The sequence below is a fragment of the Catellatospora sp. KI3 genome (genome assembly GCF_029948125.1).
In the GTDB taxonomy this organism is placed as follows: domain Bacteria; phylum Actinomycetota; class Actinomycetes; order Mycobacteriales; family Micromonosporaceae; genus Catellatospora.
This window is the reverse complement of the sequence record NZ_JASAMB010000036.1, coordinates 1-44,103: the sequence shown is the minus strand read 5'-3', so window position 1 is coordinate 44,103 and position 44,103 is coordinate 1. Positions and strand designations below refer to the sequence as shown.

35 protein-coding genes and 1 riboswitch are annotated in these 44,103 nt (G+C 73.7%); of the genes, 19 read left to right on the top strand and 16 right to left on the bottom strand.

All coding sequences use genetic code 11. The features are described 5' to 3' along the window. Positions 1-151: 151 nt before the first annotated feature. Positions 152-1,588: a non-homologous end-joining DNA ligase gene (ligD, locus tag QEZ54_RS34105; RefSeq protein WP_281308902.1), complete on the bottom strand. Its 1,437-nt coding sequence runs from the start codon at positions 1,586-1,588 to the stop codon at positions 152-154. Positions 1,589-1,813: 225 nt separating this feature from the next. Here ligD and QEZ54_RS34100 point away from each other — a divergent pair, with 225 nt between their 5' ends. After that, entirely contained in the window at positions 1,814-2,770 is a 957-nt protein-coding gene (locus QEZ54_RS34100; protein ID WP_281308901.1) for a zinc metalloprotease, read from the top strand. Positions 2,771-2,902: 132 nt separating this feature from the next. On the opposite strand, the gene QEZ54_RS34095 is transcribed toward QEZ54_RS34100, so the two are convergent. Beyond that, positions 2,903-4,009: a hypothetical protein gene (locus QEZ54_RS34095; protein ID WP_281308900.1), complete on the bottom strand. Its 1,107-nt coding sequence runs from the start codon at positions 4,007-4,009 to the stop codon at positions 2,903-2,905. Between the two features lie 86 nt (positions 4,010-4,095). Then, the gene (locus tag QEZ54_RS34090) at positions 4,096-6,225 is read right to left on the bottom strand and encodes a bifunctional polysaccharide deacetylase/glycosyltransferase family 2 protein (protein WP_281308899.1); all 2,130 of its coding nucleotides are present in this window, start codon (positions 6,223-6,225) and stop codon (positions 4,096-4,098) included. A gap of 57 nt (positions 6,226-6,282) precedes the next feature. Between QEZ54_RS34090 and QEZ54_RS34085 the strand changes: the two genes are divergently transcribed. The 4 genes from QEZ54_RS34085 (at position 6,283) to QEZ54_RS34070 (ending at position 11,088) form a co-directional block, all read left to right on the top strand. Beyond that, entirely contained in the window at positions 6,283-6,645 is a 363-nt protein-coding gene (locus QEZ54_RS34085) for a hypothetical protein (protein WP_281308898.1), read from the top strand. A 188-nt stretch (positions 6,646-6,833) separates the two neighbouring features. Then, positions 6,834-7,412 (top strand): RNA polymerase sigma factor, encoded by a 579-nt coding sequence (locus QEZ54_RS34080; RefSeq protein WP_281308897.1) that lies wholly within the window; start codon positions 6,834-6,836, stop codon positions 7,410-7,412. A 34-nt stretch (positions 7,413-7,446) separates the two neighbouring features. After that, positions 7,447-8,151, top strand: coding sequence for a hypothetical protein (locus tag QEZ54_RS34075; protein ID WP_281308896.1), 705 nt, complete (start codon positions 7,447-7,449; stop codon positions 8,149-8,151). Positions 8,152-8,328: 177 nt separating this feature from the next. Next, positions 8,329-11,088, top strand: coding sequence for a PQQ-dependent sugar dehydrogenase (locus tag QEZ54_RS34070; RefSeq protein WP_281308895.1), 2,760 nt, complete (start codon positions 8,329-8,331; stop codon positions 11,086-11,088). Between the two features lie 124 nt (positions 11,089-11,212). Here QEZ54_RS34070 and QEZ54_RS34065 read toward each other — a convergent pair whose 3' ends face one another. The 3 genes from QEZ54_RS34065 to QEZ54_RS34055 form a co-directional block, all read right to left on the bottom strand. Next, on the bottom strand, positions 11,213-12,655 hold the full coding sequence (locus QEZ54_RS34065) for a glycine hydroxymethyltransferase (RefSeq protein ID WP_281308894.1): 1,443 nt from the start codon (positions 12,653-12,655) through the stop codon (positions 11,213-11,215). Between the two features lie 23 nt (positions 12,656-12,678). Continuing rightward, positions 12,679-12,771, bottom strand: a riboswitch (ZMP/ZTP riboswitch). 66 nt (positions 12,772-12,837) lie between these two features. Continuing rightward, complete coding sequence (locus tag QEZ54_RS34060; RefSeq protein WP_281308893.1) at positions 12,838-14,655, bottom strand: glycoside hydrolase family 15 protein; 1,818 nt, start codon at positions 14,653-14,655, stop codon at positions 12,838-12,840. Between the two features lie 35 nt (positions 14,656-14,690). Continuing rightward, positions 14,691-15,002, bottom strand: a complete 312-nt coding sequence (locus QEZ54_RS34055) for a DUF952 domain-containing protein (RefSeq protein ID WP_281308892.1) — start codon at positions 15,000-15,002, stop codon at positions 14,691-14,693. A 59-nt stretch (positions 15,003-15,061) separates the two neighbouring features. Between QEZ54_RS34055 and QEZ54_RS34050 the strand changes: the two genes are divergently transcribed. Beyond that, a complete protein-coding gene (locus tag QEZ54_RS34050; RefSeq protein WP_281308891.1) occupies positions 15,062-15,598 on the top strand; it encodes a DUF6886 family protein in 537 nt (178 codons plus the stop codon). Positions 15,599-15,705: 107 nt separating this feature from the next. Here the strand turns inward: QEZ54_RS34050 and QEZ54_RS34045 are convergent, their stop codons facing one another. Together QEZ54_RS34045 and QEZ54_RS34040 are read right to left on the bottom strand one after the other, a co-directional pair. Continuing rightward, positions 15,706-16,071, bottom strand: a complete 366-nt coding sequence (locus tag QEZ54_RS34045) for a GntR family transcriptional regulator (protein ID WP_281308890.1) — start codon at positions 16,069-16,071, stop codon at positions 15,706-15,708. Continuing rightward, positions 16,068-16,880, bottom strand: a complete 813-nt coding sequence (locus tag QEZ54_RS34040; protein ID WP_281308889.1) for a hypothetical protein — start codon at positions 16,878-16,880, stop codon at positions 16,068-16,070. The genes QEZ54_RS34045 and QEZ54_RS34040 overlap by 4 nt, the downstream gene beginning before the upstream one ends. Positions 16,881-16,969: 89 nt before the next feature. Between QEZ54_RS34040 and QEZ54_RS34035 the strand changes: the two genes are divergently transcribed. Continuing rightward, positions 16,970-17,650, top strand: a complete 681-nt coding sequence (locus QEZ54_RS34035; RefSeq protein WP_281308888.1) for a hypothetical protein — start codon at positions 16,970-16,972, stop codon at positions 17,648-17,650. Here QEZ54_RS34035 and QEZ54_RS34030 read toward each other — a convergent pair. Further along, positions 17,647-18,285, bottom strand: coding sequence for a maleylpyruvate isomerase N-terminal domain-containing protein (locus tag QEZ54_RS34030; protein WP_281308887.1), 639 nt, complete (start codon positions 18,283-18,285; stop codon positions 17,647-17,649). The genes QEZ54_RS34035 and QEZ54_RS34030 overlap by 4 nt on opposite strands. Before the next feature lie 184 nt (positions 18,286-18,469). On the opposite strand from QEZ54_RS34030, the gene QEZ54_RS34025 reads away from it, so the two are divergent. From QEZ54_RS34025 to QEZ54_RS34015, 3 genes are all read left to right on the top strand, one after another. After that, a complete protein-coding gene (locus QEZ54_RS34025; protein WP_281308886.1) occupies positions 18,470-19,870 on the top strand; it encodes a glycosyltransferase family 39 protein in 1,401 nt (466 codons plus the stop codon). Positions 19,871-20,288: 418 nt separating this feature from the next. Next, positions 20,289-22,877, top strand: coding sequence for an ATP-dependent helicase HrpB (hrpB, locus tag QEZ54_RS34020; protein ID WP_281308885.1), 2,589 nt, complete (start codon positions 20,289-20,291; stop codon positions 22,875-22,877). A gap of 15 nt (positions 22,878-22,892) precedes the next feature. Continuing rightward, positions 22,893-23,468, top strand: a complete 576-nt coding sequence (locus tag QEZ54_RS34015) for a GNAT family N-acetyltransferase (protein ID WP_281308884.1) — start codon at positions 22,893-22,895, stop codon at positions 23,466-23,468. Positions 23,469-23,520: 52 nt separating this feature from the next. Here the strand turns inward: QEZ54_RS34015 and QEZ54_RS34010 are convergent, their stop codons facing one another. After that, positions 23,521-25,353 carry a M1 family aminopeptidase gene (locus QEZ54_RS34010; RefSeq protein ID WP_281308883.1) on the bottom strand — a complete coding sequence of 611 codons (1,833 nt, stop codon included), beginning with the start codon at positions 25,351-25,353 and terminating at the stop codon, positions 23,521-23,523. A 190-nt stretch (positions 25,354-25,543) separates the two neighbouring features. Between QEZ54_RS34010 and QEZ54_RS34005 the strand changes: the two genes are divergently transcribed. The 4 genes from QEZ54_RS34005 to corA all read left to right on the top strand — a co-directional run bounded on the left by QEZ54_RS34005 (position 25,544) and on the right by corA (position 28,544). Then, positions 25,544-25,882, top strand: a complete 339-nt coding sequence (locus QEZ54_RS34005; RefSeq protein ID WP_281308882.1) for a PadR family transcriptional regulator — start codon at positions 25,544-25,546, stop codon at positions 25,880-25,882. Between the two features lie 98 nt (positions 25,883-25,980). Continuing rightward, entirely contained in the window at positions 25,981-26,844 is an 864-nt protein-coding gene (locus tag QEZ54_RS34000; protein ID WP_281308881.1) for an NAD(+)/NADH kinase, read from the top strand. Between the two features lie 20 nt (positions 26,845-26,864). Beyond that, positions 26,865-27,380 carry an N-acetyltransferase gene (locus QEZ54_RS33995; protein ID WP_281308880.1) on the top strand — a complete coding sequence of 172 codons (516 nt, stop codon included), beginning with the start codon at positions 26,865-26,867 and terminating at the stop codon, positions 27,378-27,380. Between the two features lie 117 nt (positions 27,381-27,497). Next, entirely contained in the window at positions 27,498-28,544 is a 1,047-nt protein-coding gene (gene corA / locus QEZ54_RS33990) for a magnesium/cobalt transporter CorA (protein ID WP_281308903.1), read from the top strand. Between the two features lie 19 nt (positions 28,545-28,563). Here the strand turns inward: corA and QEZ54_RS33985 are convergent, their stop codons facing one another. From QEZ54_RS33985 to QEZ54_RS33975, 3 genes are all read right to left on the bottom strand, one after another. Then, positions 28,564-28,944, bottom strand: a complete 381-nt coding sequence (locus tag QEZ54_RS33985) for an MmcQ/YjbR family DNA-binding protein (protein ID WP_281308879.1) — start codon at positions 28,942-28,944, stop codon at positions 28,564-28,566. 462 nt (positions 28,945-29,406) lie between these two features. Then, positions 29,407-31,797, bottom strand: coding sequence for a transglycosylase domain-containing protein (locus tag QEZ54_RS33980; RefSeq protein WP_281308878.1), 2,391 nt, complete (start codon positions 31,795-31,797; stop codon positions 29,407-29,409). A gap of 289 nt (positions 31,798-32,086) precedes the next feature. Then, complete coding sequence (locus QEZ54_RS33975) at positions 32,087-33,367, bottom strand: mannosyltransferase family protein (RefSeq protein WP_281308877.1); 1,281 nt, start codon at positions 33,365-33,367, stop codon at positions 32,087-32,089. A gap of 117 nt (positions 33,368-33,484) precedes the next feature. On the opposite strand from QEZ54_RS33975, the gene QEZ54_RS33970 reads away from it, so the two are divergent. After that, entirely contained in the window at positions 33,485-34,927 is a 1,443-nt protein-coding gene (locus QEZ54_RS33970; RefSeq protein ID WP_281308876.1) for a serine/threonine-protein kinase, read from the top strand. Between the two features lie 15 nt (positions 34,928-34,942). Here QEZ54_RS33970 and QEZ54_RS33965 read toward each other — a convergent pair whose 3' ends face one another. Further along, positions 34,943-35,356 carry a roadblock/LC7 domain-containing protein gene (locus QEZ54_RS33965; protein ID WP_348650605.1) on the bottom strand — a complete coding sequence of 138 codons (414 nt, stop codon included), beginning with the start codon at positions 35,354-35,356 and terminating at the stop codon, positions 34,943-34,945. 17 nt (positions 35,357-35,373) lie between these two features. Next, on the bottom strand, positions 35,374-37,371 hold the full coding sequence (locus QEZ54_RS33960) for an ATP-binding protein (protein WP_281308874.1): 1,998 nt from the start codon (positions 37,369-37,371) through the stop codon (positions 35,374-35,376). Between the two features lie 329 nt (positions 37,372-37,700). Between QEZ54_RS33960 and QEZ54_RS33955 the strand changes: the two genes are divergently transcribed. After that, positions 37,701-39,614 (top strand): anthranilate synthase family protein, encoded by a 1,914-nt coding sequence (locus tag QEZ54_RS33955; RefSeq protein ID WP_281308873.1) that lies wholly within the window; start codon positions 37,701-37,703, stop codon positions 39,612-39,614. Between the two features lie 80 nt (positions 39,615-39,694). Here the strand turns inward: QEZ54_RS33955 and QEZ54_RS33950 are convergent, their stop codons facing one another. Beyond that, positions 39,695-40,216, bottom strand: coding sequence for a hypothetical protein (locus tag QEZ54_RS33950; protein ID WP_281308872.1), 522 nt, complete (start codon positions 40,214-40,216; stop codon positions 39,695-39,697). Positions 40,217-40,467: 251 nt separating this feature from the next. On the opposite strand from QEZ54_RS33950, the gene QEZ54_RS33945 reads away from it, so the two are divergent. From QEZ54_RS33945 to QEZ54_RS33935, 3 genes are all read left to right on the top strand, one after another. Next, entirely contained in the window at positions 40,468-40,812 is a 345-nt protein-coding gene (locus QEZ54_RS33945; RefSeq protein ID WP_281308871.1) for a hypothetical protein, read from the top strand. Further along, positions 40,809-42,770, top strand: a complete 1,962-nt coding sequence (locus QEZ54_RS33940) for a M91 family zinc metallopeptidase (RefSeq protein ID WP_281308870.1) — start codon at positions 40,809-40,811, stop codon at positions 42,768-42,770. Before QEZ54_RS33945 ends, QEZ54_RS33940 begins: the two co-directional genes overlap by 4 nt. A gap of 113 nt (positions 42,771-42,883) precedes the next feature. Beyond that, positions 42,884-43,693: a metal-dependent hydrolase gene (locus QEZ54_RS33935; RefSeq protein ID WP_281308869.1), complete on the top strand. Its 810-nt coding sequence runs from the start codon at positions 42,884-42,886 to the stop codon at positions 43,691-43,693. The last annotated feature ends 410 nt before the right edge of the window (positions 43,694-44,103 follow it).

The following is a 44,103-nucleotide window of genomic DNA, read 5'->3' as shown; positions in this document are numbered from 1 at the left end:
CCCAAGATTCCTGCACTTTCCCCGAAACTGCACCACGATCTTGGCCGCGCGACGAGCGCGGGGCCCGCGGCGCGGGCGCGCGCGGGGGGGGTCGGGGCGGGTCGGCGCGGGTCGCGGGCATGAGGCGGCGGGGGTGCGAGGGGGTGGCGGGTTACTCGCGGGTGATGTCGTGGGGGGACTTGTCAGGGCGTAGGCCGCGCCAGGAGGGGTGGCGGAGGCGGCCGTCGCGGGTCCATTCGGTGAACGTGACCTCGCCGACCAGGTTCGGGGTGGTCCAGTGCGCGTCGGCGGCCTCGCGTGCCGGTGGCGGCGGGTCGAAGGGGGTGCTCGCCCGGGACCGGTGGCGCAGTCGGCGGAGCAGGTCGTCGAGCGCCGCGCGGGTGAAGCCGGTGCCGACCTGCCCGACGTAGCGCAGCCTGCGGCCTTCGGGAACGCCCAGTAGCAGTGAGCCGATGGTGTCGGCCCGGTTGCCCTTGCCGGGGCGCCAGCCGCCGACCACCACCTCCTGGGTACGCACGTTCTTGACCTTGATCCAGTCCCGTGACCGCCGCCCCGGCAGGTACGCCGAGTCCAGCAGCTTGGCCACGACCCCTTCCAGCCGCTGCGCCCGGGCCACCGCCAGCAGTTCCGCCCCGCCGCCCTCGGTGTGCGGCGGGGTGTCCCAGTGCGGTCCGCGCAGACCCAGTGACTCCAGCAGCTCGCGGCGCCGCCGGTACGGCAGCCCGGTCGTGTCCTGCCCATCGAGGAACAGCAGGTCGAACAGCACGTACGTGACCGGGTTGCGGGCGGCGGCCGCGCGTACCGCCGCCGCGTCGCGCAGGTGCATCCGGGGCTGCAGCGCCCCGAACGACACCCGGCCGGCGGCGTCGAACGCGACGATCTCCCCGTCCAGCACCGCCGCCACCGACCCGAGCGCCTCCCCCAGCCCCCGCAGCTCCGGGTACGCCGCCGTCACGTCCAGGTCGTTGCGGCTGACCAGCCGCAGCCGCCCGCCCTCGGCGTAGGCGACCGCGCGCACCCCGTCCCACTTGAACTCGTAGCCGTAGGCGGCGTCGCGCTCGGGCGGGGGCAGCTCGCCGGGGGTGGCCAGCATCGGGCGTACCAGGACGGGCAGTGGTCGCCGGTCGGCGGCGGGCGGGTCCATCAGGTGCATCAGCCACTGGTCGCCCCGGGTGCGGATCAGGGCGTAGCGGCCCTGCGCCCGCCGCCCGTGCAGCACCACCTTGACCTCGTCGTCGGTCCAGGTCTCGCAGTCGTAGGTGCCCCGGTCCCAGATGGCGACGGTGCCGCCGCCGTACTCCCCGGCGGGGATGGTCCCGGCGAAGCCGGCGTATTCGAGCGGATGGTCTTCGGTGTGGACCGCGAGGCGGTTGCGGCGGGGGTCGGTGGGCAGGCCCTTGGGCACCGCCCAGGAGACCAGCACCCCGTCGTGCTCCAGGCGGAAGTCCCAGTGCAGGGCCCGCGCGTGGTGCTCCTGGATCACGAACGTGTCGTCGGCGCCGCGCGGCAGCGGCCCGCCCTCGGGCACCGGCTCCGGGGTACGCGAGGCGCTGCGCCTGGCCCGATAGGGCGACAGCCGATCGGCCATACCTTCCGTTGTACGCCGCCGGGCCGACCCGTGCGGCCGAACGTGACGATCCGGTGACGCGGCCCGGCATTGCGGGGCGAACGTCCACAACAGACCCATGGTGACATGCAGTGATTCATCCAAAAGGATGATGCTTACGACCATCGATCGTCTCTAATGTGTCGTCCACACGCATGGACACGGCGCGAGCGACCCCGTCGCGCCGTCCACAGGAGAGGTGAATTCATGACCCTGAGGCGCACCCTCAGCACCGTAGGCGTGGCCGCGCTGCTCGGCGCGACCCTGATCGGCTCCCCCGCCGCCGCGAGCTTCGTCGTCGGCTCCGGCGGCGACGCCGCCGCCTGCGTCGACCCGGCCGCCCTCGGCGCCGCCAAGGCCCGACCGGGTGGTGCCGCCAAGCACGACCCCAACGAGATCAGCGCCAGCGAGGCCGCCGCCCGCGAGAAGAACCTGGCCGACACGCTGCGCCAGCGCGCCAAGGTCGGCGGCACGTCGGCGCTGGCCGCGACGGTGACCATCGAGGTCGTCGTGCACGTGATCTCCGAGGACGGCACCCGCGCCAACGGCAGCATCACCGACGCGATGATCAACAACCAGATCAGCGTGCTGAACACCTCGTACGCGGGCGGCTTCGGCGGCGTCAACACCGGGTTCCAGTTCCACCTGCAGGCCATCGACCGCCAGATCAAGCCGGCGTGGTACCCGATCGTCTACACCTCGACCGCCGAGAAGCAGATGAAGGCGGCGCTGCGCACGGGCGGCAAGGGGACCCTGAACATCTACACCGGCTCGCTCAGCGACGACCTGCTGGGCTGGGCCACGTTCCCGAAGAGCCAGGCCGACACCTACGACGGCGTGGTCATCCTGGCCGAGTCGCTGCCCGGCGGCACCGCCAGCCCGTACAACCTGGGCGACACCGCCACCCACGAGGTCGGCCACTGGCTGAACCTGTACCACACCTTCCAGGGCGGCTGCAACGGCAACGGTGACCAGGTCGCGGACACCCCGGCGGAGAAGTCGGCCGCGTTCGGCTGCCCGGCCAACCGGGACACCTGCCCGAGCAAGGCCGGCCTGGACCCGATCCACAACTACATGGACTACACCGACGACTCGTGCATGTACGAGTTCACCGCCGGCCAGGCCGCGCGCATGAGCTCCGCGTGGACGGCGTACCGGGCCTGATCGAGGGCCGTTCGAGCACGTCCGGGTCCGGCGCGGTCGCGCGCCGGACCCGCCCCGTCGGGGGCCCGGCACCGGTGCGCGGTGCCGGGCCCCTCGCCTTTTCGATCGCAGGCCGGGGTGGGAGCGCCCGCGTCAGCTCTGGCGCAGGGCCGGGAGCGGGATCGGGATGTTGAAGGCGGTCGCGCCGCCGCCCATACCGTTCTCGCAGGTGTTCGGCGGAGCGGTGCCCACGCCCCGGGTCGACGGCTTCTCCGCCGCCCAGAACATGAACCCGAGCATGCCCGACGAGGTCCCCGCGCCGTTGGGCGCGACCGACTGCAGGTACGGCGCGGTCGCCTTCTGCAGCGAGTTGGCGAAGCTGGTGCACTCCGGCCGGACCTTGCTGCCCTCGGCGACGTAGAACGCGCCGGTGAACTTCGCCGGGGCCAGCGGCGGCACCGGCGGGCTGTACTGCGGCTTGCCGTCGATGTGCTCCTGCCAGTTGGCCTGCGCGGTCGACGCGGACGGCTGCCGGGCCGGAACCATCGCGTTGGCCCAGTCCAGCACCGGGGTGTCGGTGCGCAGCCAGTCGGCGGTCGCCTTCTGGTTGAGGTCGATCAGCCAGCGGTCGCCGGCCGCCACGTCGATGGTCAGCCGCGCGGTCGGGTCGGTGCCCGCCGCGTTGTACGGGTGCACCGCCCGGTACGCGTTGATGAAGTTCTGCAGCTGTACCACGTTGGGGTTGGTGTTCTGCTCGTAGTCGATCTCGATGCCGACCCCGAACTGGCTGGCCACCGCCGCCGCCCGCTGCCCGAGCAGCGTGCCGCCCGCCGCCAGCGCCGCGTCCCAGTCGGCGGTGTACGTGATGCCGCCGATGGACAGCATCACCGCGATCCCGCGCGACTTGAAGTAGTTGACGATGTCCTGGGTGATGCCGCGCGGCACCCCGTTGAGGTTGCCCGCGTCGGTGGTCTGGTTGAGCAGCCGCAGCGGGTTGACGAAGCTCAGCACGACCAGGTTCACCGAAGGCCGGCCGTCGCCGCGGTCGACGAGCCAGTGGTTCTGGCTGTCGAACTCGGCCACGCTGCGCACCGCCGACCAGGTGCAGGCGTCGTTGCTGCAGTGCCACGCCCCGTAGATGGAGACGGGGGTGGCGGCCAGCGCCTGCGCCGGGGCCGGAGCGGCCGGGGCCGCGGCGGTCGCCGGTCCGGCCGGCAGCGCGGCCAGGAGCAGGGCTAGTAGGAGGGGCAGTGGTCTCATGTTGCCTCCGTTGGCGTGCGGGACCGAAACAGGAAACAAGGTTCCCTGTTTCTAGGCGCCGACGGATGCCGATGTGTCACTCCGCCTCAGCGGCCCGCGCCCACCCCCGTCCGGGCGTGCTCGGCGACCGCGCCGGTGCGCACCATGCGGTGCCAGCGCAGCCGGTCGCCGATCAGCGCCATCACCGTCGACTGGATCACCACGAGGTACATGAGCTGCCGGTACACGATCTGCTGCAGCGGCAGGCTCCACACCGGACCGAGCCGCTCCCCGTCCAGGCGCAGCGCGTACGCGGCGGTGAGCATCTGCAGCGCGGTGAAGCCCAGCCACACCGCGGCGACCTGCGCGGGCGGGAGGAAGAAGGCGCCGTAGAGGCCGTAGACGTCCACCATCGGCGCCGACAGCGGCAGGATCACCTGGAACAGCAGCAGGTAGGCCAGCCCCCGGCGGCCCAGCACCCCGGAGGAGCCGCGCTCGAACAGGGACCGGCGGTGCTTCCACATCGCCTGCATGGTGCCGTAGCACCAGCGGTAGCGCTGCCGCCACAGCTGGCGCAGGCTGGAGGGGGCCTCGGTCCAGGCGATCGCGTCGGGGGCGTACACCACCCGCCAGCCCGCCCGAATGATCGCCATGGTGAAGTCGGTGTCCTCGGCCAGCGTCTGGGTGGACACCCCGCCCACGTCGACGACCGCCTCGCGGCGGAACGCGCCGATCGCCCCGGGCACCGTGGGCATGCACCGGGCGACGTCGAACATGCGCCGGTCGAGGTTGAACCCCATCACGTACTCGAGGTGCTGCCAGCGGCCGAGCAGGCCGCCCCGGTTGGCCACCTTGGTGTTGCCGGAGACCGCGCCCACCTCCGGATCGGCCAGCGGCTGCACCAGCTCGCCGATGGAGTCCGGCTCGAACACCGTGTCGCCGTCGACCATCACCAGGATGTCGCCGCGGGCGAACATGACGCCGGTGTTGAGCGCGGTCGGCTTGCCCGCGTTCTCCTGCTCGATCACCTGCACGTGGGGCAGCCGCATCCGGCGTACCAGCTCGGCGGTGCCGTCGCTGGAGCCGTCGTCGACCACGATCACCTCGACCTCGGGGTAGTCGCTGTCCACCAGCGAACGCACCGTGGCCTGGATGTTGGCCGACTCGTTGAAGGCGGGCACGATCACCGACACCGGGCCCAGGTAGCGCCTGCGCCGCCGGGACGACCTGCGCACCCGCCGCACGTGCACCCGGGTGCACCAGACCTGCACCACCAGGCGCAGCCCGCCCAGGATGAGCGCGGCCGACATGAGCCAGGTCATCACCGTGGCCAGCCAGCCGGAGCCGAGCTGCGCCCAGCGCAGCGCCTGCCCGCGCAGCCGCTGCGCCGAGGCGGCGGGCGGCGCGTCGGGCAGCCGCAGCGCCTGCGACACCGTGGTGAACTTGTACCCCTGCTCCTGCAGACGCGGGATGAGCACGTCGAGCGCGGCCACGGTCTGCGACCGGTCGCCACCGGAATCGTGCATCATGACCACCGCACCGGCGCCGTCCTGCGGCGTCGCGGCGGAGACGATCGCGTCGACCCCGGGACGGCTCCAGTCCCTGGTGTCGAGGTCGGCCAGGACGGTCAGGTAACCGGCGGCGCCCGCCTCCTGGATGACCCCGTACAGCCCGGCGGTGACCGCGTCGGGGGTCGAGGAGTACGGCGGCCGCAGCAGCGTCGGACGGCGGCCGGTCGCCCCCGCGACGGCGTTGTCGGTCAGGGTCAGCTCGACGTCGCGCAGCCACGGCGCGGTCGCGCCCAGGTTCGCGTGGGTGAAGGTGTGCGCGGCGAGTTCGCTGCCGCTGCCGGCGATCCGCCGGGCGATGTCGGGGTGCTTGTTCACCTGCGCGCCGACGACGAAGAAGGTGCCCGGCACGTGGTGGCGCGCGAGGACGTCGAGGACCTTCGGCGTCCAGACCGGGTCGGGTCCGTCGTCGAAGGTGAGCGCGATGGTCCGGGCGGGCAGGGAGCGGCTGGTCACCGTACCGTCCGGGTCGGGCCGCAGCACCGGCCCGCCCGACAGCACCTCGTCGGGGGCGGGCACGTCGTCGCCGGGCGCGACCGGCCCCGAGCCCTCGGCCCCGACGTGCTCGACGTAGCCGTTGAGGCACAGCCCGCCGAGTGCCACGGCGAGCACCATGACCAGCAGCACCCAGTGGGCGCGCGCTTCGCGCCGCTTGACGTGACGGGACATCGCTACTGCTGCTTCTTCTTCGAGGGGGTCGGTCGCGCCGTCGGCCGGTTGCCGTGCGTGACCGTCGACGCGGACGGGGTCGGCCGGGGTCCGGCCGCGGCGGAGGCGGTGGGGGCGGGTGAGGGCACCGTCTGCCGCGTCGGAGCCGTCGCCGGTGCGGAGGAGGGCACCGGCAGCGGGCTGGCCGTCGGCGCGGCCGGCGGGTGGTCGGGTCCGAGCTGTGGCAGGCCGGGCAGGCTGCCGGCAGCGCCGAAGAAGCCTGCCACGACGACACCCAGTGTGGTGGTGAGGAGCACCCCACCGGTCGCCGCCGCGATGGAGAACAACCGACGCCGCCGCCCGGTACGGTCGACGAACACCGGTCGGTTGCGACCCGTACGCCTGCTCATGCTGCTGCTCGACCTCGCCGTCGCCTCGTGACGGCCACCGCGCGTGGGACCCGCCGCGGCCATCGGGCACGCTCACCCGCACCCCGCAGGTAAAGCGCCGCAGGACCACGCAGTGTCACTGGAGGTGAGATGGATTCCTCGCCGGGCGACACGGGTGCGCGTGCGGCGGCCGCGACGGTGCACAATCATTGCTCCGAGTCTGGTGGAGAGGAGCGGTCGGTGACCGAGGTGCAACCGCGTGCCACGACCGACCTCTCGACGGCCGTACACGCGGCGGCCAGGGGTGATGAGTCCGCTTTCGGGAGGATATACACCGAGCTGCAGCCCGGCCTGCTGCGCTACCTGCGGCTGCTGGTCGGCGGCGACGCCGAGGACGTGGCGTCGGAGACGTGGCTGCACATCGTTCGCGACCTGCACACGTTCCGGGGTGACGAGGCCGGGTTCCGCCGCTGGACGGTCACCATCGCCCGGCACCGGGCCATGGACCACCTGCGCCACCACCAGCGCCGACCGGCCCAGCCCGTGCCGGTCGAGGAGATGCTCGACCTCGCCGGGCGCGAGGACACCGCCGCGTCGGCCATGCAGACCATCACCACCGGCAGCGCGCTCGCGATGATCGCCGCGCTGCCGCCGGACCAGGCCGAGGCGGTGCTGCTGCGCGCGGTGATCGGGCTGGACGCCCGCGCCGCCGCGCAGGTGCTCGGAAAACGCTCGGGCGCGGTGCGCATGGCCGCCCACCGAGGGCTGCGCCGGCTGGCCGAACTGCTGGGCGAGGCCGCCCCGGAGGCCCGGCCGTGACAGCTGCGGCGAGTTGGACGCTCAAGGAGATGAGATGAGCGCGCGACCTCCCCTGAACCCAGACGACACCGACCGGCTGCTCGACGGCGAGCCGTCGGCCGCCTATCCGCGGCTGCGCCGGGCGCTGGCCGAGGCCGCCGCCCCCGGCGACGCGTCCGAGCTGGCCGGGCTGGCGGCGGCCATGACGGCGTACCGCCAGTCGGCGGCCGCGGGCCGGGGCCGGCGGCGCGGCACGCTGCGGCGGGCGCTGGCATTCAAGATCGCAGCGGTCGTGGCGGCGACCGCCGTCGGTGGCGTCGCCTTCGCGGCGAGCACGGGCGTGCTGCCCGGCCCGTTCTTCCGGCCCTCGCCGCCCAGCACGTCGGCGCCCGCCTCGCCCTCGGCGCCGGGCGCGTCCGCGGCCGGGCCCGGCGGGTCACCGTCGGCATCGGCCTCGCCGAGCCAGGCCGCGATGCCGCTGCCGTCCACCGCGGCGAAGGTGCACGGGCAGTGCCGGTCCTACCTGTCCGATCCGGGCAAGGCCAAGGCGACCACCAACCCGGCGTACGCGGAGCTGGTGGCCGCGGCGGCCGGGCGCGACCTGGCCGCGTTCTGCACCCGGCTGCTGGCGGCCCAGCCGAGTCCGGGCGGGCAGCGGCCGAACCCGGACCCGTCGAAGAAGCCGGAGAAGTCACCGCACGCGGTGCCCTCCCCGCACCGGTCGGGTGACGCCCCCGACGGTGTGACACCGGCGCGGTAGCGCGCGCTATACCGGTGGGACCAGCTTGGCGCACCCTTGCTGGTCCCTCTTTCTTTCCCGGATCGGTCCGGGGCGCGGCGCGTACGCCCTGACACCTTCCCTGATATGGGTAGCCTTACCCCGTTTGTCGCTTTTGTTGACACGCGGGGGGCTTTTCGCATGCGATATGGAATACGGATGGGAGTGGTCGGCGCCGCGCTGGCGTCGGCCGTACTGCTGCTCGGGGCGGCGGGTGCCGTGCCCGCGCAGGCGGCGGTGGCACCGGCCGCACCGGTCATCACCGAGCCCGATGCCGAAGGCAAGCTGGTCAGCGGTGCCGACGTGCACATGGAGACCCGGCCGATGCAGAACAACGACGCCGGCGACGCACACCTGTGCACCGACTGGGAGATCTGGACCGAGAACCCGGCCAGCGGCGAGCGCGTCTGGTTCGCCGGCTGCGTCAGCGGCACCGGCCGGGTGCACGTGCACCTGGGCGACGGCGTGTTCGAGCACTCCTTCGCCGACCGGCGCGACCTCGCTCCGGACCGGACGTACACGCTGCGGGTGCGCCACCGCGACACCACCGGCGGCTGGGGCGCCTACTCCAGCCGGCGCTTCCGCACCGACGTGGAGAAGAAGCCGCTGCCCGGCGCGCCCGACTGGAAGGTCTCCCAGCCCGGGTACGTCGTCGAGGAGGTCGGCGGCGACCTGAGGCTGCCGGTCAACATCGCGATGGTGCCGAACTGGAACGGCGACCCGAACAAGCCGCTGTTCTACGTCACCGAGCTGTACGGCCGCATCCGCGTCTTCACCGGCGGCTTCAAGAAGAGCACCTACGCCGACGACCTGCTCGACTTCGACCCCAGCGCCCAGTTCCCGGGCACCGGCGAGATGGGCGTCACCGGCATCGTGGTCGACCCGAAGAGCGGCGACGTGTTCGCCTCGATGATCACCAAGGACGACGGCGACCTGCTGCCGAAGATCGTCCGCTTCCACAGCACCGACGGCGGCCTCACCGCGGCCACCAAGACCACGGTCATCAAGATGGAGGACGAGGAGCAGTCGGCCTCGCACCAGATCTCCAACCTGACCATCGGCCCGGACGGCAAGCTGTACGTGCACCTCGGCGACGGCTTCGACGCGAGCACCGCCAAGGACCTGGACTCCTTCCGCGGCAAGGTGCTGCGGATGAACCTCGACGGCACCGCGCCCTCCGACAACCCGTTCTACGACGCGAAGAAGGCCGACGAGGCGCGCAGCTACGTGTGGGCGTACGGCTTCCGCAACCCGTTCGGCGGGGCGTGGCGGGTCGCCGACGGCCACCACTACGAGGTCGAGAACGGACCCTCGTCCAACGACCGCCTCGCCCGGGTCACCAAGGGCGGCGACTACCACTGGAGCGGCGGCTCCAGCGGCCTGACCAAGAACGCCCTCTACAACTGGAAGACCACCCAGGGGCCGGTCAACATCGCGTTCACCGAGCCCAGCGTCTTCCACGCGGCGGGCTTCCCGCAGGACAAGTACGGCCACGCGTTCGTCACCCTCAGCGGCCCGACGTTCGCCTCCGGCCCGCAGAGCCGGGGCAAGCGGATCGTGGAGTTCGAGTTCGCCAAGGACGGCTCGGTCGGCGACCCGAAGACCCTGGTCCAGTACACCGGCAGCGGCAAGACCAGCGTCGCGGGCCTGGCCCCGGGGCCGGACGGGCTCTACTTCACCGGCCTGTACCCCAAGAGCGGCGACGCCACCGACAGCGGCGCCAAGATCTACCGCCTGCGGTACGTGCAGAAGGCCTCGACCGCGCCGGTCACCGTGTACTCCGACAGCTCCTTCCGGGGCGACTCGCACAAGCTCGGCACCGGCATCACCGACGGCACCGGCACCGGCTTCGGCGACGTCAAGGACGACAGCGTCAGCTCGCTGAAGGTGGCCGGCGGCTACCGCGCCCTGGTCTGCACCGGCGGCGCCGCCGCCCCGACCGGGCTGGGCACCTGCCGCTACTTCGGGCCCGGCGAGCACTCCGCGCTGGCCGAGCTCAACGACCAGGCCTCGCTGATCGCCGTGTTCAGCGGCCCGGAGGCGGGCCGCGGCGTGGTCGGCTACAAGGACGCCGACCTCGGCGACCCCGCCCAGACCCTGGGCACCGGCATGTACGAGTCGGTCGCGGGCGAGCTCGACGGCGGCGACAGCGCTCCGATCAACTCGCTGCGGGTCAACCCCGGCTACCGGGCCGTGGCCTGCGACAAGGACCGCACCGGCGGCGCCTCGCTGGGCACCTGCCGGGTCTTCGACAGCGGCACGTACAAGCAGCTGGCCGACCTGGCCGGGAAGATCTCGCTGATCGGCGTGGTCGGCCCGCCGGTCACCGCGTTCGCGCAGGCCGCAGCCAAGGGCGACGAGCAGAGCTTCGAGCCCGGCGTGTACGAGGGCAGCCGCGGCGAGCTCAAGGCCGTGGGCGACGACGCGGTCACCACCCTGCGGGTCGAGCCGGGCTTCCACGCGGTCGCCTGCGCCAACGACGGCAGCACCGGGGCGGGGGCGGCCGACCTGGGCCGCTGCCGCTCGTTCCCGGCCGGTGAGCACAACCTCGCCGGAACCGACCTGGACGACGCCGTGTCGCTGCTGGCCGTGTACGCCGGACCCGGCACCGGCGCGGGCGTCACCGCCTACCAGGACCGCGACCTCAAGGGCAGCAGCACCGTGTTCGGCAGCGGCCTATACGAGGCGGCGCTGGACCAGCTCGGCAAGGTCGGCAACGACAAGGCCACGTCGCTGCGGGTGAACCCGGGCTGGCGGGCGGTCGCCTGCGAGCAGTCCAGCGGCAAGAACACCGTGGTGGAGCTGGGGCTGTGCCGGTACTTCGCCCCGGGCGACTACGCGTACCTGGGCGCCGACCTGAGCGACAAGCTCTCGATGCTCGCGGCGGGCCCGCGCCCGCCGGCCCCGAACAAGCACTGACCAGCACCACCCCGGACCCATGAGCCGGTGGCCGACCCCGGTCGGCCACCGGCTCAACTCATTCCACCGCCCGCGCCGCCCCGCGCCCCGCCTTGAATAGACGGGGTGGGCGGCCCCGACGCGGTCAGCCGAGGTCGACGGTCGGGTAGAGGGGGTGGCCGGAGAGCAGGTCGGCGGCGCGGCGGGAGACCGTGTCGGCGACCCCGTCAGCCAGCCTGTACTGCGCGAGCGAGACCTTGCCGTCGGCGCCGGTGCCCTGGGTGGTCTGCGACAGCACGGCGTGGATCAGGTCGGCGACCTGGTCCATCTCGGCGGTGCCCAGGCCGCGCGTGGTCAGCGCCGGGGTGCCCAGCCGGATGCCGGAGGTGTACCAGGCGCCGTTGCGGTCCTGCGGCACGGCGTTGCGGTTGGTGACGATGCCCGAGTCCAGCAGCGCCGACTCGGCCTGCCGACCGGTCAGGCCGTACGACGACACGTCGAGCAGCACCAGGTGGTTGTCGGTGCCGCCGGTCACCAGCGTCGCCCCGCGCTTGAGCAGCCCCTCGGCCAGCGCCTTCGAGTTGTCCACGATCCGCTGGGCGTAGTCGCGGAACTCCGGCCGCTTGGCCTCGGCCAGCGCGACCGCCTTGGCCGCCATCACGTGCGGCAGCGGGCCGCCGAGCACCATCGGGCAGCCCCGGTCGACCTGCTCGGCCAGCTCGGACTGGCACAGCACCATGCCGCCGCGCGGGCCGCGCAGCGACTTGTGCGTGGTGGTGGTGACGATCTGCGCGTGCGGGATCGGGTCGAAGTCGCCGGTGAGCACCTTGCCCGCGACCAGGCCCGCGAAGTGCGCCATGTCGACCATCAGGGTCGCGCCGACCTCGTCGGCGATCTCGCGCATGGTCGCGAAGTTCACCAGCCGGGGGTACGCCGAGTAGCCCGCCACGATGATCAGCGGCCGGAACTCGCGGGCCGTCTCGCGCAGCGCGGCGTAGTCCACCAGCCCGGTGACCGGGTCGGTGCCGTAGCTGCGCTGCTCGAACATCTTGCCGGAGATGTTGGGGCGGAAGCCGTGGGTCAGGTGGCCGCCCGCGTCCAGCGACATGCCGAGCATCCGCTGGTCGCCCAGCTCGCGGCGCAGGTTGAACCAGTCGCCCTCGGTCAGGTCGTTGACGTGGCGCACCTGCGCCTTCTCCAGCGCCGGGCTCTCCACCCGCGACGCGAGGATCGCCCAGAACGCGACCAGGTTCGCGTCGATGCCCGAGTGCGGCTGCACGTACGCGTGCTGCGCCCCGAACAGCTCCTTGGCGTGCTGGGCGGCCAGGCCCTCGACCGTGTCGACGTTGCGGCAGCCGGCGTAGAAGCGGCGGCCCACGGTGCCCTCGGCGTACTTGTCGCTGAACCAGTTGCCCATCGCCAGCAGCACCGCGGGCGAGGCGTAGTTCTCACTGGCGATCAGCTTCAGCGACTCGCGCTGGTCGGCCAGCTCCTGGCCGATCGCGGCGGCGACGGCGGGCTCCACCGCGCGTACCGCCTCCAGCGCGTGGCGGAAGGCCTGGGACTCGTGCGACAGCTCACCGGACATGGCCGGACCTCCTTGGCGATGCGAAAGGGGGCCCAGGCGCACGGCACAGCGTCACGATGACGGGGCCGCTTCCCGATGGTCGATCCCATCCCAGCGCGCCAGTCACGGCCCACCCCGAGCCTAGCAACCAACCGAGCCCACCGCGGCGCTGGCTCACCGTCCGGGACACCCGCGCCGTCGGGTCAGCCGAGGGCGCGGTCGAGGTTGAAGGCGGCGCTGATGAGGGCCAGGTGGGTGAATGCCTGGGGGAAGTTGCCGAGCTGCTCGCCGGTCTGGCCGATCTGCTCGGCGTACAGGCCGACGTGGTTGGCGTAGGTGAGCATCTTGCCGAAGGCGAGCTGGGCCTCGTCCAGGCGCCCGGCCCGGGTGAGGGCCTCGACGTACCAGAAGGAGCAGATGGAGAAGGTGCCCTCGTCGCCGCGCAGCCCGTCCGGGCTGACCTTCGGGTCGTACCGGTAGACCAGCGAGTCGGAGACGAGGTCGGCGCTCAGCGCCTCCAGCGTGGACAGCCACTTCGGATCGGTCGGCGCGACGAACTTCATCATCGGCATCATCAGCACCGAGGCGTCCAGCACGTCCTCCCCCTCGTGCTGGGTGAACGCGCCGCGCTCCGGCGACCAGCCCTTCTTCATGATCCAGTGGTAGACCGCGTCCCGGGCCTCGCGCCAGCGCCGCAGGTCGGCCGGCAGGCCGCGCCGGTTGGCCATGCGCATCGCCCGCTCGATGGCGACCCAGCACATCAGCCGCGAGAACAGGAAGTTCTTGCGGCCGCCGCGCGTCTCCCAGATGCCCTCGTCGGGGGTGTCCCAGTGGTCGCAGACCCAGTCGACCAGGTCGTGCACCTCCTCCCAGCGGTCGCTGGAGATCGGCTGCACCCACTTGTCGTACAGGTAGATCGAGTCGATGAGGGCGCCGTAGATGTCGAGCTGCAACTGGTCGACGGCGGCGTTGCCGATCCGGACCGGGGCCGAGCCGCGGTAGCCCTCCAGGTGCGGGAGTTCCTGTTCGGGCAGGTCGGTGCGGCCGTCGATGCCGTACATGATCTGCAGTGGGGCCTGGTCGCCGCCGCGCAGGCTGACATGCCGGGACAGGAAGTCCATGAACGCGGTGGCCTCGGTGGTGAAGCCGAGCCGCAGCATCGCGTACACGCAGAACCCGGCGTCGCGGATCCAGACGTAGCGGTAGTCCCAGTTGCGCTCGCCGCCGAGCTGCTCGGGCAGGCTGGTGGTGGGCCCGGCCACGATCGCGCCGGTCGGGGCGTACGTCAGCAGTTTGAGCGTCAGCGCGCTGCGGTGCACCATCTCGCGCCAGCGGCCCCGGTAGCGCGACTGGCTCAGCCAGCGGCGCCAGTAGCAGACCGTCAGCTCGAACTGCTCGGCCGCCTCCCGCGCGGGGCAGTCGCGCGGCGCCAGCCCGCCGTCGACGCGGTCCAGGGCGAACACCGCCGTCTCCCCCTCGGACAGGGTGAACTCGGCGCGGGCGTCGGTGCCGTCGTCGGTGACCGGGACGCTGGCCGTCAGCGCGAGCGTCAGCTGCGGGGACTCGAACACGAGCAGGCCGTCCTGGCGGCGGATCGTGTGCGGACTGCGGCCGTAGTCGAACCGGGGCGCCACCACGGCCGAGAAGGGCATCGTGCCGCGTACGCACAGGACCCGCCGGATCAGGCGGTGCCGGTCGGCCTCGGTCGAGTCCCCCAGGATCGGCATGAAGTCCTGGATCTCCCCGACCCCGTCGGCGGCGTAGAACCGGGTGATCAGCACGTTGGTGTCGGGGAAGTAGAACTGCTTGGTCCGCGCGGGCACCGCGGCGGCCAGCCGGAACGCCCCGCCCCGGTCGGCGTCGAGGATCGCGGCGAAGACGCTGGGCGAGTCGAACCTCGGGCAGCAGTACCAGTCGATGGTCCCGTCCACGCCGACCAGCGCCACGCTGCGCATGTCGCCGATCATGGCGTGCTCGGAGATGGGCAGGTAGCGCCCGTCCCGACCCTCGTGCGGCCCCACGGAGCCAGCATATTCCCTGGTCGTGGGGCATACGCTCAGGTCAGCGGGCGCACCTCGGCCACCGCGGTCAGCTTCAGCGGGCCGTAGATGTGCGGGTACAGCTCCGCCGACCCGGCCGGGCTCTCCCGCACCACGGGTACGTCGAGCCTGGTCTCGTCGATGACGAGCAGCAGCAGGTCGTCGCGGTCGGCGTAGTAGCGCTGCCGTACCCCCTCGATCTGCGCGAGGGTGTCGCTGGCGTGCAGGAAGCCCTCCTGCTCCAGGCCCACCCCGCGGGTGGAGACGGTGTACGTACCGGTGAACTGCGCCTGCGCCCAGTCCTCGGGCAGTGCTATCTGGTAGATCATCCGTGCAGCCTATCGATATTCCGTGGAGCGGCGAGCCGGCCGCGTGCGAGTCTGGCCGGATGCGACCTGGACCAGGCGAGGTGCTGCACTTCTCCGAAGACCCGTCCATCACCCGCTTCGAACCGCACGTGGCCCGCACGGCCCGCCAGCCGGAGGCCTACGTCTGGGCGGTCGACCACGACCGCAGCCCCGACTACTGGTTCCCGCGCGGCTGCCCGCGCGCCCTGACCTGGATCGGCCCCGACACGACCGCCGCCGACGCCGCCACCGTCCTCGGCCCCGGCGGCGGCACCCGTCTGCACGCCATCGAGTACGGCTGGCTGCCCGCGCTGCGCTCGGTCCGCCTGTACGCCTACCGCCTGCCCGCCGACCAGTTCCGCCCGTTCGACGCACCCGTGTCCCACGCCCACGTCGCCACCGAGCCGGTCGTCCCGCTCGGCCCCGCCGAACCCGTCGGCGACCTGCTGGAACTGCACGAGCAGGCAGGCATCCAGCTCCGGGTCCTGCCCAACCTGTGGCCGCTGTGGAACGGCGTCATCACCTCGACCATGGAGTTCAGCGGCATCCGCCTCGCCGCCGCCCGCCCCGCCCCCTGACCCGAGACCCGCCAAGTCGCCCGGCAATCGGGGGTATCCGGACCCCTCGAGTGCCAGATTGCCCGGCAAGTTGAACGAGCTTCGGGACGAGCACCGGGCCGGGCGGGTCAGTCGGCGGCGGTGCGCAGGGCGGTGACGGCGGTGTCGAGGTCGGCGCCGAGCAGGCGGGCGGTGGCCAGGTAGGTGCGGGCCGCCTCGGCGAGGCGGTCGGCGACCTCGGCCCGGCTCAGGCTGGGCCGGGCCGCGACCGTGGTGCCGTGCCGCACCCGGCTCACGACCAGGCCGTCGGCCTCCAGCTCGCGGTACACCCGGGCGATGGTGCCGGTGGCCACGCCGAGGTCGGCGGCGAGCTGGCGGATCGACGGCAGCTGGGTGCCCGGCGGCAGCACCCCGCTGCCGATCATGGTGGCGAGCTGGGCCCGGACCTGCTCGTACGGCGGGACCGGCGAGTTCGGGTCGTACTCGACGATCACCCGGCGGCACCCGCCGCGACGGTCCACGGGCGGGTGGCCAGCCGCCACCCCAGCAGCGGCACGCCCACCGCACCGGCCATGATCAGGACGACCGCGGTGGCCTCGTCCCCGGCCAGCAGCGCGAGCTCCGCCACCACGCAGTACAGCACCAGCGCGGTCCCGGCGGCGGCCAGCACGTGCAGCGAGCGGGACCGGACCGCGTCGTCGGCGGCGACCACGTCCGGCGCGGCGACCGGCTGCGGCCGGTGCAGCACCGCCCTGGTCGCCAGCCGGACCAGCAGCAGCACGACGGCGGTCGTGCCCAGCCACACCGCGTACCGCGCCGGGGACGGGGCGGCCCCGGTCAGGCTGGGCGGCTGCGGCCGGAGCGCGTGGCTGCCGGCCAGGACCAGGCACAGCAGCGCCGCGGCGGGCAGCGCCCAGCGCAGCAGCGGCGGCAGGTAGCGCGCGGGGGTACGCGGCAGCAGGCTCGCCGCCCGCGGCCCCGCCACCGGCCGGGCCAGCCTCGCCTCGGCCAGCAGCGCCCCCGCGAACCAGCCCGCGAGCAGGTAGGTGAAGTTGACGCCGAACCGGTCCTCGGCCAGCCACGGCAGCGTGTAGAGCACGAATCCGAAGGTCACGCCCGCGGCCCGCCAGCGGCGGGTGGCGGCGAGGTAGGCGATGACGCGCGGTCCGTTGTCGACGGTCAGCCAGAGCGCGTGCCGCCTGGCGAAGCGGCCCAGTCGCGCACGGGACACCGGCCCGTCGGCGGCGGCGTACACCAGCAGCGCGACGGCCAGCGCGGCGGTGACGTAGACGAGCTGGACCATGCCGGACCTCCAACCGGGGGGGCCACCAATGTAGCAAACAGTTGATACATTGATGCCTCGCGCCGCAAACCGCTGCAGGAAGGCACTCCGTGACCGCCACGCTGCCCGACGACGTCTGGAACCGCCTCGACCCCGCCGCCGGCGCGCTGCCCCGGCGGACCCGCCTGCGCCTGGCCGTCACCGGGTTCGCCCTGCTGGGCGCGCTCGGAGTCGGCGCCGGGCTGTGGTTCGCAGGCGCGATCGTGCCCCGGCTGGAGGCCACGCCCGGCTTCGACGCGCAGTACGTGCGCCCCGACGGCACGCTCGAGCAGCCGTTCGGCCGGTTCGCGCCGCCCAGCCGCCGCATGCGGCACACGCTCTACCTGCACAACGGCGGCAGCGACCCGGTCGAGCTGACCGGGATCGGCGCCGACGCGCCCGGCCTGCGGGTGGTGCGGGTGGCGCTGGGCGACACGCACCTCACCGGCAACCGCTGGAGCACCGGCGGCGCCGAGTTCAAGCCCGGCGACACGTACCAGCTGCGGCCCGACGAGCAGCTGACCGTCGAACTCGACTACGACGTGACCGACTGCGACCTGGTCTCGGCGGGGCAGCCGGGGGTGCCGGTACGGCTGCGGCGGTTCTTCGGCGAGCAGACGGTCCTGGTGTACCCGCCGAACGTCGTCATCGAGCCCGGCGGCTGGCACGCCACCGAATTCCCCGACCCGCGGGCGGTCGGCTGGCAGCGCTACCTGGCCGAGGCCGCCTGCGGCCGCCTGCCCAAGGCCTAGAACGCGCTGATGGTGGCCGGGGCCCGCTCGGAGCGGCTGAGCGCGCGCAGCACCGCCGTGGTGCCGTGGCGGCGCACGGCCAGCGCCGACAGCAGGGCGAGCACCGGCTCGGTCACCTCGGCGGGCAGCTCAGGCGTGGGAATGTCCAGGCCGCACGCGAGGTCGTCGGAGTGGACGGTGATCTCCATCAGCCGGGTCAGCAGGTAGTCGTCCAGGCGCAGCCGCCACGGCCCGGCGGGCGGGGACACGTGGCAGTCGGCCGGGGCGCCGGCGAGCAGCTCCGGCAGCCGCCGCACCAGCTCGTCGACCCGCTCGACCAGGGCGGCGGCGCCCTCGGCGGCCGCCTGCTCGCCCGTGCGCCGGATCGCCACGTTGACGGTGGCGTCGAGGTCCGCGCCGACCCACCGGGCCTTGGCGTAGTGGTCCAGCACCCCGATCACCGCGCCGTCGCCGGGCGGGTCGGCCAGCAGCTTCGGCAGCGACAGCACCTGGCTGCCCAGGTGCTCGGCCAGGCCGCCGACGGTGAACCCGGTCAGCGCGCTCGGACCGGACCACGCCTTGGCCACCGCCGGGTCGGCCAGCAGCGCGGCCGCCGAACGGGCCGCGGAGAGGAACGCCGTACGCATGGGGGTCATGCGCCAACCCTACCGGCGCATCGGCGACCGCCGACCGATCCGACCGTGTATTACAGGCGGCGGGCCCTGTATTACAGCCCGACCGGATCGCGTATCTCAGGCTGGTTCATGCCGTTTGACGAGACGTGATCCCCGCCGGGCACCGGTCGGCGGGGCATCCGTGCTGGTCGAGAGAGGACTGTCGTTGAGCGAGCGCACCGTGCTCACCCCCGCACACACCATCCCTGCCGCGCCGGAGCCGGTGGTCCCGGCCGATCCGCAGCAGCGGCTGCTACGCGCGGCGCTGTACGGCGGCTGCGCCCTGACCGTGGTGGCGGCGGTGCTGCTCACGGTGCGGCTGCTACCGGCGGGGTCGCGGTCCGGGCGCTGGGTGTACCCGTACGTCGGGACGTTCTCGGGGTGGCACCTGTGGCCCGCGGCGGCGGCACTGCTCGCGGTGGTGGGGCTGCTGCTGGTGTCGCGGCGGCTGCGCCCCGGCGTCGCCGTCGGCGGGTGGCTGGTCGCGGCGGTGCCGCTGCAGCTGCTCCTGCGCACCTACGACGAGGTGTCCCTGTCGGTGCTGGTGGCCAGCGACCGGGCCAACTCGTTCCACACCCCGTCGCTGACCTACTCGGCTCACGACTTCATCTCCCGGTACATGGAGATCGTGTCCGACCTGCCGCCGCACGCGCGCACCAACATGCCCGGCAAGACGCTGCTCTACCACCTGCTCGGCGCGGTCACCACCGACCCGGGCGCGCAGGGCGTGCTGGTCGTGGCCGTGTCCAGCCTGACCGCGCTGCTGGTGTACGCGGTGGCCCGCGAGGTGTTCGACGACCACCGCACCGCGCTGTACGCCCTGATCCTGACCCTGCTCATGCCCGGGCGGCTGTGGTTCCTGCCCATCCTCAACACCGTCTCCCCCGTGCCGATCCTGCTGGCGCTCTGGCTGCACCTGCGCTTCCTGCGCGGCAGGCAGTGGCCGTGGGCGGTGGCCGTGGGCCTGACGGTGTACCTCACCTTCCTGTTCGAACCGCTGCCGCTGGTCCTCGGCCTGGCCTTCATCGGCACCGCGGCCCTGGCGCTGCACCGGCGCACCTGCGACTGGTACGACATGCTGCGGCTGGTGTCGGTCACCCTGGCCGCGTTCGCCGCGGCCTACCTGGGGATGCGGGCGCTGTTCGGGTACGACCTGTTCGTCAACCTCGACTACGTGCTCGCCGACGCCAACGACTTCAACGTGCGCGCCGCCCGGCCGTACGGGGTGTGGGTCTGGCGCAACCTGTGGGACCTGGCGCTTTGCGCCGGACTGGCCGTGACGGTGCTCGTCGGGGCCACCGCCTATGACGGGTTCCGGCGGGGGCTGGCCCGGCCGGCGGCGGTGCTCACCGTCTGCGGGCTGGCCGTGCTCGCCTTCCTCGACCTGGTCGGGGTGAACCGGGGCGAGACGATCCGGCTGTGGATCTTCCTGGGCGTGTTCTTCCAGCTCAGCGCGGCCTGGTTGTGCGCACGTTCGCCACGGCAGTGGCCGTTCACGGCCCTGGTCGCCGCGACCCTGCTCCAGGGCACCCTGGGCATGGCCCTGATCGCCTTCGTCCGCCCCTGACCCGACACCCCAGACCCGCCCCGGGAACCCCGCGCGCCGCGCCGGGGGCGCCAGGGCGCCGGGGCGGCGGGGCGGCGGGACTCCGAACGCCGGGCCGCGGGCGTTCCCGGGCGGGTCCGTGCAGTTTCGGGGAAACTGCGCGAATAGCGGGCCGCTTTCGTGCAGCTTCCCCGAAACTGCAGCATCGTGAGCCGCGAGCGGACCCGTCCCGGGGGGGGACCGCGTGGCCGGGTTGGCATTGACGCTGGCCTATCCAGAGGACCGATCTCGCAAATCCGTCTTCTGGATAGGCCAGTGTCAATGTCAGGCGGGGGGCGGGGACGGGCGGGTGCCAGGGCCGTCGCCGTCGCCGGGCAGCGGCCGTCGGTCGAGTGGGCCGTCCGTCCGGGGCGGCAGGCGGGTGGGACAGACTGGGCGGGTGCTTCCCGAGGTGGCCGCGCGGCCCGACACCGACCTGCCCGTGCGCGACGTCCTGCCCGACCTGGTCGCGGCGCTGCGCGGCAGCGGGACCGCCGTCCTCGTCGCCCCACCCGGCTCGGGCAAGACGACGCTGGCGCCGCTGGCGCTGGCCGACGCGGTCCCGGGGCGGATCGTGGTGGCGCAGCCGCGACGGGTCGCCGCCCGCGCCGCCGCCCGGCGGATGGCCGAGCTCACCGGCACGGCGCTGGGCGGCCTGGTCGGCTACAGCGTGCGCGGGGACAGCCGGACCGGCGCCGGTACCAGGATCGAGGTGGTCACCACCGGTCTGCTGGTGCAGCGGCTGCAGCGGGATCCGGAGCTGCCCGGCGTGGGCGCGCTGATGCTCGACGAGGTGCACGAGCGGCAGCTCGACGCCGACCTGGCGCTCGCGTTCGGGGTGGACGTACGCGGAGCGCTGCGGCCGGACCTGTGCCTGGTCGCCGCCTCGGCGACGGTCGCGGGGCACGCGCTGGCCCGGCTGCTCGGCGAGGGTACGGCGGTCGTGACGGCGCAGGGCTCGCCGCACCCGGTGCAGGTGCGCTGGAGCCCGCCGACGGGGCCGGTCGACGCGCCGTACGGCCTGCGGGTGGACCCGCGCCTGCTCGACCACGTCGCCGCCGTCATCCGGCAGGCGCTGCGGGAGTCGCCGGGTGACCTGCTGGCGTTCCTGCCCGGCGCCCGCGAGCTGGAGACGGTGGCGGCGCGGCTGGCGGACCTGCGTGACGTCGACGTGCTGACGCTGCACGGGCGCCAGGGTGCGGGCAGCCAGGACGCGGCGCTGCACGAGGGCGTACGGCGGCGGGTGGTGCTGGCCACCTCGGTGGCCGAGAGCAGCCTCACCGTGCCCGGGGTGCGGATCGTGGTCGACGCGGGGCTGGCCCGCGCGCCGCGCACCGATCTGGCGCGCGGGCTGGACGCGCTGGTCACGGTACGGGTGTCGCGGGCCTCGGCGGAGCAGCGGGCCGGTCGCGCGGGCCGGCAGGCGCCCGGGGTGGTGTACCGGTGCTGGTCGCAGGCCGAGCAGGACCGGCTGCCCGCGTACGCGGAGCCGGAGGTCGCCACCGCCGACCTGACCGCCTTCATGCTGCAGCTGGCCTGCTGGGGCAGCCCGGACGGCACCGGCCTGGCCCTGCCCGAGCCGCCCCCGGTGGCGGCCGCACGGGTGGCCAGGGAGACCCTGGCCGCGCTGGGTGCCGTCGACTCCGACGGCCGGGTGACCGCCCGGGGCCGGGCCATCGCCCGGGTGGGTGCGCACCCGCGTCTGGCCCGCGCGCTGCTGGACGCGGCCCCGCAGGTGGGCGCGCACCGGGCCGCCGAGGTGGTGGCGCTGCTGTCGGCCGACGCCCAGCCGTCCACCGACGACCTGGCGAAGGCCTGGCGGCGGCTGCGCGACGGCGCCGACCCGGCCGCGAGCGCGACCTGGCGCACCGAGACGCGCCGCCTGTCGGCGGCCCTGCGCGACGCCACGCCGGACCGGCCCGAGGAGGCGGCAGCGCGCAGCGCGGGCACGACGGGCCCGGACCGGCCGCCGCACGGCGCGGGCGCGGTGCCCCGGGACCGGAGCACGCTGACCGACGATCTGGCGGCGGCGCTGGTGGTGGGGTTGGCGTACCCGGAGCGGCTGGCGCGGCTGCGGGCGGCGGGCGGGCGGACCTACCTGATGACCGGGGGTACGGCGGCCGAGCTGGCGCCCGGCTCGGGGCTGGCGGGGGTGGCGTGGCTGGCGGTGGCCTCGGCCGACCGGCAGCCGGGCAGCAAGGACGCCCGGGTGCGGCTGGCCGCGGCGGCCGACGAGGACACCGCCCGCGCGGCGGCACCGGACCTGCTGGTCAGCGGCGACGAGGTGGCCTGGGTCGACGGGGACGTGCTGGCCCGCACCGCGACCCGGCTGGGCGCGCTGGTGCTGGCCGAGAAGCCGCTGCTCAAGCCGGACCGGGCGCTGGTCGCGGCGGCGCTGGCCGAGGGGCTGCGCCGGGAGGGGCTGCGGCTGCTGCGCTGGGGCGAGGAGGCCGAGGCGGTGCGGCAGCGGCTGGCGTTCTGCGCGTACGCGCTGGGCGAGCCGTGGCCCGCCGTCGACGACGAGTCGCTGCTGGCCCGGGTCGGCGACTGGCTCGGGCCGGAGCTGGCGCAGGCGCGCCGCCGCGACGACCTGCGCCGGGCCGACGCCGCGGCGGCGCTGCGCCGGCTGCTGCCGTGGGCGCAGGCGGCCCGGTTCGACCAGCTGGCCCCGGAGCGGATCGAGGTGCCGACCGGCTCCCGGATCCGGGTCGACTACACCGATCCGGCCGCGCCGGTGCTGGCGGTGAAGGTGCAGGAGGTGTTCGGCTGGGCGGGCACGCCGAAGCTCGCCGACGGGCGGGTGCCGGTGGTGCTGCACCTGCTGTCGCCCGCGGGGCGTCCGGCCGCGGTCACCGCGGACCTGGGCTCGTTCTGGCGTACCGGCTATCCGCAGGTGCGGGCCGAGCTGCGCGGACGCTATCCGCGCCATCCGTGGCCGGAGGATCCGGCCGGTGCCGAGCCGACCCGGCGGGCGAAACCGCGCGGCTGAGGCGATGATGGTGCGATGCCAGACCTGATCATCCCGGTCGTGCCCGCCGGCACGCTGAGCAAGGCGGAGCAGCCGATCCTGTCCGGGGACGGGCTGCTACTGCGGCCGTGGCACGGCGGCGACGCGGCGACGGTGCGGGCGGCGTTCGACTGCCCGCGCATCCAGCGCTGGCACGTGCGCCGGATGGACGGCGACGACGAGGCGCTGGCCTGGATCGAGGACGGCCACCGCCGGTGGCGTACCGAGTCCGGGGCCCGCTGGGCGGTCACCGACGGCCGGCAGGTGCTGGGGCAGGTGGGGCTGCGGGAGATGTCGCTGTTCGAGGCGTACGCCGAGGTGTCGTACTGGACGCTGCCCGACGCGCGCGGCGCCGGGGTGGCCGGGCGGGCGCTGGCGGCGCTTTGCGGCTGGTCGTTCCACACCCTCGGGCTGCACCGGCTGACGCTGCAGCACTCCACCGCCAACAGCGGCTCGTGCCGGGTCGCGACCAAGAGCGGGTTCCCGCTGGAGGGGCTGCTGCGCGGCAGCCTGCTGCACGCCGACGGCTGGCACGACGCGCACCTGCACGCGCGGCTGCGCAGCGACGCGTGAAGCCGGACCCGGGGCGGCGCTGACCCGGGTCCGACTCGTCTTCAGCCCGCTGTCACCCCTCGACCCGGTGGGCGGTCCAGAACGAGGTCAGGTCGGTGGTGGTCGCGGCCTGCGCGGCGGCCTTGAAGTCGGCGACCGTGCTGATGCCGTACCAGTGCGACTGGGCGTAGTTGAGCAGCAGGGTCTGCATGGCGCTGGTGCCGATGAGGCGGCGCAGGTCGTGCAGCACGCACTTGCCGTAGGTGTAGACGACGGTGCCGTAGCGGCTGGAGTGCGCGTCCCAGTACGCCATCGAATTGGTGATCTTCTCGGCGCTGCTCTGCCAGCTGACGCTGTTCCAGCAGTTGGTGCCGGTGACCCCGCGCTGCAGGTCGGTGGCGTAGTCGGTGAAGCCCTCGTCCAGCCACGGCACGGTGTACTCGTCGTCGCCGACGATGCCGTAGAACCACTGGTGGCCCAGCTCGTGGATGACCGGGGTGGCGGTGGCCTGCGACAGCACGATGCCCGGGTACTCCATGCCGCCGAACCAGAAGTTGTTGTGCAGCACCAGGTCCACCTCGCCGTACGGGTACGCCCCGAAGCGCGAGCCGTGCCCGTCCATCGCCGACGCCGCCGTGCTCTGCATGCTGCTGGCGGTGCTCGCGGTGATGCCCGAGGTGCGGTACGTGTTGACCAGCACGCCGCCGGACGAGGTGGTGCTCGTCTTCACGAACGGCCCGGCCACCCAGGCGAACTCGCGCACGTTGCTGGCGGTCGCGGTGGTGACGGTGCGCCCGCTGCCGCCCGGCGCCTCGGTGGAGGTGCCGCTGGCCGGGGTGAGCACCGACGTCGGGTGGTCCAGCGTCACGCTGTAGTTGCTGATGAGCTGGTAGAAGCTCTCGCCGTTGTTGGTGTACGGGTCGAGGTGCCACCCGGCCCCGTCGCGCACCGCGAGCACCGGGATCGCGTTGCCGATGAAGTTGTACGACCCGTCGCGCCCGAACCGGTCGCTGCCGTCGGGCACCGCGATCGACACGTCGAACCCGACCGTGCCCGACTGCCCCTGCGCCAGCGGCGCCGGCAGCGTGATCTTCAGGGCGGTGCAGTTGACCTCCAGGCTGCCCGCGGTGCCGCCGGTGACGTTGCCGACCTGGATCGGCTGCACCGACGGGCAGGTGCCGTGGTAGTTGTCCCACAGTCGCAGGTAGACCTCGTTCAGCGCGACCGAGGACACGTTGGTGAACGCGACCGTCTCGTGGCCGGTCCAGTTCGCGCCGGTCGCGTCGCTGCTCAGGTTCAGCGTGTAGTTCGCGTTGGCGGGGGTGCGGGTCGGCGAGGTCGGGGTGCCCTCGGCTACGTTCAGCGCCACGTCGTCGAGGGCGAAGCTGGTCTGCAGGCTGCTGTCCTCGACGCCGGTGAACAGCAGGTTCACCGTCTGCCCGGCGAACGCCGACACGTTGACGGTGCGCTGCTGGTAACCGGCGGCCTTGTTGAGGTTCGAGTACGACGCGACCGTGGTCGAGCCCAGCTGCACGCTCAGCGTGTCGTACGCGGTGCTGGTGGTCGTCTCGGCGGTGTCGATGTGCAGCCAGAACGTCAGGGTGGCCGAGTTGCAGCCCGCGGGCAGGGTGACCGACTGCGACAGGGTCCTGGTGTTGGTCGAGCCGACGCCGTTGAGGAACGCGTTGCGGGTGCCGGTGCGGGCGGGCTGCGCGGCGAACGTGCCGATGACGCCGGAGCTGCCGCCCCACGGGGTGGTGCCGCTCTCGAAGCCCGCGTTGCCGACGACCTGGGCGGGGGTGCAGGCCGCGTGGGCGGGGGCGGCGGCCAGCACGGCAGTGGCCCCGGCCGCGGCTATCGCTAGGGCACCACCTGCGGCGATACTGCGCAATGCGCTTCGGAACATGGAGGTCCTCCAGGTGTCGGGTGGCCGGAGGGGTGTTCCGACCACGCCGTACGGACATTGCCGTCAATCTATGGGTGAGCCGGGGGCCGCACCATGCGCCGCCGCTCCGACACGCCGACGGGCGGCGAAGATGGCGGTCTGCCGCCATCGGGGCGGGCGCAGATGTGTCGGCGGGCGTAGTATCAGCCGGATGAGCGCCGCGTTGCAGGAGCCCACCTTCCTGATCCTCTCCGCGCTGGCCGAAGGGCCCCTCCACGGATACGGCGTGATCCAGGAGGTGGACACGCTGTCCGAGGGCCGGGTGGTGCTGCGCCCCGGCACCCTCTACGGCGCCCTGGACCGGCTGGTGGAGCAGGAGTTCGTCGCCGCCGCGGGCGAGGAGGTCGTCGACGGCCGGCTGCGCCGCTACTACCGCCTCACCGACACCGGCGCCCGCCTGCTCGACACCGAGATCCAGCGCATGACCAGCAACGCCCGGGCCGCCTCGGCCCGGCTGCGCCGCCGCGCCCAGGGCACCGCCCCGGCATGAGCGGCCCGCGTCCGCCGCGCCGCCGCACCCCGAACCGGCCGCCGCCGAGCCGGGCCGAGTCCGCCGCGCGAGGGCGCCGCTGACCGTAAAGTAGCAGCGTGGGCCTGGTACACACGGTGGGCTTGGTGCTGCACCCGGAGCGGGACTCGGTGCCCGCGATCACCACCGTCATGGGCTGGGCCGAACGGCGCGACGTCACCGTCCTTGGCCTGCCCGACGAGATCGGCCGGATCGCCTGCGCGGCGGTGCCGGTGGCCCCGAACGAGCTGGCCGACCGCGCGGACCTGGTGGTCAGCCTGGGCGGCGACGGCACCATGCTGCGCTCGATGCGGCTGATCGCGGGCCGGAGCACGCCCGTGCTCGGAGTCAACCTCGGCCGGCTCGGCTTCCTGGCCGAGATCGATGTGGACACCCTGCCCGCGGCCCTGTCCGCGATCGACAACCACCACTACTCGGTGGAGCCCCGGCTGGCGGTGCGGGCGACGATGCCCGACGGGCGGGCGGTCACCGCGTTCAACGACATCGCGCTGGTGCGCATCCCCGGTGACGGCCTGGCCGCCATCGCCATCGAGATGCAGGAGCAGCCCTTCGTCCGGTACGCCGCCGACGCCGTCATCGTCGCCACGCCCACCGGCTCCACCGCGTACAGCTTCTCGGCGGGCGGGCCGATCGTCGCCCCGACGGTACGGGCGATGCTGGTCACCGCCGCCGCGGCGCACTCCACCTTCAACCGCGCGCTGATGCTGCCCACCGACGAGCGGCTCTGCCTGCGGCTGCTGCCCACCTGCGGGCGGCTCGCCGTCGAGGTCGACGGGCGCCTCGACGGGTACGTCTGCGCCGGGGACCGGGTGACCGTCACCGCGCACGCGGACGCGGCGCAGGTGGTACGCCTGGGACACGGCACCTTCTACGAACGGGCGCGGCGCAAGCTGCAGGTGCGCGGCAGCTTGGAAGTCGACTGACCAGATCGGACGATGATCGCGTGCTGATCCGCAGAGAACGCCCCGCCGACGTCGTGGCCATCCGCGACGTCACCACCGCCGCCTTCGCCACCGCCGGGAACCCGGCGCCGGTCGAGGCCAAGCTGGTCGACGAACTGCGGGCCGACGGCGGCTGGCTGGCCGCGCTGTCGCTGGTGGCGGTATCGCACGACGGCGCCATCGTCGGCCACGTCGCCTGCACCCGGGGCCGCGTCGGCGACGCGCCCGCCCTCGGGCTGGGACCGCTCAGCGTGCGCCCCGACCACCAGCGCCACGGCGTCGGCAGCGCGCTGGTGCACACCGTGCTCGGCGCCGCCGACGCCCTCGACGAGCCGGTCGTGGTGCTGCTGGGCGACCCCGGCTACTACCACCGCTTCGGCTTCCGCCCCGCCGCCGGGCTGGGCATCGTCCCGCCGGACCCGCAGTGGGCGCCGCACTTCCAGGCCCGGCCGCTGCACGCGTACCACCGCGGGGTGGTGGGACTGTTCACCTACGCGGCGCCGTTCGCCCGGCGCTGACCGACTACGATCATCGGGAGAGCCCCGGCGGGAGGTGAGCGCGTGTCCGGACACCAGCACCCGACGGGCGCGACCCCCTGGGGGTGGGCCGCGCCGCTGCGCAAGGCCGCCTCCCGGATCCGCCCCGGCGCCCACGACGTCCCCGACGAGCACGACGAGCACGGCGGCGCCGACTGCGTCGTCGACTGCGCCGTGTACGTGGCGGGCCACCGCCTGCCCGGCCGCTGCGGCTACACGGAGGCGCTGGCGCAGGTGCGGCAGAGTCCGGGCTCGTTCCTGTGGCTGGGGCTGCACCAGCCGACCGAGGCGGAGTTCACCCCGATCGCGGCGACGTTCGGGCTGGACGAGCTGGCGGTCGAGGCCGCGGTCACGCTCCGGCAGCGCCCGAAGATCGAACGCTTCGGCGACGTCAGCGTCTTCGTGCTGCGCACCACCCGGTACGTCGAGCACCCGGAGCTGACCGAGACCTCCGAGGTGGTGGAGACCGGCTCGGTGGTGGTCTTCATCGGCGACGGGTTCGTGATCACGGTGCGGCAGGGTTCGGCGGGGCAGCTCGCCCCGGTCCGCGCCGACCTGGAGAAGCGCCCCGACCTGCTCGCCCAGGGGCCGTGGGCGGTCGCGCACGCGGTGTCGGACCGGCTCGTCGACTCGTACCTGGAGGTGGCCGTCGCCTTCGAGAACGACATCGACGAGCTGGAGGACCACGTCTTCTCCTCCCAGTCGCAGAACCGGGCCGCGCAGATCTACCAGCTCAAACGTGAGCTGATGGAGTTCAAGCGGGCGGTCGCCCCGCTGCAGCACCCGCTGGCGGCGCTCACCGAGGACAAGGAGCTGCTGCCCAAGGAGATCCGCCGCTACTTCCGCGACGTCAACGACCACCTGCTGCGCACCGTCGAGCGCATCACCGGGTACGACGACCTGCTGAACTCGATCCTGCAGGCGCGGCTGGCGCAGCTGAGCGTCGACCAGAACAACGACATGCGCAAGATCGCGGCATGGGCCGCCATCGCGGCGGCGCAGACCGCCATCGCCGGGGTCTACGGCATGAACTTCGACTTCATGCCCGAACTGCACTGGCGCTACGGGTACGCGATGGTGATGGCGCTGATGTTCCTCGTCGCGTTCACCATGTACCGCGCCTTCCGCCGCTCCGGCTGGCTCTGACCTCAGCCCGCTCGGACCGTCAAACCCGCTCGGCCAGGAACGCCTTGGCCAGCCGCTTCGGGGCCCGGCTCAGCCACGCCTCGGTGAGCAGCTCCTCCAGCTCGGGCAGACTGATGCGCTCCAGCCGGACCAGCACCGCCGGATACCCGTCGAAGTGCGGGGTGATGAAGTAGACGGACGGATCGTCGGCCAGCAGCGCCGCCCTCGCGCCGAGATCCGGCACCCGCGCGGCCAGGATCGGCCCGTCCGGGGCGGCGGCGCCCAGCGCCTCCAGGTCGGCCTTGCGCAGGGCTCGCGCCCAGGCAAAGAGCTTGTCCCCGACGCGCCACTCCTGCGGCGCGGGCTCCGCACTCTCCGGCAGCCCCATAGCAACCCGCCGCACATCCTTCCAACCCGCCATCCCCCAACCCTAGACAACCCGCCCCACGCCACGCCGCCCCGCAGCCCGCACCCCGTGCACACCCGCGCCCCGCACACCCCGCGCCGCGCCGCCCCGCGCCGCGCCGCCCCGCCCCGCGCCGCCCCGCCCCGCGCCGCCCCGCCCCGCGCCGCCCCGCCCCGCGCCGCGCCGCGCCTGCAGTTTCGGGGAAACTGCACGAATCTTGACGCGCATTCGCGCACTTCCCCCGAAACTGCACCAACCCCGAGCACGAGACGACGCCCGAAGGGGCGGACCACGCCCCTTCTTTCATAAACGCTGGCCTATCTAGAGGACATTTTCATGATCGAAGTCGACTAGATAGGCCAGCGTCAATCAAAGGCGGGGCCGGAGCGGCCCGCCGAGTGCACGGACGGCTCAGCGACTCCGCCCCACCCCGCCCGCGTCCCGCGCCGCGGCGGCGTCACGCCGCCATGGCACAGGTCAGGGGCGGGGTGATGCCGAACCGCTCGCCGTCGGCGTCGGAGAGGGGCAGGTCGCCGGGTCGCACGGCGGCGTGGCCGGCGGGGCGGTCGGGGTTGGCGTCGGCTCGGGCACCCCGTCGCCCGCGTCCTTGCTGCCGATGTCGCCCCCCGTCCCGTCCGGCAGCGGCTGCGGCGGCAGCTTCATCGCCTTGTGGGCGGCGTTCATGAACCCCTCCCAGATGTCGCCGGGCAGCTTCGACCCGCCGATGGGCCTGCCGTTCCGGTCCCGGATCGGCAGCTCGTCGCGTACGTTGCCCACCCACACGGCGGTGGCGATCTGCGGCGTGTAGCCGACGAACCACGCGTGCGCGTTCTCGCCCTCGTGGCGTTTGCGCCCCTTGGCGTCACGCTGCCCGTTCTCCCAGGTGCCGGTCTTCGCGGCGGCCTGCCGTCCGGACAGGGCGTGGCTGCCGACGATCTGCTTGAGCACGCCCGTCACCTCGTCGGCGATCTCCTTGGTGAAGGCGCGGCGGGCCACGAGCTGCTCGCCGGTGCCGGGTACGGTCTCCCAGGCGCCGGTCTTGCGGTTCTTGCGCTCGACCTTCACCACGAAGTGCGGCTTGTGGTAGACGCCGCCCGCGGCGAAGGTGGCCACGCCGGTGGCGTGGTCGAGCACGGTGATCGGGTACTGGCCGAAGCCGACCTGGTAGTAGAAGGCGCCACGACCGGTGTCGGCCCTGGGGTCGTCGAGGTGCCGGGCCTTGCCGTCGCCGGTGGACCACATGGTGCCGATGCCCGCGCGGCGGGCCAGGCCGACGACCTCCTCCGGCCCGATCGCCTTCGCGATCTTGAAGAACGGCACGTTGTACGACTTGATCGTCATCAGGTCCAGCGGGCAGTCGCGATTGCAGCTGGCGTTCTCGCGCCCCGAGTTGGAGACGTCGAACTCGTCGCCCCTGCTCTTCTTCAGCTCGGTCGAGTCCCACCTGCTCTTGATCGAGTACTGGTGCTCCAGCGCCGCCGCGAGCGTGTAGATCTTGAACGAGGAGGCGGGCGGGTGCCCGCCGAACTCCGAGTCGGTGCCCGCCGCGTTGACCCCCGCGTAGTCGGTGCCGGTGCCGTCGTTGCCGCCGTAGTACGCCAGCACCCGGCCGCTGCTCGGCTCGATCGCGACCGCCGCCGCCATCAGGTTCTTCGGTTGGCCGGACAGCAGGGTGCCCTTGCCGTCGACCGCCCGCACCAGCTCCTCGGTGCAGGTCTGCTTGCCGTCCGCGGTCTTGCAGACGCGGCGCCACTCGTGCGAGCGGTACACCTGCTGCTGCAGGGCGGCCTGGGCGCGCGAGTCGATGGTGGTGGTGATGCGGTAGCCGGCGCTGCGCCAGTCGCTGATGCCCCAGGCGCGCAGTTCGTCGCCGACGTGGTGGACGACGTGCCCGGTGCCGCTGCCGACGTAGCCCCACTCCCCCGCGTACTGCCCCGGCTTGTACGGCTTGAGCTCCTTCTCCGGGTACACCTGCGCCGCCCGGTCCGCGGCGCTCAGCCAGCGCATCTCCACCATGTTGTCCAGCACGTACCCCCAGCGCCGCTTGGCCTCGGCCAGGTTGTTCTGCGGGTCGTAGCCCTGGTGGGCCGAGTTGGGTTCGGGCTGGCGCAGCACCGCGCCGAGCACGGCCGCCTGCGCCACGGTCAGCTTGGTCGCGTCGACGCCGAAGTACGCCCGCGCCGCCGCACCGACCCCGTACGCGCTGCGGCCGAAGTAGACCGTGTTGAGGTAGAAGCCCATGATCTGCTCTTTGGAGTACTCCTTCTCGAGCTTGCGGGCCATCACCGCCTCGCGCAGCTTGCGCGCGAACGTGATCTCCATGTCGTCGGCGGCGGCGCGGGCGTACTGCTGGGTGATGGTCGAGGCGCCCTGGGTGGTGCCGCCGGTGAGGTTGTTCCAGGCCGCGCGCGCGATGCCCCACGGGTCGATGCCGTCGTGGTCGTAGAAGTTCTTGTCCTCGCCCGCGATCAGGGCGTCGCGGACCTGCCTGGGCAGCGTCCCCATCACCACCAGGGTGCGGTTCTCGGCGCCCAGCTTGGCCAGCTGCTTTCCGTCGCTGGACCAGACCTCGGTGTTCTCCTTGAGGCTGAGCTGGTCCGGGCGGGGCACGCTGTCGTAGAACCAGGTCCCGCCGATGAGCCCGCCGCCGGTCAGCAGCAGCACCACCGCGATGATCACCGCCAGCCGGGTGCGCCTGCGTCTGCCGCGCCCCTTGCGGCGGCGTGGCCGCTGCTGCCCCGCTTCGTCCGGCACCGAGGCCCGGCCGACGGCCGGCGGCGGCGCGGTCGGCGCGACCGCCCCGGGCACCGCGGCCCGACCGCTGGCCCCGTGCCGTACACCAGGTGCTTCATCACCGTAGGTAGTCATCTGTCACACCGTCCTATCCGGGATACGAGTGTTTCCAGCCCTCTCCTGCGCGCAGGCTAAACAGGAAGCCGAAATCCCAGGGGTATGACTACTCAAAGTTATTTCTGCTAACCGAACTTTCACGGCGTCCAGCGAGCATCTTCGATCGGTGAACGCACCGGTCGCCTCGCGTGTCGCGGCTCCGAACGGGCACGGCCGGACCCCGGTGCCCACCCGAAGGTGCCACTGAGATCCGGCCGAGCGGACCAGGCGGCACTCGGCCGACCGGACCCGCGATCGACGCGACGTCCTACGCCACGAAGTTGTTCTGCACGAACGTGACGATCATGACGCCCTGCAGCGCCAGCGCGATCCCGGTGTAGGCCCGGTCGAACCCGGGGCGGCGGCCCATCCGCGCCAGCACCAGGAACGCGACACTGCACTCCAGCGCGAACCGCCACACCGAGCTGAGCGGGTAGTAGCTGTGGATCGGGTTGGACAGCGGCATCAGCATCACGATCGCCGCGAACACCACCAGGTAGGCGGCCTTCGCACCCAGCCGCCACGGGCCGACCAGGGCCAGCACGAGCAGCAGCAGCACCGCCAGCGCGGTGCCGAGGTTGGCGATGTTGCGGATGGTGTCGGGGTGGTACAGCGGTCCACTGCGGGCGATCAGGTCGAAGACGTCGGCCACCACCTGCCACGGCGGGGTGAACCCGTCGTGGAACCAGCTCTTCTGCGACTCCAGGAAGTGCAGCGGATCGCCGAACGTCCGCTGCAGGTAGTACATGTAGGCCAGCAGGCCCCCGGGGACCAGCACGATGCCCAGCACGCCCCAGTTCAGCCGGGGCAGGCGCAGGTGCGGCGATCCCGACCAGCGCAGCGCGAAGCCGGACTGGCGCAGGTACTCCACCACGAAGGCGGCGCCGAGCATGACGCCGGCCATCCGGGTGGCGCTGGCGCATCCCGCGAGCAGTCCCGCCGCCCACCAGCGCCCCTGGCGCATGCAGTACAGCGAGGCCAGCGCCAGCGCGATGAACAGCGACTCGTTGTACGCCGCCACCAGGTAGAACCCGGTCGGGAAGGCGAGCAGGTAGAACGTCGCCCGGCGGGCGTCCTCGGCGCCCGTCAGCTCGGTGGCCAGCCGGTGCAGCAGGATCAGCGCGGCCAGGCAGGCCAGCGCCGACACGGCCAGGCCCGCCTCGTACGACCCGCCGGGCACCACCGCGTCGGCGGCGCGCACCGCCATCGGGTACCCCGGGAAGAAGGCGGTGGCGCGGGTGTCCGCGGTGTAGCCGGAGTCGGCGACGATCAGGTACCAGGTGGTGTCCCACCGGTTCCAGGCACCGAGCAGCTCGTGCAGGGTGCCCGGCGCGGCGCCCGCCTTGGCCTCGAGGTCCTGCAGCGGCAGCCAGGCCGCCGCGGTGACGACGTAGTAGATCGCGATCCCGGTAACCCAGGTCACCACGCCCGTCAGCACCGACGGCCGCCAGCGGGCCCACACCGACGGCGGGGCCGGGGCCGCCGCGGGCGCGGGCGCCTGCGCCGCATCCGGCGAAGCGGGCATAACGGTATCGATGGTGTCGGGCATAGGCGAGAGGATAGCGCCGCGACCTCGGTACCGGCGCGCACTACCGGCCCTGTCCCGCCCGCACGGACGAGCCGTCGCACCGTGCCGGACGGGCGGCCGCACGGTACGTTGGGCACCATGTCAGCCTTCGCCCCCGGTCTGAAGCTGCACGACCGCTACCTGCTGGAACGCCGCATCGGCAGCGGCGGGATGGCCGAGGTGTGGCGCGCGCACGACCTCGTGCTGGGCCGCCCGGTGGCGGTGAAGGTGCTCGCCGGGCCGATGGCCGCCGACCCCGCCCTGCGCGCGGGCGCGCTGCGCGAGGCCCGCTCGGCGGCGCAGCTGACCCACCCGAACATCACCGCCGTGCACGACTTCGGCGAGGCCTCCTTCCCCGACGGCCACGCCGAGCCGTACCTGGTGATGGAGCTGCTGACCGGCGACTCGCTGGCCGACCGGATGGCCGCCGGGCCGGTGCCGTGGCCGCAGGCGGCCGCGGTCGGCGGGCAGATCGCGGCGGCGCTGGCCGCCGCGCACGCCCGCGACGTGGTGCACCGCGACATCAAGCCGGGCAACATCATGCTGACCCCGACCGGGGCGAAGGTGCTCGACTTCGGCATCGCCGCGATGACGGGGCTGCCCGACGCGCACGGCGGCTGGGTAATCGGCACCCCGGCGTACGCCGCGCCCGAGCGCCTGCACCAGGCCGCCGCCAACCCGGCCGCGGACGTCTACTCCCTCGGCGTGCTGCTGGTGGAGATGGTCACCGGGCGGCGGCTGCACCCGGCCGACACCTGGGAACAGGTCGCCGCCCTGCATGCCCGGCCGCGGCCGCTGCCGCACCTGCCCGGGGTGCCGCCCGCCGTCGCGGCGCTGATCGCGGCGGCGCTGGACCCGTTCCCGGCCCGGCGCCCGCGCGCGGCCGACCTGCAGCGGGCCCTGCTCGGCGGCCCCGGCACCGGCCACGGCGCGGTGGCCGCCCCGGCCGGTCCCACCCCGACGCTGCTCGCCCCGACCGGCGGTTCGATCTCCGGCGCGGCCCGCGTGCCGTCCGCCCCGGCCACCCGCCCGTACGTGCCGCCGCCGCCCCAGATGGCCCCCCGCCGACGCCGTACGCCGGTGCTCGGGTTCGCCCTGATGATGCTGCTGCTGCTCGCCGGCGGCGGGTACGTGCTGTTCTCGGCCATGCGCCCGGCCGACGGGGACGCCTCGCCGCCGCCCGCGACCACCCGGGCGGCGGTCAAGCCGTCGCGCAGCCCGAGCCCGAGCCCGAAGCCGGCGCGGCCAGCGGGGGTCGCGGCAGGCAACGACCTGCTGCTGGACATCAGCCAGCGGGCCATCACGATGGGGGTCACCGGCGACATCGACCCCGCGCACACCGGCGAGATCACCAAGACGCTGACCGACCTGACCCTGCGCTGGAACCTCCGCCAGTGGAAGTCGGTGATCAACCGCAGCAAGGACTTCCAGAAGCGGCTCGACGACTGGGTCGACGACGGCAGCGTCGGCGAGGACGCCGGCAAGGAGCTCGACGGCAAGCTCGACGAGCTGATCGACCTCGCCGACGAGTTGAAGGGCTGACCGGTCCGGCCGCGCTCAGCGCGGCAGGGCCTGCTGCAGCTCGGCGCGCAGGGCCGGGGTGAGGATCTCCCCGGTCTGCTTGGCCAGGCGGGCCATCTCGAAGCCGACCACGCCCAGGTCGGCGTCGGGGTCGGCGACGACCGCCAGCACCGAGCCGTCCCGCACGGACATGGTGAGGAAGTAGCCGCGGCCCATCTCCACCACCGTCTGGCGCACCTCGTCGCCGTCGATCAGCTGGGCCACGCACCCGGCCATGCCGATCAGGCCCGAGGTGACGGCGGCGAGCTGGTCGGCGGTCTGCCGGTCCAGGTGGGCCGAGACGGCCACGGTCAGCCCGTCCGAGGACGCGACGACGGCGTGCCGGGCTCCCGGCACCCGGGCGGCGAAACCGGCGATCAGCCAGTTCAGGTCCTGTGCGGGCTTGCTCAGCGTGGCGGTGGCGGTGGTCATGACTCCCCCTCGATGGCGTTCGGCGCCGGCGGCGCCGCCGCGTCGTCTCGCGCCTGGCCGCGCCGTACTCCCTCGTACAGGCGGGTCAGGTTGGCCGCGGTGGTCTCCGGATCGGGTTCGCGCCCCCGGGACGTCCGCTGCCTTGGTATCGATGATTCCACAGGGTTCGATGTAGCGGAGTCCCCCGACAGTTCGACTTCGACGAGCAGCGCGGCCGGCAGCCGCACTACGGCCCGTACGCCCACCTCGGTCGCGACCAGCCGCACCCGCACCCCGTGCCGGGCCGCGAGGTGGCTCACCACGACCAGGCCCATCCGCTCGCTGGCGGCCACGTCGACCTCGGCGGGCCGCGCCAGCAGCGCGTTCAGCTCGGCCAGCGTCTCGGCGCCGATGCCGATGCCCTCGTCGACGATCTCGACGACCGCGCCCGCCGCGGCGTTCGCCGCGTCCGCGCGGGCGCTGACCAGCACCGCGGTGTGCGGCGCGGAGAAGGCGGTGGCGTTGTCGAGCAGCTCGGCGAGCAGGTGGCCGATGTCGGCGGCGGCGTGCCCCACGACGTGGAGCGAGTCGTCGACGTCGGCGCGGACGCGCTCGTACTGCTCGATCTCGGAGAGGGCGGCGAGCACCAGCGCGGCCAGCGGCACGCCCTCGCGCCAGCGCCGCCGCGGCTCCGCCCCGGCCAGCACCAGCAGGTTCTCGTCGTTGCGGCGCAGCCGCGCGGCCAGGTGGTCCAGCCGGAACAGCGCGGCCAGGTGGTCCGGGTCGCGCTCGTCGCGCTCCATGTCGTCGAGCAGGCGCAGCTGCCGCTCGACCAGGATCTGGCTGCGCCGGGCCAGATTGATGAAGATCGCATTCTGGGTACGGCGGGAGCGCGCCTGGTGCACCGCCAGCTCGACGGCGCTCAGCCGCACCGCCTCGAACGCCGCCCCGACCTCGCCGATCTCGTCGACGCCCGTCGGACCGGCCACGATGCGCAGCTCCTGGGTGATCGAGTCGTGCGGCCCGGCGGCGCGCAGCCGCGACAGCGTCTGCGGCAGCTCCTGCTCCGCCACGGCCAGCGCCCGGCGGCGCAGCTCCCGCAGCGAGGCGAGCATGCCCCGGCCCACCACCACCGGCACGCCCACCGCCAGCAGCAGCACCAGCAGCACCACGACGGCGGTCACCAGCACCGACCGCCATACCCCGGCGACCTGGCGCTCGGCCCGCTCGGCCAGCCAGTCGCCCAGCGTCCGCTCGGCCGCGTGCCACCCGTCGACCTCGCCGCTGGCCGCACCCCACCAGGACACCGGGTCGACCGTCCCGGCGGGCAGCCGGGCGGCCAGGGCGTCGGCCTCGGCGGTGTCCGGGGCGGCGACCGGGGGCAGGCCGGCGGCAGCGGCGCGGTCGACGGTGGCGTCCAGCCGCGCGATCGCGTCGGTGCGGGCCTGTCTCAGCAGCGTCACCCGGGCGAGCAGGCTGGTGCCGTCCAGCGGCGGCACCGAGTAGCCGAAGCCGCGCAGCCGCGAGGCGGTCTCCTTGACCCGGGCCAGCGCCCCGGCGACCGCGGCCGCCTGCGACAGCCGCTGGTCGGCCGCGCCGATCGCGGTCAGGTCGATCTCGGTGATCAGCTCGTCGACGAGGGTGTCGTAACCGGAGGCGCGGTACCCCGCCCGCAGCGCCAGCAGCCGGTTCGGCAGCCGGGCCAGCGACGGCGCCACCGCGGTCCCGGTCCGGGCCAGGGCGGTGCGCCAGTCGTCGGCGGCGGCGTCGGTCGCGGCCACGGCCGCGTCGCGCTCGGACGGTATGACCGGAGCGGCACCCAGATCGCGCTCGGCCTGCACCCGGTGCACCAGGTCGGCGGCGGCGCGGGCCACGGCCACCCGGTCGGCGAAGACCTCGCCCGCGGCGGCGGTGCGGGCGGCCTGGGTCACCTGCAGACCGGCCACGGCGAGGAAGGCGAGCGCGGGGATGACGACGACGGCGGACAGGCGCGTACGCACCCGCCAGTCACGCACCCTCGGTAGCACTCCGTGCATCCCTCCGTCGTCGGACCTGGTAGACCACCCGTACCGCTGTGACTCGCGGTATGTTACCCGTCACCCACCGAAAAGTGGATAGGTGTACATGGTTCGAGGCGACCCCGGGTGAGCCTTCTGGACAGTCCCCGCCCCGCCCGGTACGGTTGCCCCATGTCCTTCCTCCGTACGCAGTGGTGGCGCGCCGAACCGGCGGCCCTCCACACGCACGGGTAGCGACAGCTCCCCATCCGCGGCCGCCCTTCGAGGCGGCCGTCGTGCTTTCCGGGGGCCATCCGCGGGGCGGCGTCGATCCAGAAGGAACATCGATGACCCTGCTCCACGACCTGCTCGACGCGCCCGACCCGGGCCCGTTCGCGCTGCTGCGCTTCGAGGGCTCCGACCGGCTCACGGTGCTGCGCGGCACGCTGCGCACCGCCGACCGGCTGGCCGACATCCCGCTGCCCGAACCCGCCCCCGGCCAGGCGTCCGGCCCGCGCACGCTGGCGCTGGTGCCGTACCGGCAGCTGGCCGAGCGCGGCTTCGCCTGCGTCGACGACGGCACCCCGCTGACCTGCCTGGAGATCACCGAGACGGCGCAGATCGGCCTGGCCGAGGCCGTCGCGCAGCTGCCCGACACCGTGCCCGACACCGAGGATCTGGGCTTCGACATCGACGACGACGCCTACCGGGCGCTGGTCGCGGCGGTGCTGCGGGACGAGATCGGCCACGGCGCGGGCTCCAACTTCGTGATCCACCGCACCGCGCTGGCCCGTACCGCCGCCGACCCGCGCCGCCTGGCCGCCGCCGCGCTGCGCCGCCTGCTCACCGACGAGCGCGGCGCGTACTGGACCTTCCTGGTGCACCTGCCCGGACCCGACGGGCGCACCCTGGTCGGCGCGTCGCCGGAGCGGCACGTCAGCGTCGAGGGCGGCCTGGCCATGATGAACCCGATCTCGGGCACGCTGCGCCACCGCGACGTCCCGCCGGGCGAGGCGGGCCGCCGCAGGGTCCTCGACTTCCTCGCCGACCCGAAGGAGGTCAACGAGCTGTCGATGGTCCTCGACGAGGAGCTGAAGATGATGGCCGTGGTCGCCGAGCGGGGCGGGCAGGTGCTCGGGCCGTACCTCAAGCACATGAGCCACCTCACCCATACCGAGTACCTGCTGGCCGGCCGTACCGGCCTCGACGTACGCGAGGTGCTGCGCGAGACGATGTTCGCCCCGACCGTCACCGGCAGCCCGATCGAGAACGCGGCCCGGGTCATCGCCCGCTATGAGCGCGCCGGGCGCCGCTACTACGGCGGCGTGCTGGCCCTGCTCGGCCGCGACGCCGACGGCGGCCAGACCCTGGACGCGCCGATCCTGTTCCGCTGCGCCGACATCGACCCGGCCGGCGGGATCGAGGTCAAGGCCGGGGCGACCCTGGTCCGCGACTCGACCGCCGACAGCGAGGTCGCCGAGACCCACGCCAAGGCAGGCGGCGTGCTCACCGCGCTCGGCCTGCGCCCGGCCCCGGCCGCGAGCGCCCGCGGCGACGTCGCCGCGTACGCCGCCGAACCGCGCGTCGCGGCGGTGCTCGCCGCCCGCAACGACCGGCTGTCGACGTTCTGGCTGGCCGAGCGGGCCGCCGCCGAGCCCGGACCGCTGGCGGGCCGCCGCGCGCTGATCGTCGACGCCGAGGACACCTTCACCGGCATGCTCGGCCACGTACTGCGCTCGCTGGGCATGCACGTGCGCATCCGGCCCAGCCACGACGTCGCCCCCGGCGACGCCGAGGCCGACGCCGCCGACCTGCTGGTGCTCGGCCCCGGGCCGGGCGACCCGGCCGACCGCGCCGAGCCGCGCATGGTGCGGCTGGCCGAACTGGCCGAGCGGCGGCTGGCCCAGCGGGCGCCGCTGCTGGCGGTATGCCTCGGGCACCAGGTGCTGAGCCTGGCGCTAGGGCTGGCGATGCACCGGCGCGACGTGCCGTACCAGGGCCTGCCCAGCGACGTCGACCTGTTCGGCACGGTGCGGCGGGTGGGCTTCTACTCCACGTTCACCGCGCTGAGCGACACCGACCGGCTGGTCACGCCGTACGGCACGGTCGAGGTCGCGCGCGACGCCGACGGGCACGTGCACGCGCTGCGCGGACCGGGCTTCGCCGGACTCCAGTTCCACCCGGAGTCGGTGCTCACCGAGGACGGGCCCGCCCTGCTGACCGAGCTCCTGACCGCCCTCCTCCCCATCCCCCACCCCTGAACTGGAGTAAGGAAGGGCCCCTTCTTATCGCTTTCGATAGAAGAAGGGGCCCTTCTTAACGCCCAGGTGGGGCGAGCGGGTCAGACGAGTTCGGCGGGGTCCAGGCGCAGGCGCTCGATCAGGTTGTCGCGGTGCAGGTCCGCGATCGGGCCGACCAGGTCGGGGTGGCGCAGCAGCACGGCGGCGCTCACGTCCTCCGGCGCGGGCCGGGTCAGGCGGGTGAAGTCGCGCGGCACCACCTGGGCATGCTCGCAGTCGGCGGTCGCGGTGACCGCGTCGGCGGCCAGCCGGGGGTCGGCCAGCAGGCACGCGGCCCAGCTCGCCACCACCTCGTCCACCCAGCCGCGCCACACCCGGTCGGCGTCGTCGTCCGGCTCGTCGAGGTAGACGACGCGGTCCAGCCCGCCGGAGCCGCCCGGACCCACCATCGCCAGCAGCCCCGCGTCCATCACGGTCGGGTAGCGCAGCCACGCCGCCACGGTCACCGCCTGGCGCGCCTGGGCCAGCACCCGGGCCGCCTCGGCCGGGCCGCCCGCGGCCGGATAGGTGCGGGTGAGCCAGTGCGTCGTAGCGGCGATGACGGGGGCGAGGCCGGCGTTCACGACTACCTCATTCGGGGGCGGGCCGCCTGCGGCGTAGCGGTCGGGCGCCGCGAGGGGCGGCACCCCGCCAAGGCAGCGGGAAGTAGCCATGCTAGCCAGATCGCGGCCACAAGTCGATCCATTGTCACCGATTCGAGCGCCGGTCCGGCACCCCGGTGTGACGAACATGACGCCGAGGGACCGCAGCGGGTTATCCACAGGCGGACGGCACCCCGTTGTGCCGTACCGGCCGCGCTGCCAGGCTCACCGGCATGACTGCGGACCTGACCGGAGCCGCCGACGCCGTCACCGCCCACGCGGGCCGGGTCGAGGCCGTCGCGGAGCAGCTCGCCCGGGTCGCCGTGCCCTGGCTCGGCGAAGCCGACACGCTGGTCGCGGCGGCGCACGAGCGGCTGGCCGAGCAGGCGCAGGCGCGGCTGCGGGCGCTGACCGACGCCCTGCTCGACCACGCCGACCTGGGCCTGCTCGCCGCCGCCACCCGGGCACGCGCCGACACGGACGCGGCCGCCGCCCTCGCCTCGGCCGCCCGCGCCCACCCGGCGACGCGGCGGGAGCTGGGCGCCACCGACGGCTGGGCGCTCGGAGCACCCCGGTGACCGCCGTTGGGACGGCCCCGCCGGTGCTGGTCCGCGTGCCGCCGCTGTGGGCTCTGGCCGTACGCTCCGCGCCCCTGCTCGCCGCGGCGGCCGCCTGGCGCGACTGCGCCACCGCCGCCGACCGCGCCGCGGCCGACCTCACCGATCCGGCCCGGTTCCTCACGCCCTCATCCGCGCACGGGCCCGACCGCCCAGGTCGCCGGGGTGCCGAGGGCAGCACGCATGAGAGCGGGGCAGGTCAGCAGTGGCGTGGGCAGGACGCGGACGCGTTCGCCGCGCGGTCGCGGCACCTGGCCGACCGGCTCACCGTGTTCGGGCGGACGGTGCGGCGTACCGCGTCGGCGCTGGAGGATCTCGCGGCGCGGACCGAGCGCACGGAGCGGCACCTGGACGAGTCGCTGGCCCGGGTAACGGCCGCGGTGCCGCATCACGCCGCGCCGGAGCGGATCATGTTCGCCGTCACCGGGCCAGGCGCGGAGCGGCTGGTCCGCGGCGCGGTCGCCGAGGCCGAGGCGCTGCGCGCCGACCTCGAAGGCGCCGCCCGCACCGCCGCGGCCGCGCTGGAGGCTGCCACCGACGCCCTGCGCTGGCTGGCCGAGCCACCGACCCCGATCGCCGGTCCGGACCTGGTCGAAGCGCTGACGCTGCACGCGCCAGGGCTCACGGTCGTGCGGACCGGCACGGCCGACGACACCGTCACGGTGACCGTCGAGCACGGCCAGGTGGTGGTACGGGCCGGCGACCGCGCCGTGGCCGTGCTGGACCCGGCCCGCGACCACGGCCGCATCGTGCTGCGCACCGGCGCGGGCGACGACCGCGTCCGCGTCGACCCGGCCGTGCCCATACCCGTCACGGTGCTGGCCGGGGCGGGCGCCGACCTGGTCGACGGGGGCGACGTCCTGGTCGGTGGCGCCGGGCGGGACACCCTGCTCGCCGGGGTGCACGACGCGCTGCTGCTCGGCGGCGGCGCCCGCGACTACCTGCAGGGCGACTCCGGCGACGACCTGCTGGACGGCGGCGACGGCGACGACACCGCGTACGGGCTCGACGGCGACGACACGCTGCGCGGCGGCACCGGCCACGACCACCTCGACGGCGGCCGGGGCGCCGACGACCTGCGCGGCGAGGCCGACCCCGACACGCTCGCCCCCGGCGCGGGCGCCGACCTGGCCTCCGGCGGCAGCGCCACCGACCTGGGCTACCTCGACCGCACCGACACCACCGGCGGCCCCGGCACCGGCAGCCGCCCCGGCACCGCCCCGGACCTCGACGGCCGGTCGGACGTGGAGCACGTCCACGTCCGCACCGAGCCCGGCGCGGACGACCCAGGTCAGCACATCCGCGTCGAGGGTTCGGCGCGCTTCCAGGCCCGGGTCGAGTCCGACCTGGACCTGCTGCGCAGCTCGCCGCTCGGGCGCGGCATGCTCGCCGAGCTGGACCAGCTCATGGCCGGTCCGCGGCCGGACGAGCGGGGCGTCTCCGCCTGGTGGCCGAACCTCGGCCCGCCACCGCCCGAGCCGGGCGTGCTGACGATCCGCGAGCTGCCGACCGGCACCGACAACGCGTACGCCGCAGTGGAGGACGGTCACCATGTGGTCGGCTACGACCCGTCCTTCGACGGGCTCGGCGGCACCGCTGCAGGCGGCGACGCGACCCCGGTGGCGGTGCTGTACCACGAGTTCGCGCACGTCTGGGACCACGCGCACGGCTACGGGTACGAGCACGGCCACCACGCCGACGACGTCATGTGGGACGGGTCCGGCATGGTGCCGGTGCCCGCCGCCGAACGGGTCGCGGTCGGCCTGCCGGTCGACGATGACGGGGATCCGACAACGCCCGACCGCCTCCACCCGCGCCATCCGTACCCGCTGACGGAGAACGCGCTCCGCGCTGAGCTGGGCGAACGTCCTCGGGTCAGTTACGGCGACACGCTGGCGGCCTCCGTGACCTCGCCCTGACCGTCTGCTATGGAGGTCCAGCCGATTGCGTAGGGCCGCCCTTGTTTGACACAGTGTGCGCGCGTTGATCGTCAGATGCCGTCACAGCGGTGACTAGGGGAGGCAGTAACACCATGATGGGTCCTCAGCACGCACTGTCCGGAGCGGCCGCCTGGCTGACCGGATCCTGGGTGGCCTCGACCTTCTTCGACTACGGGCAGTCGATGACCACCATCGCCATCGGCACCGCCGTGTGCGCCGGTGGGGCGCTCCTGCCCGACCTGGACATGTCCGGGAAGGTCACCCACAACGAGGGTGGATCGACGGTCTCGCGCAGCTTCGGCGTCTTCTCCCTGTTCATCGCCGAGGTGATCGAGAAGATCTCCGTCGGGGTGTACACGGCGACGAAACTCAGCAAGGACCCCGACCGGCACAACGGCCACCGCACGCTGACCCACACGCTGCCGTTCGCGGCGCTGATGGGCTTCGGCGCGACCTGGCTGTGCACCCGCTACGGCAAGTGGGCGGTGCTCGGCATCCTGTTCGTCATGTTCGGCTTCGCGCTGCGCGGCCTGTTCGACAAGTGGGCCCACCGCGCGGGCTGGGTGATCGTCACCATCACCTCGGGTGCCGCCGCGTACGGCGCGTACCTCCAGCTGCCGGAGGGCCGCGGCTTCCCGATGATCGGGCTCGCGGTGGGCGCGGGCTGCATCGTGCACCTGCTCGGCGACATCATCACCCGCGCCGGGGTGCCGATCTTCTGGCCGATCCCGACCGGCCGCCGCATGTGGCGCATGGTCGGCCTGCCGGACAAGTTCGCCATCGAGGCGGGCAGCAAGGTGGAGACCACCGTCCTGCGCACCGTCTTCACCGCGATCGCCCTGCTCGCGGGGGCGGGCGTCCTCGCCAGCCCTCTCTTGAAGAAGTTCGACATCGAACTCTGACCCCGTTCGACGGATCTTCCCGGCGGCGGTCGTGGCGCTTCTCCAGCGCCGCGACCGCCGCCGTCTCCGTTCTCGGCCTCGGAGATCGCCGGTCGGTGGCGCGAATACGCTGCTGGCTGGCACATTCAGACCCAAGACGGCGATCATCAGCCGTTGATCGCGAGTTGAGGACCAAACCGCCGCCCCGCACCCCGCACCCCGCACCGGTGCAGTTTCGGGGAAAGTGCACGAATCTTGGGCGCAGTTCCTGCACTTTCCCCGAAACTGCCGGAATCTTCCCCCGCCTCGCGGTGGTGATCGGCGTTTCGGGTCCCGAAGCGGGAGTCGGACGGCTCGCGACCCGGCGAGGTGACCGAAGGTCGCGATCAACAAGGCCGCTCCGGCCGATGATCACCGTCTGCGGTCAAAGC

What these genes read in the sequence shown, in the direction of transcription:
- QEZ54_RS33975 (WP_281308877.1), bottom strand. Translation starts at nt 33,367, where the DNA reads ATGCCCGACACCATCGATACCGTTATGCCCGCTTCGCCGGATGCGGCG.
- QEZ54_RS34075 (WP_281308896.1), top strand. Translation starts at nt 7,447, where the DNA reads ATGAGCGCGCGACCTCCCCTGAACCCAGACGACACCGACCGGCTGCTC.
- QEZ54_RS34015 (WP_281308884.1), top strand. Translation starts at nt 22,893, where the DNA reads ATGCCAGACCTGATCATCCCGGTCGTGCCCGCCGGCACGCTGAGCAAG.
- QEZ54_RS33935 (WP_281308869.1), top strand. Translation starts at nt 42,884, where the DNA reads ATGATGGGTCCTCAGCACGCACTGTCCGGAGCGGCCGCCTGGCTGACC.
- ligD (WP_281308902.1), bottom strand. Translation starts at nt 1,588, where the DNA reads ATGGCCGATCGGCTGTCGCCCTATCGGGCCAGGCGCAGCGCCTCGCGT.
- QEZ54_RS34065 (WP_281308894.1), bottom strand. Translation starts at nt 12,655, where the DNA reads ATGTCCGGTGAGCTGTCGCACGAGTCCCAGGCCTTCCGCCACGCGCTG.
- QEZ54_RS33985 (WP_281308879.1), bottom strand. Translation starts at nt 28,944, where the DNA reads ATGGCGGGTTGGAAGGATGTGCGGCGGGTTGCTATGGGGCTGCCGGAG.
- QEZ54_RS33945 (WP_281308871.1), top strand. Translation starts at nt 40,468, where the DNA reads ATGACTGCGGACCTGACCGGAGCCGCCGACGCCGTCACCGCCCACGCG.
- QEZ54_RS34050 (WP_281308891.1), top strand. Translation starts at nt 15,062, where the DNA reads ATGCGACCTGGACCAGGCGAGGTGCTGCACTTCTCCGAAGACCCGTCC.
- QEZ54_RS34070 (WP_281308895.1), top strand. Translation starts at nt 8,329, where the DNA reads ATGGGAGTGGTCGGCGCCGCGCTGGCGTCGGCCGTACTGCTGCTCGGG.
- QEZ54_RS33970 (WP_281308876.1), top strand. Translation starts at nt 33,485, where the DNA reads ATGTCAGCCTTCGCCCCCGGTCTGAAGCTGCACGACCGCTACCTGCTG.
- QEZ54_RS34040 (WP_281308889.1), bottom strand. Translation starts at nt 16,880, where the DNA reads ATGGTCCAGCTCGTCTACGTCACCGCCGCGCTGGCCGTCGCGCTGCTG.
- QEZ54_RS34010 (WP_281308883.1), bottom strand. Translation starts at nt 25,353, where the DNA reads ATGTTCCGAAGCGCATTGCGCAGTATCGCCGCAGGTGGTGCCCTAGCG.
- QEZ54_RS34030 (WP_281308887.1), bottom strand. Translation starts at nt 18,285, where the DNA reads ATGACCCCCATGCGTACGGCGTTCCTCTCCGCGGCCCGTTCGGCGGCC.
- QEZ54_RS34090 (WP_281308899.1), bottom strand. Translation starts at nt 6,225, where the DNA reads ATGTCCCGTCACGTCAAGCGGCGCGAAGCGCGCGCCCACTGGGTGCTG.
- QEZ54_RS34005 (WP_281308882.1), top strand. Translation starts at nt 25,544, where the DNA reads ATGAGCGCCGCGTTGCAGGAGCCCACCTTCCTGATCCTCTCCGCGCTG.
- QEZ54_RS33980 (WP_281308878.1), bottom strand. Translation starts at nt 31,797, where the DNA reads ATGACTACCTACGGTGATGAAGCACCTGGTGTACGGCACGGGGCCAGC.
- QEZ54_RS34100 (WP_281308901.1), top strand. Translation starts at nt 1,814, where the DNA reads ATGACCCTGAGGCGCACCCTCAGCACCGTAGGCGTGGCCGCGCTGCTC.
- QEZ54_RS34055 (WP_281308892.1), bottom strand. Translation starts at nt 15,002, where the DNA reads ATGATCTACCAGATAGCACTGCCCGAGGACTGGGCGCAGGCGCAGTTC.
- QEZ54_RS34095 (WP_281308900.1), bottom strand. Translation starts at nt 4,009, where the DNA reads ATGAGACCACTGCCCCTCCTACTAGCCCTGCTCCTGGCCGCGCTGCCG.
- QEZ54_RS33955 (WP_281308873.1), top strand. Translation starts at nt 37,701, where the DNA reads ATGACCCTGCTCCACGACCTGCTCGACGCGCCCGACCCGGGCCCGTTC.